At 57.8% G+C, this 57,671-nt stretch carries 47 protein-coding genes (1 of these 47 running past the window's edge); 14 read left to right on the forward strand and 33 right to left on the reverse strand.

The window, feature by feature from the left end:
- From K5E37_RS03140 to kdpF, 5 genes are all read right to left on the reverse strand, one after another.
- Positions 1-2,500 (reverse strand): sensor histidine kinase KdpD (locus K5E37_RS03140; protein ID WP_221533127.1); only part of this gene is annotated, 2,500 nt, incomplete at its 3' end.
- Positions 2,501-2,534: 34 nt separating this feature from the next.
- Entirely contained in the window at positions 2,535-3,080 is a 546-nt protein-coding gene (gene kdpC / locus K5E37_RS03145; protein ID WP_221533128.1) for a potassium-transporting ATPase subunit KdpC, read from the reverse strand.
- 57 nt (positions 3,081-3,137) lie between these two features.
- Positions 3,138-5,195 carry a potassium-transporting ATPase subunit KdpB gene (gene kdpB, locus K5E37_RS03150; protein WP_221533129.1) on the reverse strand — a complete coding sequence of 686 codons (2,058 nt, stop codon included), beginning with the start codon at positions 5,193-5,195 and terminating at the stop codon, positions 3,138-3,140.
- Between the two features lie 10 nt (positions 5,196-5,205).
- Positions 5,206-6,900: a potassium-transporting ATPase subunit KdpA gene (kdpA, locus tag K5E37_RS03155; protein ID WP_039770510.1), complete on the reverse strand. Its 1,695-nt coding sequence runs from the start codon at positions 6,898-6,900 to the stop codon at positions 5,206-5,208.
- Between the two features lie 8 nt (positions 6,901-6,908).
- Complete coding sequence (gene kdpF, locus K5E37_RS03160; RefSeq protein WP_007950940.1) at positions 6,909-6,998, reverse strand: K(+)-transporting ATPase subunit F; 90 nt, start codon at positions 6,996-6,998, stop codon at positions 6,909-6,911.
- A gap of 417 nt (positions 6,999-7,415) precedes the next feature.
- Between kdpF and eat the strand changes: the two genes are divergently transcribed.
- Both eat and K5E37_RS03170 read left to right on the forward strand, forming a co-directional pair.
- The gene (eat, locus tag K5E37_RS03165) at positions 7,416-8,780 is read left to right on the forward strand and encodes an ethanolamine permease (protein WP_221533130.1); all 1,365 of its coding nucleotides are present in this window, start codon (positions 7,416-7,418) and stop codon (positions 8,778-8,780) included.
- Positions 8,781-8,899: 119 nt separating this feature from the next.
- Positions 8,900-9,067: a DUF2897 family protein gene (locus K5E37_RS03170; protein WP_007950938.1), complete on the forward strand. Its 168-nt coding sequence runs from the start codon at positions 8,900-8,902 to the stop codon at positions 9,065-9,067.
- 46 nt (positions 9,068-9,113) lie between these two features.
- Here K5E37_RS03170 and K5E37_RS03175 read toward each other — a convergent pair whose 3' ends face one another.
- On the reverse strand, positions 9,114-9,965 hold the full coding sequence (locus tag K5E37_RS03175; protein ID WP_085683455.1) for a DUF1989 domain-containing protein: 852 nt from the start codon (positions 9,963-9,965) through the stop codon (positions 9,114-9,116).
- A 175-nt stretch (positions 9,966-10,140) separates the two neighbouring features.
- Here K5E37_RS03175 and K5E37_RS03180 point away from each other — a divergent pair, with 175 nt between their 5' ends.
- Positions 10,141-10,698: a TetR/AcrR family transcriptional regulator gene (locus K5E37_RS03180; protein ID WP_221533131.1), complete on the forward strand. Its 558-nt coding sequence runs from the start codon at positions 10,141-10,143 to the stop codon at positions 10,696-10,698.
- On the opposite strand, the gene fabF is transcribed toward K5E37_RS03180, so the two are convergent.
- From fabF to K5E37_RS03200, 4 genes are all read right to left on the reverse strand, one after another.
- Positions 10,695-11,969, reverse strand: coding sequence for a beta-ketoacyl-ACP synthase II (gene fabF / locus K5E37_RS03185; RefSeq protein WP_221533132.1), 1,275 nt, complete (start codon positions 11,967-11,969; stop codon positions 10,695-10,697). The genes K5E37_RS03180 and fabF overlap by 4 nt on opposite strands.
- A 32-nt stretch (positions 11,970-12,001) precedes the next feature.
- Positions 12,002-12,796: an SDR family oxidoreductase gene (locus K5E37_RS03190; RefSeq protein WP_085607194.1), complete on the reverse strand. Its 795-nt coding sequence runs from the start codon at positions 12,794-12,796 to the stop codon at positions 12,002-12,004.
- Positions 12,797-13,013: 217 nt separating this feature from the next.
- Complete coding sequence (locus K5E37_RS03195) at positions 13,014-13,349, reverse strand: ComEA family DNA-binding protein (protein ID WP_085607196.1); 336 nt, start codon at positions 13,347-13,349, stop codon at positions 13,014-13,016.
- Between the two features lie 110 nt (positions 13,350-13,459).
- A complete protein-coding gene (locus K5E37_RS03200; protein ID WP_221533133.1) occupies positions 13,460-15,454 on the reverse strand; it encodes a nucleoside-diphosphate sugar epimerase/dehydratase in 1,995 nt (664 codons plus the stop codon).
- 441 nt (positions 15,455-15,895) lie between these two features.
- Between K5E37_RS03200 and K5E37_RS03205 the strand changes: the two genes are divergently transcribed.
- The 6 genes from K5E37_RS03205 to K5E37_RS03230 all read left to right on the forward strand — a co-directional run bounded on the left by K5E37_RS03205 (position 15,896) and on the right by K5E37_RS03230 (position 23,546).
- Positions 15,896-18,034, forward strand: coding sequence for a glucosyltransferase domain-containing protein (locus K5E37_RS03205; RefSeq protein ID WP_139834514.1), 2,139 nt, complete (start codon positions 15,896-15,898; stop codon positions 18,032-18,034).
- Positions 18,031-20,079, forward strand: coding sequence for a hypothetical protein (locus tag K5E37_RS03210; RefSeq protein ID WP_085607202.1), 2,049 nt, complete (start codon positions 18,031-18,033; stop codon positions 20,077-20,079). The genes K5E37_RS03205 and K5E37_RS03210 overlap by 4 nt, the downstream gene beginning before the upstream one ends.
- Positions 20,080-20,154: 75 nt before the next feature.
- The gene (locus K5E37_RS03215) at positions 20,155-21,264 is read left to right on the forward strand and encodes a DegT/DnrJ/EryC1/StrS aminotransferase family protein (protein WP_221533134.1); all 1,110 of its coding nucleotides are present in this window, start codon (positions 20,155-20,157) and stop codon (positions 21,262-21,264) included.
- A gap of 1 nt (position 21,265) precedes the next feature.
- Positions 21,266-22,201 (forward strand): glycosyltransferase family 2 protein, encoded by a 936-nt coding sequence (locus K5E37_RS03220; protein ID WP_085607206.1) that lies wholly within the window; start codon positions 21,266-21,268, stop codon positions 22,199-22,201.
- Complete coding sequence (locus K5E37_RS03225; protein ID WP_085607208.1) at positions 22,198-23,145, forward strand: WxcM-like domain-containing protein; 948 nt, start codon at positions 22,198-22,200, stop codon at positions 23,143-23,145. The genes K5E37_RS03220 and K5E37_RS03225 overlap by 4 nt, the downstream gene beginning before the upstream one ends.
- Positions 23,146-23,150: 5 nt before the next feature.
- Positions 23,151-23,546, forward strand: a complete 396-nt coding sequence (locus K5E37_RS03230; protein WP_256578480.1) for a GtrA family protein — start codon at positions 23,151-23,153, stop codon at positions 23,544-23,546.
- 82 nt (positions 23,547-23,628) lie between these two features.
- Here K5E37_RS03230 and K5E37_RS03235 read toward each other — a convergent pair whose 3' ends face one another.
- The 21 genes from K5E37_RS03235 to mtnA all read right to left on the reverse strand — a co-directional run bounded on the left by K5E37_RS03235 (position 23,629) and on the right by mtnA (position 51,053).
- Positions 23,629-24,654, reverse strand: a complete 1,026-nt coding sequence (locus K5E37_RS03235; protein ID WP_085607212.1) for a glycosyltransferase family 4 protein — start codon at positions 24,652-24,654, stop codon at positions 23,629-23,631.
- Between the two features lie 107 nt (positions 24,655-24,761).
- Entirely contained in the window at positions 24,762-28,949 is a 4,188-nt protein-coding gene (locus K5E37_RS03240) for a methyltransferase (protein ID WP_221533135.1), read from the reverse strand.
- Positions 28,946-30,253, reverse strand: a complete 1,308-nt coding sequence (locus tag K5E37_RS03245; RefSeq protein WP_221533136.1) for an ABC transporter ATP-binding protein — start codon at positions 30,251-30,253, stop codon at positions 28,946-28,948. The genes K5E37_RS03240 and K5E37_RS03245 overlap by 4 nt, the downstream gene beginning before the upstream one ends.
- Entirely contained in the window at positions 30,243-31,061 is an 819-nt protein-coding gene (locus K5E37_RS03250) for an ABC transporter permease (protein WP_085607218.1), read from the reverse strand. The genes K5E37_RS03245 and K5E37_RS03250 overlap by 11 nt, the downstream gene beginning before the upstream one ends.
- A 117-nt stretch (positions 31,062-31,178) precedes the next feature.
- Entirely contained in the window at positions 31,179-32,186 is a 1,008-nt protein-coding gene (locus K5E37_RS03255) for a glycosyltransferase family 2 protein (protein ID WP_256578481.1), read from the reverse strand.
- A 401-nt stretch (positions 32,187-32,587) separates the two neighbouring features.
- Positions 32,588-33,541, reverse strand: coding sequence for an SDR family oxidoreductase (locus K5E37_RS03260; RefSeq protein WP_085607222.1), 954 nt, complete (start codon positions 33,539-33,541; stop codon positions 32,588-32,590).
- Positions 33,538-34,461 (reverse strand): glycosyltransferase, encoded by a 924-nt coding sequence (locus tag K5E37_RS03265; RefSeq protein ID WP_085607224.1) that lies wholly within the window; start codon positions 34,459-34,461, stop codon positions 33,538-33,540. The genes K5E37_RS03260 and K5E37_RS03265 overlap by 4 nt, the downstream gene beginning before the upstream one ends.
- A 53-nt stretch (positions 34,462-34,514) precedes the next feature.
- Complete coding sequence (gene rfbA, locus K5E37_RS03270; protein WP_085607226.1) at positions 34,515-35,405, reverse strand: glucose-1-phosphate thymidylyltransferase RfbA; 891 nt, start codon at positions 35,403-35,405, stop codon at positions 34,515-34,517.
- A complete protein-coding gene (gene rfbD / locus K5E37_RS03275) occupies positions 35,402-36,295 on the reverse strand; it encodes a dTDP-4-dehydrorhamnose reductase (RefSeq protein ID WP_085607228.1) in 894 nt (297 codons plus the stop codon). Before rfbD ends, rfbA begins: the two co-directional genes overlap by 4 nt.
- Positions 36,292-37,368, reverse strand: a complete 1,077-nt coding sequence (rfbB, locus tag K5E37_RS03280; protein WP_170929391.1) for a dTDP-glucose 4,6-dehydratase — start codon at positions 37,366-37,368, stop codon at positions 36,292-36,294. Before rfbB ends, rfbD begins: the two co-directional genes overlap by 4 nt.
- A 225-nt stretch (positions 37,369-37,593) precedes the next feature.
- Entirely contained in the window at positions 37,594-37,833 is a 240-nt protein-coding gene (locus K5E37_RS03285; RefSeq protein ID WP_085607232.1) for a LapA family protein, read from the reverse strand.
- A gap of 28 nt (positions 37,834-37,861) precedes the next feature.
- Positions 37,862-38,158 carry an integration host factor subunit beta gene (ihfB, locus tag K5E37_RS03290; protein ID WP_003189779.1) on the reverse strand — a complete coding sequence of 99 codons (297 nt, stop codon included), beginning with the start codon at positions 38,156-38,158 and terminating at the stop codon, positions 37,862-37,864.
- 151 nt (positions 38,159-38,309) lie between these two features.
- Positions 38,310-38,588, reverse strand: coding sequence for a hypothetical protein (locus K5E37_RS03295; RefSeq protein WP_007950919.1), 279 nt, complete (start codon positions 38,586-38,588; stop codon positions 38,310-38,312).
- A gap of 203 nt (positions 38,589-38,791) precedes the next feature.
- On the reverse strand, positions 38,792-40,477 hold the full coding sequence (gene rpsA / locus K5E37_RS03300) for a 30S ribosomal protein S1 (RefSeq protein ID WP_007950918.1): 1,686 nt from the start codon (positions 40,475-40,477) through the stop codon (positions 38,792-38,794).
- 120 nt (positions 40,478-40,597) lie between these two features.
- The gene (gene cmk, locus K5E37_RS03305) at positions 40,598-41,287 is read right to left on the reverse strand and encodes a (d)CMP kinase (RefSeq protein ID WP_007950916.1); all 690 of its coding nucleotides are present in this window, start codon (positions 41,285-41,287) and stop codon (positions 40,598-40,600) included.
- Entirely contained in the window at positions 41,284-43,491 is a 2,208-nt protein-coding gene (locus K5E37_RS03310) for a bifunctional prephenate dehydrogenase/3-phosphoshikimate 1-carboxyvinyltransferase (RefSeq protein WP_258713625.1), read from the reverse strand. Before K5E37_RS03310 ends, cmk begins: the two co-directional genes overlap by 4 nt.
- 28 nt (positions 43,492-43,519) lie before the next feature.
- Positions 43,520-44,632: a histidinol-phosphate transaminase gene (gene hisC / locus K5E37_RS03315; RefSeq protein ID WP_221533138.1), complete on the reverse strand. Its 1,113-nt coding sequence runs from the start codon at positions 44,630-44,632 to the stop codon at positions 43,520-43,522.
- 12 nt (positions 44,633-44,644) lie between these two features.
- Positions 44,645-45,739, reverse strand: a complete 1,095-nt coding sequence (gene pheA / locus K5E37_RS03320) for a prephenate dehydratase (RefSeq protein ID WP_007950913.1) — start codon at positions 45,737-45,739, stop codon at positions 44,645-44,647.
- Complete coding sequence (gene serC / locus K5E37_RS03325) at positions 45,739-46,824, reverse strand: 3-phosphoserine/phosphohydroxythreonine transaminase (RefSeq protein WP_221533139.1); 1,086 nt, start codon at positions 46,822-46,824, stop codon at positions 45,739-45,741. Before serC ends, pheA begins: the two co-directional genes overlap by 1 nt.
- A 64-nt stretch (positions 46,825-46,888) precedes the next feature.
- The gene (gene gyrA / locus K5E37_RS03330; protein ID WP_127799246.1) at positions 46,889-49,552 is read right to left on the reverse strand and encodes a DNA gyrase subunit A; all 2,664 of its coding nucleotides are present in this window, start codon (positions 49,550-49,552) and stop codon (positions 46,889-46,891) included.
- A 424-nt stretch (positions 49,553-49,976) separates the two neighbouring features.
- Positions 49,977-51,053, reverse strand: coding sequence for an S-methyl-5-thioribose-1-phosphate isomerase (gene mtnA, locus K5E37_RS03335; RefSeq protein ID WP_011335374.1), 1,077 nt, complete (start codon positions 51,051-51,053; stop codon positions 49,977-49,979).
- A gap of 108 nt (positions 51,054-51,161) precedes the next feature.
- On the opposite strand from mtnA, the gene K5E37_RS03340 reads away from it, so the two are divergent.
- The 5 genes from K5E37_RS03340 (at position 51,162) to K5E37_RS03360 (ending at position 56,038) form a co-directional block, all read left to right on the forward strand.
- Entirely contained in the window at positions 51,162-52,496 is a 1,335-nt protein-coding gene (locus tag K5E37_RS03340) for a TRZ/ATZ family hydrolase (RefSeq protein ID WP_007950908.1), read from the forward strand.
- Between the two features lie 57 nt (positions 52,497-52,553).
- Positions 52,554-53,252: a bifunctional 2-polyprenyl-6-hydroxyphenol methylase/3-demethylubiquinol 3-O-methyltransferase UbiG gene (ubiG, locus tag K5E37_RS03345; RefSeq protein WP_007950906.1), complete on the forward strand. Its 699-nt coding sequence runs from the start codon at positions 52,554-52,556 to the stop codon at positions 53,250-53,252.
- Between the two features lie 4 nt (positions 53,253-53,256).
- Positions 53,257-53,928, forward strand: coding sequence for an N-acetylmuramic acid 6-phosphate phosphatase MupP (gene mupP, locus K5E37_RS03350; RefSeq protein ID WP_085607243.1), 672 nt, complete (start codon positions 53,257-53,259; stop codon positions 53,926-53,928).
- A gap of 80 nt (positions 53,929-54,008) precedes the next feature.
- On the forward strand, positions 54,009-54,749 hold the full coding sequence (locus K5E37_RS03355) for a YciK family oxidoreductase (protein WP_007950904.1): 741 nt from the start codon (positions 54,009-54,011) through the stop codon (positions 54,747-54,749).
- A gap of 362 nt (positions 54,750-55,111) precedes the next feature.
- The gene (locus K5E37_RS03360; protein WP_007950903.1) at positions 55,112-56,038 is read left to right on the forward strand and encodes a GGDEF domain-containing protein; all 927 of its coding nucleotides are present in this window, start codon (positions 55,112-55,114) and stop codon (positions 56,036-56,038) included.
- A 62-nt stretch (positions 56,039-56,100) separates the two neighbouring features.
- Here the strand turns inward: K5E37_RS03360 and K5E37_RS03365 are convergent, their stop codons facing one another.
- Together K5E37_RS03365 and K5E37_RS03370 are read right to left on the reverse strand one after the other, a co-directional pair.
- A complete protein-coding gene (locus K5E37_RS03365) occupies positions 56,101-56,895 on the reverse strand; it encodes a TenA family transcriptional regulator (RefSeq protein ID WP_007950902.1) in 795 nt (264 codons plus the stop codon).
- Positions 56,896-56,941: 46 nt separating this feature from the next.
- A protein-coding gene (locus tag K5E37_RS03370) for an EAL domain-containing protein (RefSeq protein ID WP_007950901.1) crosses the window boundary here: on the reverse strand, positions 56,942-57,671 show its 3' end. The gene runs 1,733 nt beyond the window's last position; the window shows 730 of its 2,463 coding nt (coding positions 1,734-2,463); its start codon lies off the right edge, out of view; the stop codon is at positions 56,942-56,944.

Here is a 57,671-nt window from a genome sequence, read left to right on the forward strand (position 1 = left end):
GCCCGCCCCGATCCCCCCGGGCGGCGGTGTAGAACATGTCGAAAATCTTCGCCCGCTCATCGACCGGAATCCCCGGCCCTTCATCGCTGACCGAGAAAAACACCTCGCTGTCATCCGCCCCGGCGCGCAATTGCAGACGGCCGTGGGATGGCGAGAAGCGGGCGGCGTTTTCCAGCACGTTCACCAGCGCCTGCTCGATCAGCGCGGCATGCACGTACAGCAGCGGCAACTCGGCCGGTACATCGGTGCTCACTTGCAGCGACGACAACACCGCCCGCAGGCGATTGAGCGCACTGCCGACGATGTCTGCGGGCGACACCCAGTCCCGCGCCAGCTTCAGGGCGCCGTGGCCGAGACGGGTCATGTCCAGCAGGTTCTGGATGTAGCGATCGAGACGCTCGGCCTCATCGCGAGTGCCTTCGAGCAATTCGCGGCGATCCTCCAGCGGGATCGCTTCGCCGAGGGCCAGCAGGCTGTCGATGCTGCCGCGCATCGAGGTCAGCGGCGTGCGCAGATCGTGGGACACCGAGGCCAGCAAGGCACTGCGCAACTGTTCGGTTTCGCCGTGCAGACGTGCGGCTTCCAGGTCATCGGCCAGTTGTGCTCGGGCCAGTGCTTGAGCCAAAGGCTGACTCAACGCGGTCAGCAAACGACGACGTTGGCCGCTCAGGGTCTGGCCCTCTTTGGCGCACACACCGAGCAGCGCCAGCGGTCCGTCCTCCACCGACAGCGGCCACCACCACCAGCGCCCGAACGGCAACGTGCCGGTGCCCATGCCCGCCGGTTGATCGTGCTGCCAGGCCCAGTCAGCGGCGGCGCGCTCGGATTCAGTGAATTGCAGCGGCCCGCCGGTTTCGACTTTCCAGCCGCCCTGCCCGTCGCGATTGAGCAGGCACAGTTGCAGATCGCTCCAGCCATTGAGGTGTTGGGCTGCGGCGCTGACCACGGCCTGGCGATCTGTTGCGGCGGTGAGTTTGCGCGACAGGTCGAGCAGCTCGGTAGTCTCTTCCTGGGTATCGCGCAGCGCCTGCAATTGCCGCCGCTGACGCGCCGCGAGGTTGCCGGTGAGCGCCGCCATCAGCAGAAAGAACAGCAACGTCAGCACGTCTTCTTCGCGCTGGATGCTGAAGGAGAAATTCGGCGGAATGAACAGAAAGTCGTAGGTCAAAAACGACAACGCCGCACAGGCCAGCGCCGGGCCGAGACTGCTACGCACTGCCACCAGCAGCACCGCCGCAAGAAACACCAGCGAGATGTTCGGCAACGGCAGCACGCTGGACACCGCCCAGGCCAGCGCACTGGCCAACAGCGTGGCCACCAGCGCCAGCGCATAGTCGAACCACACCAGCGTCGGCGCTACACGCGGGCGCGCTTGATGCTGTTCCTGATCACTGTCCAGCACGTTGATTTCCAGACCATGGGCCTGACGCAGCAAACGCGCCGCCAGCCCACCACCGAACAGACGCCTGCGCAGGCGCGGCCGCGATTGACCGACCAGCACCAGACTCGCCCGACGTTCAGCTGCATGCTGGATCAGGGTTTTCGCCACTTCGCCGGCCCGTAGCAACACCACTTCGCCGCCGAGGCGTTCGGCCAGTTGCTGGGCGCTTTGCAGGCGCAGCCGCGATTGCTCGTCGCGCACACTGCCGTTGTCGACGTGCACCAGACTCCACGGCAAATGCCTACGCTGGGCGACCCGACTGGCGTGGCGCACCAGCCGTTCGGCCTGGGCATCGCCATCGACGCCAACCAGCAAGCGCCCGCGCACCGCCGGCGCGGCCTGGCCGAGCTGGCGATAGCCTTGAGCGAGATCGTTATCGACCTGCGCGGCAGCGGTCTGCATCGCCAGTTCGCGCAGCGCTGTGAGGTTGGTCTGGGTGAAAAATGCATCAATCGCGGCGCGCGCCTGCTCCGGTACGTAGACCTTGCCTTCGCGCAGGCGCTCGAGCAGTTCGCGGGGCGGCAGGTCGATCAGCAGCAGTTCGTAGGCTTCCTGCAACACCCAGTCCGGCAGGGTTTCGCGCACCTGCACACCGGTGATGCCACGCACCTGATCGTTGAGACTTTCCAGGTGCTGGACGTTGACCGTGGTGTACACGTCGATGCCGGCGGCGAGCAGTTCCTGAATGTCCTGCCAGCGTTTGGCGTGGCGACTGCCGGGGGCGTTGCTGTGAGCCAGCTCGTCGACCAGCACCAGTTTCGGCTTGGCGGCGAGCAGGCCGTCGAGGTCCATTTCCTCCAGCGTCACGCCACGGTATTCCGAGCGCACCAGCGGCAGTTGCGGCAGGCCGCCGAGCAGCGCTTCGGTTTCGGCGCGGCCGTGGGTTTCAACGACCCCGGCGATGACTTTCACGCCCTGACGCAACTGGCTGTGGGCGGCCTGCAACATCGCGTAGGTCTTGCCCACGCCTGGCGCTGCGCCGAGAAAAACCTTGAGCCGGCCGCGTCCGTCGCGGGGCAAGTCTGCTAACAGCGCGTCGGCGCGGCCGGAGTCACTCATGCTTGAAGCTCTCTCTTCCTGATGTGATCGCGATTCACAACTTTTCCAGCGCCATGTTCAGCGCCAGCACATTCACCACTGGCGGGCCTACCAGCGGCTGTTCGATGTGCGTGTCGAGCAGTTGCTGCAGGGTCGCCACCGGCAGATTGCGCGCTGCCGCGACACGCGCCAGTTGATAGGCAATCGCGGCCGGTGGCAAGTGCGGATCGAGACCGCTGCCGGAGGTGGTCAGCAGCGCCAACGGCACCGGGCCCTGACCGGGAACCTGCAACTTGTTGGCGTCATCGATTACCCGAGTGGCCAGCGCCGGATTGCTTGGCGACAGGTTGCTCGCACTGCTCGACACGGTTGCAAAGGCACCGGCTGATGGACGTGGATGGAACCAGGCATCGCCGACAAAATCCTGAGCGATCAGCGACGAGCCGCGCACCTTGCCTTCGGCATCCCGCACCAGGCTGCCGTTGGCCTGCTCGGGGAAGGCGACTTGCGTGACGCCCGTAACTACCAGCGGATAGGCAACGCCGGTGACCAGGGTCATCAGCACCAGCAGGCTCAGGGCCGGACGTAACATTGTGGACATTTCAAAATCCTCGAATTCGTGCTTGAAGCGGTGTGCCCGGCACACCGCTGTTCAGGTTCAAACCAGATGCAACGCCGTCAACAGCATGTCGATCGCCTTGATCCCCACGAACGGCACCAGAATCCCGCCCAGGCCATAGATCAGCAGATTGCGACGCAGCAGCGCCGCCGCACTCGCCGCCTGCACCCGCACGCCACGCAGGGCCAGCGGAATCAGCACCACGATAATCAAAGCGTTGAACACGATGGCCGACAGGATCGCGCTCTGCGGGCTGCTCAAATGCATGATGTTCAGCACGCCCAGTTGCGGGTAGATCGCGGCAAACAACGCCGGCAGGATCGCGAAGTACTTGGCCACGTCGTTGGCGATGGAAAAGGTCGTCAGCGCGCCGCGAGTCACCAGCAATTCCTTGCCGATCTGCACCACGTCCAGCAGTTTGGTCGGGTCGCTGTCGAGGTCGACCATGTTGGCCGCTTCACGCGCGGCTTGTGTGCCGTCGTTCATCGCCATGCCGACGTCAGCCTGGGCCAGCGCCGGGGCATCGTTGGCGCCGTCGCCGCACATGGCGACCAGACGACCGTCGTTCTGCTCGTGACGGATGCGCGCCAGTTTTTTCTCCGGTGTCGCTTCGGCCAGCACGTCGTCGACGCCTGCTTCAGCGGCGATCGCGGCAGCGGTCAGCGGGTTGTCACCGGTAACCATCACCGTGCGAATCCCCAGCTTGCGCAGCTCGGCGAAACGCTCGCGGATGCCCGGTTTGACCACGTCTTTCAGATGGATCGCCCCGAGCAGTTTGCCGTCGGCACAGACCAGCAACGGCGTGCCGCCGCTCTGGGCGATCTTGTCGATTTCCCGGGACAGCGCCGGGGCCAGATCCTTGCGTTGTTGACCGAGGAACGCCAGCAGCGAATCCACCGCGCCCTTGCGAAATACACGGCCCTGATAGTCGACACCGGACAAGCGGGTTTCGGCACTGAACGGTACGGCGGTCAGGGTGTCCGGCGAAGGTTCCGGCTGCGGATTGGTGCCGCGCAGGTACTCGACGATGGACTTGCCTTCGGCAGTTTCGTCAGCCAGCGAGGCGAACAGCGCGCCTTCGGCCAGCTCACGGGCGTTCACACCCGGCGCGGCATATACCGCGCTGCAACGACGGTTACCGAAAGTGATGGTGCCGGTCTTGTCCAGCAGCAACACGTGCACGTCACCCGCCGCTTCCACTGCACGACCGGACTTGGCGATCACGTTCAGACGCACCAGGCGATCCATCCCGGCAATACCGATCGCCGACAGCAGACCGCCGATGGTGGTCGGAATCAGCGTGACCAATAACGCCACCAGAAACACCAGCGGCAGGCTGCCGTTGGCGAAGTGGGCGAACGGCTGCAGGGTCACGACCACCAGCAGGAAGATCAGGGTCAGGCCGATCAGCAGGATATCCAGCGCGACTTCGTTCGGGGTCTTCTGGCGTTTGGCACCTTCGACCAGCGCGATCATCCGATCCAGAGTCGATTCACCGGGGTTGGCGGTGATCTTCACCAGCAGCCAGTCGGACACCAGCCGGGTGTTGCCGGTGACGGCGGATCGGTCGCCACCGGACTCGCGGATCACCGGCGCCGATTCACCGGTGATCGCCGCTTCGTTGACCGCCGCGATGCCTTCGATGACTTCGCCGTCACCGGGGATCATTTCCCCCGCTTCGACGCGCACCACATCGCCCTTGCGCAAGCTGGTGGCCGGTACGACCTGGAAGCTGCCGTTGGCCAGTTTGCGGCGGGCGCTGAGGCCTTCGCTGCCAGCCTTGAGGCTGTCGGCGCGGGCCTTGCCGCGACCTTCAGCGAGCGCTTCGGCGAAGTTGGCGAACAGCACGGTGAACCACAGCCACAGGGCGATTTGCGCGGCAACGAAAGTCGGCACGCTGCTGTCGGGAATGAAGCACAGCACGGTGGTCAGGATCGCCGTCAGTTCGACCACCAGCATCACCGGCGAGCGCTGCAACTGGCGCGGATCGAGCTTGACGAACGCTTGCACCAGCGCCGGACGCCACAGGGCGCTGATCGCGGTTTTCGCTTGTTCCGGCGCCTTTACGGCGGCGGGTTTGATTGCGGGCATATTCATCATCAGCTCCTTAGAAGCCCATGCTCAGGTGTTCAGCGATAGGGCCCAATGCAAGGGTCGGCAAGAAGGTCAGGCCGCCCACCAGCAAAATGGTCACGGTCAACAGGGTCACGAACAGCGGACCGTGGGTCGGGAAGCTGTTCTGGCCGATCGGTGCGGTTTTCTTCATCGCCAGGCTGCCGGCCAGGGCCAGTACCGGGAGGATGTAACCGAAGCGACCGATCAACATGCCCAAGCCGAGCATCAGGTTGTGGAACGCGGTGTTGGCGCCGAAGCCGCCGAACGCCGAACCGTTGTTCGCGCTGGCCGAGGTGTAGGCGTAGAGCAATTGGCTGAAACCGTGCGGGCCGGGGTTGCTCACCGCCGCCACCGGGCCGGGCAGGCTCGCGGCAATCGCGCCCAGCACCAGCACGCCGACCGGCATCACCAGCAGGGTGACGACCAGCAGCTGTACTTCACGGGCCTGGAGTTTTTTGCCGAGGTATTCCGGCGTGCGACCGATCATCAGGCCGGCGAGGAACACCGCGATCAGCACGTTCAGCAACATGCCGTAGAGCCCGGCGCCGACGCCGCCGAAGATCACTTCGCCGACCATCATGTTGACCAGCGCGACCATGCCGCTGAGCGGGTTGAGGCTGTCATGCATGCCGTTGACCGAACCGTTCGACGCCGCCGTGGTGGTCACCGACCAGAGCACGGTGGCGGTGGTGCCGAAGCGCGCTTCCTTGCCTTCCAGCGGCGCGGTCTGTTCGACGGCGACGTTGTTCAGCGCCGGGTTCGGCTGATACTCGGCCCACAGTGAAGTGGCGCCGCCGATGATGAACAGCGCGAGCATGCAGCCGATGATGGCGCGGCTCTGGCGCAGGTCCTTTACGTAGTGGCCGAAGGTGAACACCAGCGCGACCGGGATCAGGATGATCGACGCGACTTCGAACAGGTTGCTCCACGCGGTCGGGTTCTCGAACGGATGCGCCGAGTTGACGCCGAAGAAACCACCGCCGTTGGTGCCCAGTTGCTTGATCGCAATCTGGCTGGCGGCCGGGCCGAGCGGGATGACTTGGTCAACTCCCTGCATCGTCACAGCATTCACGTATTGCGCGAAGGTTTGCGGCACGCCCTGCCACACCAGGTACAGCGCCAGCAGCAGGCACAACGGCAGCAGGCCGTAGAGGGTGGCGCGGGTCATGTCGACCCAGAAGTTGCCGAGGGTCTTGGTGGATTTGCGCCCGATGCCACGGCACAGCGCAACCAGCACGGCGAGGCCGGTAGCGGCGCTGACGAAGTTCTGCACGGTGAGGCCGACCATCTGGCTCAGGTAGCTGAGCGACGCTTCGCCGCTGTAGGCCTGCCAGTTGGTGTTGGTCATGAAGCTGACGGCGGTGTTGAACGCGAGGGTCCACTCCTGGCCCGGCAGGTTTTGCGGGTTCAGTGGCAGGTGATCCTGGAACAGCAAGATCGCGAACAGCAGCAGAAAACCGGCGAGGTTGAACGCCAGCAGCGCCAGCGTGTATTTCTGCCAGCTCTGTTCGTCCTGCGGATTGACCCCGGCGATGCGGTAACAGCCGCGCTCGACCGGGCCGAGAATCGGCGTCAGCCAGGTGCGCTGACCTTCCATCACCTTGTAGTAGAAGCGCCCGAGGAACGGCGCCGGCAGCAAGACCACCGCGAAGAATGCGAGGATCAGCCAATAGTCATAACTGTGCATAGCCGCTCCTAAGTCCGATCCGCGCGCAACAGCGCAACCAACAGATAAATGAACAGCCCCACTGCCAGCAGCAGTGACACCCCGTCCAGAACGCTCATGGAAGATCTCCGTGTTACGGCGTATTGCCGCGTGTGGAGGCATTGTCGGAAAGGAGGCTGTAAAGGAACGAGAGCGAGGGTGCGCGCGGGGCATAAAGAAAGCGTAAAGAGTGGGTTTACGCGGGCGTTACAGGTGAGTTTTGTGTTGTATGGGCGGGCCTCTTCGCGGGCAAGCTCGCTCCCACATTTTGAAATGCGCACGTCCGGACACCGGTGACACCTGTGGGAGCGAGCTTGCTCGCGATAGCGGCATTCCAGACAACATCGCACCCAACTGGCGCACAACAATGCAGCCATCAAGCAGCGAACATCCCCGATACGACAGCTTTCAGCCCATTACGACCCGCCAATACAAAATGGCACGCCCACTGCACACGCCCTTCCCCGAGCTTTCCAAACCGTTCAGGGAGCAAACGCATGAACACACAACTCAAACCCACGCTGGGCACGTTGCACCTGTGGGGCATCGCGGTGGGGCTGGTGATTTCCGGGGAGTATTTCGGCTGGAGTTATGGCTGGGGCGTCGCGGGAACACTGGGCTTTCTGGTGACCTCGTTCATGGTCGCGACCATGTACACCTGCTTCATTTTCAGCTTCACCGAACTGACCACGGCGATCCCCCACGCGGGCGGGCCGTTCGCCTACAGTCGCCGGGCCTTCGGTGAAAAAGGTGGATTGATCGCCGGACTGGCGACACTGATCGAATTCGTTTTCGCCCCGCCGGCGATTGCCCTGGCGATTGGTGCGTATCTGAACGTGCAGTTTCCGGCCCTCGATCCGAAACACGCGGCGGTCGGTGCGTACATCGTGTTCATGGGTCTGAACATTCTTGGCGTGAAACTGGCCGCGACCTTCGAGTTGATCGTGTGCGTGCTGGCCGTCGCCGAGTTGCTGGTGTTCATGGGGGTGGTCGCACCGGCCTTCAGCTTCAGCAACTTCGCACTGAATGGCTGGGCCGGCTCGGACGTCTTCGGTGCACCGGCGATTGCCGGGATGTTCGCGGCGATTCCGTTCGCGATCTGGTTTTTCCTCGCCATCGAAGGCGCGGCCATGGCCGCCGAAGAAGCCAAGGACCCGAAACGCACAATTCCCAAGGCTTACATCAGCGGCATTCTGACCTTGGTGTTGCTGGCGATGGGCGTGATGTTCTTCGCCGGTGGCGTCGGTGACTGGCGCACGCTGTCGAACATCAACGACCCGCTGCCACAAGCGATGAAAACCGTGGTCGGTGACAACTCCGGCTGGCTGCACATGCTGGTCTGGATCGGTCTGTTCGGGCTGGTGGCGAGTTTCCACGGGATCATTCTTGGCTACTCGCGGCAGTTCTTCGCCCTCGCCCGCGCCGGTTACCTGCCCGCCTCGCTGGCGAAGCTGTCGCGCTTCCAGACCCCGCACCGCGCCATTATTGCCGGCGGCGTGATCGGTATCGCTGCGATCTACAGTGACGGCCTGATCAACCTCGGCGGCATGACCCTCACTGCCGCGATGATCACCATGGCCGTTTTCGGGGCGATCGTGATGTACATCATGAGCATGCTCAGCCTGTTCAAACTGCGTAAATCCGAACCCAATCTGGAGCGCACCTTCCGCGCGCCGTGCTATCCGCTGATTCCATTGATCGCACTGGTGCTGGCCGTGGTGTGCCTGGTGGCGATGGCCTGGTTCAATGCGCTGATCGGGCTGATCTTTCTCGGCTTCATGGCGGTCGGTTTCGGCTACTTCCTGTTGACCGGCCAATTGCGCGCCAACGCCCCGGCAGACGCCATGCTCACCGGACTGTAAACCGCGACGGGCATAACCGGCCTAGAATGGAACCACTGCGAATGCACTTCGCTCAAAGTGGTATGCAGCGTTGCACGGCGAAACCCTCGCCCGTCGACCTGCCTTTAAGGAGAGCCGTTATGCCCTGGTATGCCTGGTTGATTCTGGTCGTTGCAATCGGCTCGATCGTCGGCGGTCTGATGATGTTGCGTGACACCGCCAACAAGGTCGAACTGACCGATGAACAACGCAAGCGTGTCGCTGAACGCAATGCCGAAGCGGACATCAAGGACGCGCAGGACCGCTGAACGAAAAACCCCGCCTGAATCGGCGGGGTTTGTTTTTTTGTGGCGATTACTTTTCCCAGTCGGCCTTGGCAATGTGCAAGCCATGCAGGCCTTTGTACGCCGCACGTTCCGGCTGGCTCCAGCCTTCGAGCAGCGCATCGTCCAGACGATAGATTTCCACGCCGAGCGGGCGGCATACGGTCAGCGGGTCCTGCGCATCCGGCCCCCACATCGCCAAAGACAAGTCACCACCCGGACAGGTCGACAACGCGCACAGCAAGTCGATTTCGGCAAAGAACTCCAGATAATCGCCCTTCTGCGCCGGACAGGCCTTCATGAAATACAGGTCATCGTGATTCAGGCCGGTGCACTGGAAGATGTTCAACACGTCATGCACATCGAACTCGGTCAGGCCATGGGGCAAGACGGCGCGGGTCAGGTTGGAGTGGCAGTGATGATGAAAATCCTCGCCAGTGAGCATTTTGTTCACATAGGGATCGCAGCGCGTGCCGAGCAAATCGTGCAGGCGCCCGCCGTGCTCGTCGATGCCATAGTCGGCCAGGCTGTCATCGGTGATCGTCACCAGCGGACGCAGAAAAGGCAGGTTCGACCACAACCGGTCATGGGTGCTGACATGCGCGCCCTGCAGCTGCCGGGTGCGCGCCGCCCACATCCGTTCACGCGGATCGTGTGCGTTCCACACATTGAAATCGCCCACTTGGGGCCCGACCGGTGTGGTGACACGAAACACATGCCCTGCCGGAACATGCCAGGCGCGACCGGTGCGGATCGGCACCTCAAATTGTTCGATCAGCGTGCGCCCGTCCTTGCGATCGCGAATCCGTTCGTAGAAAGGTGTATTGACCTGTAACGCCGAGCCTTTGCTGACCTGATAGGCGGCCGGGTAGTCTTTGTACATGATTCTCCTGCTCCTCAAGTGATGGCAACTTTGCAAGCTGCAACCACTATCCGTGCCAACCGTTGATGGCTGTTACGAACATGTCGGAGTCACCGGACGTTTTTTTAGAAGTAGAAGTACAGTCACCATTCAATTTGCATTGGTTAAGATGGCGATCTTGTTGCGGAGAGTTTAAATGCGTTACTCGCAGGATCATAAAGCCCAGACCCATCAGCGCATCATCAAGGAAGCGTCCGAGCGGTTTCGCAAGGACGGTATTGGTGCAACCGGTCTGCAACCATTGATGAAGGCGCTGGGCCTGACCCATGGCGGCTTTTATTCGCATTTCAAATCGAAAGACGAGTTGGTTGAAAAAGCCCTGCAAGCGGCCGGCGATCAGGTTGCGGGATTGTGCGAGGAGCTGTTCGCCCAGGAAAAACCACTGGAAGCCTTCATCGATACGTACCTCTCCGAATGGCACCAGACCTCTCCTCATGAAGGCTGCCCGCTGCTGACCATTTCATCCGAGCTTGGGCTACGCGGCCAGCCGAGTCCGACCAGCGATGAAGTGCTCCAGGCGCGTCTGGATCAAATCCAGAGCACGCTCGAAGGCGATAACGCCGCCCAACGCAGCATCGTCATCATGTCGACGCTGGTGGGCGCGCTCCTGCTCTCGCGCAGTGTTGCGGATGCCGAATTTGCGCAGCAGATCCTCGACGTCACCCGCGAACATCTCAAGCGCTCCGAAGACTAAGCCTGCCAGCGCCTGAACAGCACGCTGGCATTGACCCCGCCGAAGCCGAACCCGTTGGACAACGCATACTCGATCGGCATCGACCGCGCCTGACCGTGGACGATGTCCACGCCTTCGCTCGCCGGATCGGGATTTTCCAGGTTGAGGGTCGGCGGAACGATCTGATCGCGGATCGCCAACAGCGTGAAGATTGCTTCCAGACCTCCCGCCGCACCGAGCAGATGCCCCGTCGCGGATTTGGTCGAGGTCACGGCGATTGCTTTTTGCGCACCAAACACCGACTTGATTGCAGCCAACTCACCGAGGTCGCCCACCGGCGTCGAGGTTGCATGCGCGTTCAGATGCTGCACCTGATCCGGCGTTATACCGGCCTGAGCCAGCGCCAATGTCATCGCCCGTCGGGCACCGCTGCCATCCTCCGGCCCGGCGGTCAGGTGATAGGCGTCGGCGCTGGTGCCGTAACCGACCAGCTCGACCAACGGCTGTGCACCGCGCGCCAGCGCATGCTCCAGCGACTCGATCACCAGCAGCCCGGCGCCCTCGCCCATCACGAAACCGTCCCTGCCGCTGTCGAACGGGCGTGAAGCGCGTTCAGGCGTGTCGTTGTAGCCGCTGGACAAGGCCCGCGCCGCCGCAAAGCCGGCGAGGCTTACTCGATCGATTGATGCCTCGGCACCGCCACACACTGCAATATCGGCCTCACCGGCGCGAATCAGCCGCGCCGCGTCACCAATCGCCTGCACGCCAGCGGCACACGCGGTGACCGGCGCACCAAGCGGACCCTTGAGACCGTGCTGGATCGAGACATGCCCCGCCGCCAGGTTGACCAGAAACGAGGGAATGGTGAACGGCGACAAGCGTCGCGGGCCTCGGCTGTCGGTGGTGCGCACCGCATCGGCAATCGCACCGAAGCCGCCGACACCGGAGCCGATGATGGTCGCGGTGCGCTCCTGAGCGTGGGGCTCGGTCGGGTGCCAGCCGGCCTGTTCAAGCGCCTGACGGGCTGCCTCCATCGCGAACAGAATGAACCGATCCATTTTCTTCTGTTCTTTGGGCGGCGTGGCGCGATCCGGATCGAAACCCGCTTCGGCGTCCTCCTCCATCGTCGGCACCACGCCGCCGACCCGGGTCGGCAGATCGGCAATTACCGCTTCCGGCAGATTTCGCAATCCCGAACGCCCGGCCAACAAGCGCTGCCAGACGACTTCGACGCCGCTTCCCAAGGGCGATACCAGGCCCATACCCGTGACAACTACTCGACGCTGATCCATATCGGGTTGACCTCTCGTGACTCAAAAGACTTTTACTTGTAACGGCTGGCCGCCGAACTGTGGGACAGGTTGGGCGCCATCACGTGACGGGCGGCGACGAACGCTTGCCACTCGCCCGCATCGGGCAGCGAAGGAATCGTGACGAGCTCGCCCTGATCCAGACCGGACAGCGCGGCATCGACCATCTCGCCCGCCTCCATGACCATTTCCGCCGGAATGCCGCTGGCATCGAAACCGGAGCGCTCCCAGATTTCGGTGCGAGTCACACCGGGCAATACCGCTTGCACCTTGACCCCGGTGCCTTCGAGTTCGGTATTGAGCGATTGAGTCAGGCTCAGCACGTAAGCCTTGCTGGCGCTGTAGGTGGCGTTGAAACGCTCGGGGAACAACGCCACCACCGACGCAATGTTGATGATCGTGCCACGCCCGGCGCGGGTGAACGCAGAGGCTGCTGCGGCTGCCAGCCGGGTCAGCGTGGTGACGTTCAACTGGATCAGTTGCTCCAGCACCTCGGGATCGGCATTGGCCAGCAAGCCGTTTACCGCTACGCCCGCATTGTTGACCAGCAGGCTGATACTGGAGTCGCTGCGCAGGCGCTGCTCAAGCTTGAGCACTTCATCCTTCTGGGTCAGATCGGCCTTCAGCACTTCGACCTGAACGCCATGTGCGTCCCGTAGCTTGCTGGCCGCGGACTCCAGACGCTCCTGATCGCGAGCTACCAGCAACAGATCAAAACCACGTGCCGCCAACCGCTCGGCATACACCGCACCGATGCCGGAAGAAGCGCCAGTGACCAGCGCCGTGCCTTGGGATTTCGGGGAATTCATGACGGTACTCCTGGAATGCATGAGAAATGAGCGACCGCTGAAAAGCAGAGGGCTTCAGTGGCGACTGAAATTATTATAGGCATAATCTGAAACCAATATGATAGCCGTAATTTTCTATTTTCCGACGGAAAGGCTGTAGCCCTTCTGCAACGCTTGAAGGAAGCGGGAAGCAAAAAGGGCCGGTCAATGACCGGCCCCTTGGCGTTGAACAATCAGCTTAGTTCACTTCCAGCTTGTCGCGATTGCGATCCAGGATCGCCTTGCCAATCCCCTTCACTTCCAGCAGCTCATCCACGGACGCAAAAGGCCCGTTTGTTTCACGATAAGCAACAATCGCTTTCGCCTTGGCCTCGCCCACTCCTGCCAGTTCCTTTTGCAGAGTGGCCGCGTCGGCACCGTTCAGATCGACCTTCTGATTTTCAGAAGTGGCTGACGCGCCCATCACCACGGGCACCTTGTTCGCTTCGGAAGTAGCCAGAGGCGCAGCAATGGCGGCAATAGAGGCGCTAGTCAGCAAGGCAAAAATCAGGGAGTAGAAATATCCGGTACGCATAAGTGACGCTCCATCATCAATTGAGAAAGCAGCTTTTCCGAAGCTGCTCTCCAAACTTAGGCGATGATGGGAGCCTGTCAAAAACGTGTCCGTTACAGGATGTGAAACAATCAGGGTTCGAGGCGACGCTGCTGATAGATCCAGTCAACGATTTCCCCGTCCGGCGTATAACCGCTGACCGTTTCGCGCAGAATCTGGCGAACCCGCGAATAATCATCATTGTTCACGGCACCGAGCAACTCGCTCAACCTGCCCTTCAGCACATCCCAGGCCAGATGATCTTCATTGGCCGTCATGATCATTGGATGGGGCGTGGCAGCGACATTGTCGCCAATCAACAATTCCTCGTAGAGCTTCTCGCCGGGACGCAGGCCAGTGAATTCGATGGAAATATCCCCTTGCGGATTTCTCTCCGAGCGAATGCTCAAACCGGACAGATGGATCATCTTCTCTGCCAGTTCGACGATCCTTACCGGCTCCCCCATGTCGAGAACGAACACATCACCGCCCAGCCCCATGGACCCTGCCTGAATCACCAGTTGCGCAGCTTCCGGAATCGTCATGAAGTAGCGAGTGATTTTCGGGTGGGTAACCGTCAACGGACCGCCGGACTTGATCTGACTGTGAAACAGCGGGATCACCGAGCCGGACGAGCCCAGTACGTTGCCGAAACGGACCATGGTGAAGCGGGTTTTGTTGACCCGGGAGACATTGGCCTTGTCGCGAAACAGGACGGGGGCGATTTCGCGACTCAAGGCTTGAAGAATCAATTCGGCCAAACGCTTGGTGCTGCCCATCACGTTGGTGGGCCGGACAGCCTTGTCGGTCGAAATCAGCACAAAGTTCGAAACCCCTGCCTGCAATGCGGCTTGAGCCGTATTAAGTGTTCCCATCACATTGTTCAGCACGCCTTCGGCAATGTTGTGCTCCACCATCGGCACATGCTTGTAAGCGGCAGCGTGGTAGACCGTGTCCACGCTCCAGGTCTTCATGACATCCAGTATTTTTTCCGGGTGGCGAATCGAACCGAGAATGGGCAGCAACTTTGTCGATACCGACTCGCGATCCGCGCGTTGCTCCAATTCGGAAAGAATGCTGTAAAGGTTAAATTCGCTGTGCTCGAACAGCAAAAGCGATTTTGGCCCCAGTGAAAAGATCTGCCGGCATAACTCGGAGCCTATTGACCCGCCCGCCCCCGTCACCATCACCGTTTTGCCCTTAATGCAACGCTCAAGCAAATCATGCTGCGCCGGGACCGCGTCCCGCCCGAGCAAGTCCGCGATATCGACTTCCTGAATGTCGTCGACCTTCACGCGACCGCTGGCCAGGTCGGTAAAATTAGGAACACTGCGCACGTGCAAAGGAAAACCCTCCAGCATATTGAGGATTTCCCTGCGTCGAGCACGGGTCGAAGACGGCAGTGCCAGCAAAATTTCTTGCGCACCGGTGACGTCAATCATTTGTTGAATATGTTTGGGTTTATAGACCTGGAGACCGGAGATTGAGCGGTCCGAAATTCCTGAGTCATCATCGATAAAGGCTACGGGACGCATCGCCCTTCCCATGCGCAATGCAGCGACAAGCTGATTGCCAGCTACGCCCGCCCCGTAGATAGCGACTTTGGTCAACCCATCATCGCGATTGGCAAAAGGAACGTGCTGAGCGGCGGTGAACCAGTCCCCCATGAAGTACTGGCGCATGCAGAGACGAAGCCCGCCGATGATCACCAGGCTGAGCCACCAGTAATTGAAGATGATCGAGCGCGGCACGATGGCTTCGTGATTACTGTACCAATAGACCACCAAAGCCAGGATCAGCGAGGACAGACTGACTGCTTTAATGATCACCACCAGCGCGTCATTACCGAAGTAACGCATCACTGCCCGGTACATGCCGAACCGGATGAACAGAGGAATGGCGACGAGCGGAGCACAGACAAACAACCACAAGTGCACTTTCAACGGATTGACCATCTCGTCGATACCCAGACGGACGATAAACGCCAACCACAAGGCTACCCAGACGAGCAAAACATCTGTAAGCACCTGAATCAATCGCTTCTGGCGGCGCGGTAAACCCAGCAAGAACTCGCGCATTCTGTCCATATTCCCCTGTACCAATCTGGCCTGCTCCCTTTGGTTAATCGGCGGGTACATTGTACGGAGGTAGTGAACTTCGTTACAGAAAAAAGAATGTGATGAGGACGTTCCCCCTCAAGAGCCGCCATCACTGAGTCTTACGGTGATCTCACCGCCCCCATTTGTTTATCACCCGTCACCTGCACCATGCGATGTCTGTGCTGCGACATCATGGTCGAGTGAGTATACTGCGCAACAAATTTCCTGCACCTCGCCACCGCGAATTCGGGATCAAAAAAGAAACCCCCTCCTGGGATGTTTTTTCCAATGCCCCGGGCACGAACAGGCTTGGTTGTTGAAGCGACTGCTCACTGGTGTACGGCCAGCAACAGCGAAAGTGAAGACATTACAATCAGAATGACGAAAAGGAAGTGAAAGCAAGTGACAACAACAGGGCGCGGCATTAACTTGAAAAACATTGTCAAATGGGTCCTTCCCTGCATTTTCATGACGTTGGTCATCGCTTTTATTCTGTTGAAAAGCCCTGCGCTGGATCCTGTCGTCAGTATCAGCACCAGCCAATTCCCTGCGACGCAGTCCCAGTTGTTTTACAAACGCATGGATGACTATAAGGAAAGAAATTCCAAAATCAGCAAACTGGATATGGAGAACCATACATTTAGCTTTGCGTTGCCAAGGTACGATGAGAATCTGCGCTGGGACCCATTGGAAAAATCCGGTTCTTTCTATGTCAAGGCTGTGACGATCAGCGTGCTGGCTTATACCCGCTCTATTGAACTCGACAACCTGACGCCGATGGCACAGATTGAGGCGTCCGCCCGCGAAACGAACATTGTCAAATTCACAGCGCCGTCGGGTGCGACTGACCCACAGATAAACATTCACCTTAACTACAAGTTACTCGACAAAGTGCGCTACGTTTTCGCGCTCTTGCTCGGACTGGCCAGCGCATTTGCCATTCTTGCCTGGATCAAATGGCATTCACGGATCCTAGACTTCCTGCAGGGTGACCGCGGTTATACCGCACAATTGAAATCAATCTTCAGACAAGAAAACTTCAGCCTTAACGAATTCACAAAGTTACTCGGCATCGGGGTTTTTCTTAATATTATCCCGGTCGTCAATTTCTTTTTGTCTGTTGATGATGAGCGGGGCGCCTTCCGTACCGACCCATCCATCTGGATCGCCGATGGCCGATGGACAGCCTATCTGGTAGAGAAATTTATCTTCCCTCAGCCAGTAATGCCTTTCGTTCCTAATCTTTTCTTTTACGCCTGCGTTGCACTGGCGTACATGTTCCTGATCAGGGCACACCGCCTCACCTTCGGCTGGATTGCCGCCCTGGCCTACTGCATTTTCATTGCGCACCCGATCTGGTGGTTCATTGGCGAGTTCTACTCCAACATTCCTTCGATCGGTGTAGGCGTACTGGCACTGTCGATCGGCATCTTTGTATTTTCAAAATGCCGTATCGGCGACGACTTGAAAGGCAAAACTGCCCGCTTGGCGTTGCTTTCCAGCGTATTGCTGTCCGTGGCAATCGGCGCCTACCAATCACTGGTCATGTTCTACATTGTTGCCGGTCTCGGTGTCGTTCTTTTCAACTTCCGAAAAGACAACCCGACAGCCGTACTATCAATTTATCCGACAATCCAGCGTGCAGCCTTGTTGCTCGGCACCCTCGTTGGCGGCGTTGCTTTCTATGTCATCATAAACAAGCTTGCCCAACTGGCTTACCCTTCCGACCGTGGTTACATCGATAACTTTCTGCGTATCAACGAACTGATCGCGGACCCTGTTCTAATTACCAAGCTGGTTTTGTTAGAAGCGTGGAAACTCTACTCAGGCTCCCCTCTGAGCTACGGCGTTTCATTCTTCAGTGCGGCCATCGCATTGGGATTTGCAGCCCTCTTCCTGGTCACACAGAATACTTGGAAAGCTGCTTTGTGGATGACTCTCCTCATCGGAGCATTGTTGATCTCCCCATTCCTGCTGAACTTCGTCGCCGGAGGTATTTATTTGCCTCTGCGCGCCATGCTGGCCATTTCCTTTGTTGCGTGGTTCACCACGATCATCGTTCTGGAAAAACAGGGGCTGTTGCGGATCTTCGGCGCTGTGCTCGCAGTCACACTGCTATTCCAGATGATTTCGGTAAATGGTCAATACTCGGCAAGCACGATGATGGCCACGACCCACGACCGATTCACCGCCGAAGCGCTTTACGATCGAATCAGCAAGGCCAACCCGGAATTTGACAAGAATGAACGCATCATGGTCGATGTTTATGGACGAATGCCATTCGCGAGCCGCTATCCAGGCCCGGAAACCTCGACCATGAGTTCTTCGTTTTTCGATTGGGACCAAGGCAACGTCTATCGCATGCTGGAGTACATGCGCCTGATCGGTTTCTCGAATGTTTATGCCTTGGGCAACGCGCTGCGTATTCCGTTGACACCGCACTTTGACAACATGCCGGTATGGCCGGCAGAAGGCTCCGTGCGATATGAAAACGGCGTTTATCTTGTCAAGTTGAGCGAAGTTGCCGACCCGACGCACGCACAGTACAAGCGAGTCGAGTCGCAATGATTAACAAGGCAGGCATGCGACCCTTTTTCGCCTACCTTGCGCTTGCCGGGCTGTCTTTGCTAGCAGCACTTGCGTCCCTTTATCTCGCCAAGGCAACCGGTACGTTCGACGCCACCAGACACAACATTTGCTTGAGCATTGATTCGTCATCCAAAGGCGTGACGCAACTGTTCTGGTCCAGCGAATCTGGCGCTTTCAGTGAATCACAATCGGATTCGCAAAGGATCGACGCCGGTACTCAGCGTGTTTGCTTCTCGGTCGCGACAGGTCAGCGCTTCCTGCGCTGGGATCCCAACAACGTTGCGTCCGAGATGCGTGTCAGTCAAGGCGAAATAAACTTTTGGGGTCTGCGGCAAGCGCTGCCGCTAAGCGTTCTGGCTCCTGGCAATGCACCAACGTCATTGTCGACCGAAGCGTCTTCGGTCACATTGACGTTTGATAATGACGACCCGCAAATCAAGTTCGAAATCAGCGACTCGGTCAGGTTCAAGGAAATAGCTTATAGCGCAGCGCTGCTGACTTTCGCTTATTGGTTGATCCTGAGCTGCACGCTGTTCATCCTCGGGAAAATAATTTTCGACGAAAGCATCGCCTATCGCATGTCGGTATTGGCGGCGCTTCTTTTGATAGCCGTATATCAATTAACCGGACTTATTGCGGTGGGCGATGGTGCGGGCTGGGACGGCAACGCCTATTTGAATCTTCTGTTCGACTGGAAAAATTCCGGGCATATTCCTGTCACGGATCCCTACCGTATCAGTCGCCTCACGGGCTTTTTTCCAACGGTAGTAGCAGAGTTCCTGCTAGATCTGACCAGACAACAGCTTTTATATGTACAGATGTCTTTCAATGTGCTCGGTATCAGCGTAGCCGCCGGGCTATTTACTGACTACTTGATGAAGTCCGGCATCCCGACCAGGCGGGCAGTGCAGTACACAACTGCCTTACTTTTGACGTGGCCAATCCTGGTCATGTCGACTTACTACCCCCTTTTAAGCGACCATTTGGCAATAGTACTGTCGTGCTGGAGCTTGTGGTGCTTTTCGCACAAACACTTCAAATGGCTACTGGCAACCTGCCTGATAGCACCATTGATCATGCCAGGCTTGTTTCTCCTGCCGCTGACGCTTCTCACCTTCTCACAGCCAGAAACGCAAGTTTCCTTCATCAACCGTCTGACTTTCGGCATGAAAGTCAGGATGCTGGTTTTTCTAGGTCTGGCTGCCGCCATGGTGGGTTATGCGTGCCTGTGGTTCACACGTATCGAAGACAGCGAACTATTACATGTCGGTTCTACACTTGCCTCGGGCATTCCTGGACTCAGATGGCTTAGCTCCACTTACTTGATTCTGGCCCTGATTGGCGTTGCCTGGCTTTGGAGTCGACTTCTGGGGCGTGATGGTGCGTTGCCAGTATTGTCCATCAAGTGGTTTTTCCTGGCCGCCATTGCGACGGCGTGCGGCCATGCAACTCTCTACTTCGGACTGGACTGGAGCCAGGGATTCCGAGGCCCGGACTTGGTGCAGAACATGTTTTATCAAGGTTTGAATACGCCATTCAAACCCATCCTCTCGCACTTTAGTTATTTTGGCCCATGCTTGCTTATTGCCTTGCAGCTAGTGTGGACCAGCAATCGAAGCGCGCGCCCGGTGCGCGCCGTTCAAATTGCCATATTGGGATTCTTGCCACTGTTGGTCGTCGGTTCCGAAAGTCGCCAATGGATCGCCATTCTTCCATTTCTGGTAGCGTACGTTGCGCAATCCGGAGTTTCGGATAAAACCACGAAGCTGATTCTTTATTTTTCCCTGCTGATGGCGACCCCATTATTCTGGCTGGCCAAGTCCATAGCCAGTGCCTTTGCAGCGGGCTTACCCATGAGTGATCCATTGTGGCAGCTGTACTTTGGGCGTCAGGGACCATGGATGTCGCATTCGACGTACCTGATCACTGCGATTGCGTGCCTGATCTTCACGGCTGCATGGTGGCTGACACGGCCAACCACCCCTAAATCGGCGGATTACGTCGGCTCAGACCTGCCAGATTGAGCCGACATCACTGTCTGAATGTGTAGTAAAATTGCGGCCATTATCATGTGCGCAGTCAAAAATTCTGGATGGATCATGGACGCAAATCATCAAATTCCTTTGTTTTCTGCAGTAGCGGCGAATTCCGGTATTGATTTTTCCGAACCGCTTATGCGCGTCGTTAATCGGCACTGGTACATTTTGGGTGAAGAAGTAAAGAACTTCGAACGAGAGTTCGCCAACTATGTCGGCGCAGAACATTGCATCTCGGTCGCGAACGGCTCGGAAGCACTGGAAATCGCCTTGCTGGGCATGGGTGTGGGCCCGGGTGATCGGGTTATCACCGTTGCCAACGCCGGGTTTTATAGCAGCACCGCCATCCACGCTGTCGGCGCCGAGCCGGTATATGTCGATGTCGATGAGAACACTTTGACCATGTGCCCGAAATCACTGGAGAAGGCGCTGGCCCAACCGGCGAAGGTCGTGATTGTCACGCACCTTTACGGACAGTTGGCAGACATCGAAACTCTGGCAGCCATTTCTCGCTCGGCCGGGGCGGTCGTGCTCGAAGATTGCGCCCAGTCCCACGGTGCGCGCTCTGATAATCGGCTTTGTGGATCGTTCGGCGACCTGGCCTGCTTCAGCTTTTACCCCACCAAAAACCTCGGCGCACTGGGCGACGGTGGCGCGATCGTAACTTCATCCTCCGAGATTGCCGCCCGCCTGCTCACGCTTCGCCAATACGGCTGGTCGACCAAATATCACGTTACCGTTCCGCACGGCCGTAACAGCAGACTCGATGAGATGCAGGCTGCCATCCTGCGGGTCAAACTGCCTCTTCTCGACCAATGGAACGAGCAGCGCCGCTCGATTGCCAGCCGCTACTGTGCAGCCTTCAGCCAACTGCCAGTCAAATTGCCTGCAAGTCTGGGCGACGACTTTGTTGCCCACCTGTTCGTAATGCGTGTCGAACATCGTGAAGCGTTCACTGCCTACCTAAAAGAGCATGGCGTCAGTACCGATATTCACTATCCAGTTCCAGACCACTGGCAAACAGCGTACACACCGCGCGAAACATTCAATCTTCCGGTGACCGAGTCAGCATGCACCCGACTGGTCTCGTTACCTTGCTTCCCTGGGCTGACCGATCAGCAAGTCGATCGTGTCATTGAAGTGGTTTGCGCCTACTTCAAGCAGGAGATTTAGGGTGCTTTCGCTGGTTATTCCGGTTTACCGTAACGAGGAATCGCTGCCGTCATTGCTCAAAGCCGTCGATGATTTGAACGTCGAGCTTCAAGGCGCGCTTGAGGTGGTTTTCGTGGTCGATGGCAGCCCGGATCGCTGTTACGAGATCCTGCGAGATCGCCTGCCCGAGCAACGTTTTGCCTCCCAGCTGATTCTGCTGTCGAAGAACTTCGGTTCTTTCATGGCGATACGTACAGGTTTGCAGCATGGCAAGGGTCGCACGTTTGCCGTAATGGCCGCCGACCTGCAAGAGCCGCCAAGCCTGGTGCTGACCATGAACCGGGTGTTGAATACCGAGCCGGTGGATGTAGTAGTCGGTGTCCGCGAGGGTCGTGACGATCCATTCCTGTCTAAACTGGCGTCGAAAACCTTCTGGGGTCTGTACAAACGTTACGTTATCCCGGAAATGCCTGCCGGCGGCGTCGACATGTTCGGCTGCAACCTGGAGTTTCGCGACAACCTGCTCAAACTCGAAGAACGCCACAGCTCTTTGATCGCGCAGATTTTCTGGCTGGGTTTCCGCCGACAGGTAGTCAGTTACACTCGAGTTGCCCGGGAACACGGCAAGTCGGCGTGGACATTGCGAAAGAAAGTGAACTATCTGATGGACAGTGTCTTCTCGTTCACGGACTTGCCCATTCGCCTGCTTATTCGTGTAGGTGCAGCCGGCTCAGCACTCTCGGCGTTATACGGCGTCAGTGTAATCCTCGCGAAGATAGGCGGCCTGATCGATGTCCCTGGTTATGCCATGACACTGTTTACCATTACCCTGCTGGGCAGCCTCAATCTGCTGGGGCTCGGCGTGATCGGTTCGTACGCCTGGCGTACCTATGAAAATACCAAAGGGCGCCCTTTGGCGATCCCTATGAAAGTTTCTGAGTTTGGAGCCAATAAATGATTGATTCGCGCGATTTTTTCGTTCACGACCGTGCGATTTGTGAATCGTCCACTATCGGTAAAGGCTCGCGTATCTGGGCGTTTGCACACGTATTACCGAACGCCCGTATCGGCGCCGAGTGCAACGTGTGCGACAACGTGTTTGTCGAGAACGACGTCATCATTGGTGACCGGGTAACACTCAAATGCGGCGTTCAGGTTTGGGACGGCATCACCATAGAAGACGATGTTTTCGTGGGACCGAACGTCACGTTCACCAATGACAAGTTTCCACGCAGCAAAATCTATCCGGAAGCGTTTTCTCGCACCATCATCCGCAAAGGTGCATCCCTGGGCGCCAATTCGACGATTCTGCCCGGAATTACCATTGGCACCTCGGCAATGGTCGGCGCAGGCGCGGTCGTCACCAAATCCGTTCCACCGAATGCTATCGTGGTCGGTAACCCGGCGAAGATCATCGGCTACGTCGATGCCAAGCCTACCGAAGGCACAGTCGTAGACAACCCGGTAAAAGTCGGCCAATCAGATGTCCATCCTTGTGGCGTTACGCTGCACCGCATGATGGAAGCCGTCGATATGCGCGGCAGCCTGAGCGTTGGCGAATGCGGTAAGGACGTTCCGTTCGAAGTGAAGCGTTACTTCCTGGTAACCAACGTTCCGACTGCTGAAACACGTGGTGAACATGCTCACCGCGAATGCCACCAGTTTCTGGTAGCGGTCAAAGGCACCGTGCACGTAGTTGCCGACAATGGAAAGCACCGCCAGGAGTTTGTTCTGGACCACCACACACTGGGCCTGTTCCTGCCAGCAATGACCTGGGGTATTCAGTACAAGTACTCGGCGGACGCGGTGCTGCTGGTTTTTGCTTCCGAGCATTACGCTGCTGACGACTACATACGCGATTACGATCAATTCCTGATCGAGAAAAAAGCGCAGATTGGTTAATAGCCGTGAAAATTTCCGAACTGATGGAAATCAGGTTTTTCCGGTTCCTCCTGACAGGCGGGCTGAACACCGGAATTACGTATGCGCTGTATCTCATATTGCTCAGTGTACTTCCCTACACATGGGCTTATTCGATCAGCTATGTTTGCGGGATTGTTTTCGCGTTCGTGATGAGCCGGTTCCTTGTCTTCAAAGAACACCAGGGGATCAAATCGATCCTGCTGTTCCCACTCGTCTACGTCGCGCAATACGTATTGGGGATGTTTGTCGTCTGGTTCTGGGTCAAACAGCTGTCGCTGCCTGAATACCTGGCTCCACTGGCGGCGATCATTCTGTCGCTACCACTTACATACGTATTGACGAAGCTGGTATTCGTCAAACCCGGAGCGGTTACTCGCTAAAAAAAGGCAGACGGAATAATCCGTCTGCCTTTTTTAATTGCTGAACGCTATCAGCGCAATCAGGCTGATCCCGCCTCGATGTTCATGCCGCAACATCCTTTTCGGATTTTCCCGCGCGGAACCGCAACGCCAGAATGAACAGTGGCACGTAAGCCACCACGGCACCGACAAAGCCATTCAGCTTGAAGTGCGTGACAGCCACTGCAATCGGCAGGAGCCAAAACACATTGATCAAGCCCACGACAAGGGTCACCGGCAGGTGCTTGCCATAACGGCGCGAGGCGAATTGGTAAGCATGACTGCGATGCGCTTCATACACTTTCTCGCCGCGCAGCAATCGACGCAACAAGGTGAAAGTTGCGTCGACGATGAACACCCCGAGCAGGATCAACCAACCCCAGAAGTACTCAAATGAGGCATTGGCGGCCTGTATCGACAAAATGCCCAAGACGATACCCAGAAAGCCGCTGCCCGCATCGCCCATGAAAATTTTCGCTGGCGGAAAGTTCCACAACAGGAATCCTCCCGCACAACCAGCCAGTAGCAGGGCCGGCCCCATCAGCCCGACATGCCCGTCCAGGGCGTACAGCACGCACGCCCCGACACACGCAGTTACCGCCTCGACCCCGGCAATCCCGTCAATACCGTCCATAAAATTGTAGAGATTGAGCATCCAGACGAGGTAGAGGCTAGCCAATACAAACCCGCCCCAGCCCAGATCGAAGACCTGTCCGAACACACTGACGGGCGGTAGGCCACCCAACCAGGCCAACGCCCAGATCGCCGCGCAAAAGTGCCCAAGTAAACGCCAGCGCGCAGCAATATGGCCATGATCATCCATGAATCCGATGATCGCCACCAGGCTGCCAGCACCGGCGATTGCAGCGAAATCTCTGAATGCGATCAAGTCAGCAGCATACAGCGAGCACATGGCGACAAGGAACGTCACGACGATCGCAACACCCCCTCCCCTTGGCGTGGGGACCGTATGCGAACTACGGGCATTGGGAATATCCATCAGACTTCTGGCAAGGGCATACCGGCGCAAAACAGCAGTCAGAAGGAACGAAATAATTAAAGCGATCAGCACAAACCAGCTGAAATTCATCGCGGCAGTAGCTCCAAATAAAAGCCAGCATTCGTCACTGGCAAACAAAAACCATTGCGCCCGCCTGGCCGATCATGAGGTTCGATAAGCCAGGCGGGCGCACTGCATCAGTTTTTGTTCACATCCACGATCTCATGCAGCGGACGCTTGCTCAGCACGCGTTTGATTTTTTGCCGTAGTGAGTAAGGCACCGCATGGCTGATGCGCTCCATGCGCGGATGGCGGTAAAGCGTCCAGATGGCCAATAGCGCGATTTCCTTAGTCGTCAGCGGCGCCTCATACACAGTTGTCGGGGCCGAGAATTTCGGCAGTTCGAAACCGGTTTTTGGTTTGCTGTGCTTATCACTGCCGACGCCGCATAAGGCCGGGTAATCAACGCTATAAAACGCTGGCTGCTGCAGGTGGGTGTCCACGACAGGCGCAGTCAACTGCTCACCGGCAGCGAGCCTTTTCACAAACTCGCTGATTCGCCGCATCAACTCGGCTGGCTCAAGCCCATAATCATAAACAAGAGTGTTTTCACGTCCGGACAATCGTTCCGGGAATGCCCCAATGTTTGGCGCAATAATTGGCAACCCGGCTTCCAGCGCATAGCTGAGGGTATAGCTGTAGGTTTCCGGGCACTGACTTGGAAACAGGACGACATCAAACTCATTTGCGGCCATTAGGGAAGACAGCTCACTGGCATCGTAACGACCTGTAGTCAGGACACCGCCCAACTCTCTGTAGCCGAAACCGACCAGCCGGAAGTTGATTGGTGCATTGACCGTCGCTGCCGCCTCCGCCACTTGCTCCAGATAATCGGCACCCTTTTCTTTACCAAGAGCACCGATAACGCCCACGTTGTAGCGGATCTTTTGCGCGACCGCCGCGACACCCTGCCCAATATTGCGTTTGTGCTCTACGTGACCTGCAACGACAGCGTTACGCAACTCGAAGTTGAGTCGATAATTGGCGAGGGTGTACGCCGAAGGGAAAATTACCGCTTTCGCCCCGTCGATAAAGCCGCGCAATTGCTCACGCCATTGTGCCGGCGATACACCATCCGGCAGAGGGAAGTCAGGATTGACGATGTCGTCGGCATAACTGCCTGGATAAACGCCCTGCGCATCGGTCAGTGTAGGGTTGCCGCATAGCCAGTAATAATCATGAACCGTCAATGCATATTCAGCGCCCAACTCAGCGGGCAATTGAACCAGTTGCGAATTCAGACCGAGCGTGTGATGGAAGTGCACGAAGCCGACACCACAGCCCTTCAAGAACTCGACCAAAAGGTTGTGCTCTTCCGGCAACTGGAAAAGAAGCTCGTCGGCCCCCGGAAAACTCCCCATCCGTAAAGTAACGGCGGACTGGCCACGACGAGGCGCCAGGAACAGGCAGCAAACATCGGACTCAAGAGCGTCTGCCAACTCGTCCAGATGCTGCTGCACACCGCCTCCAGCCTCATGCGAAATGTGCAAGACCTTTGGCCGGTCCAACGATGCGATCAATTGCGCAAGACGTTTTACCCGTACTGCTTTCAGCGGATCAGCTGCGATGAACCTCTGGATATCCAAGTGATAATCCGGATGCAGCTCGGTGATGACCTTGGTTGCATGCTCGGTCAACGCCTGCTTGGAAGAGGAGAAACTGACCCCGCCCTCATGAAATGCATACAGGTTAGGGGTCACGATGTTGAGCCAACCGGCTTTCAGCCCGCGCTGGCACAGATCGTTCTCTTCACCATAACCCTTGCCGAACTTTTCCTCGTTCAGCAGCCCCACGACATCCAGACAATCGCGGCGAATGTACATGCAGAAACCTACACCTGTCGGTGCCTGGCTGACCGGCAAACGCGGGCCGGAAAACACAGCATCGATCTGCTCGACGCTTAAACCAAAGGCTGGCTGGTTTTCGTAAAGAAACGCCGGGAAGCTACAAATAGTCGCGTTGTTGGAAAACGGTGTAACGGTACCGATGTTTGGCGCGATGTAAGCCTCAGCGGTCAGCCGCTCCAGCCAGTCAACAGGCACGATGACATCACTGTTAAGGAAAACGATATCGTCCTGGCTGGCATGGCGCATGCCGCGATTGACGGTTTTGACAAAGCCAAGATTGACTTCGTTTTCGAGAACGGTCATCACCTGCGGCCATTGCATTTGCAATTCGATCAACATGGCCTGCATGCCTGCATCTGGGCTCGCATCATTGATCGCGACCAGTTTGGAGTCGAAAGCAATAATCCCTGGCATCGCGGCAAGGATGCAGCGACGAGTCATTTCGACATTTTTATAGATTGGCAGAATGACGCTGACCGAGCGAGTCCGCGCGACAGGCGCTTCAATTACGTCGTCAACCGGCTGTGGCAGATTGGCTTCCTGGCCGCGCAGATAGGCCGTCAGCGCCTGCTTGGAAGTCTCCACTTTGCTGCGCAACACGCCTTTCCCCTGCCGCAACGAGCGCACAAGGAAGCGTACAGGTTTAGTGATGAACCAAGAGTTGGAGTTAATGACTTGATTATAGTCAGCTTCACGTTGGTCCAGTTTTGCACTCAGCGTTTCGATTTTCTGCCTGGCGTCAGTGACAGCGCTTGCAAGCGCTTCACGGGTTTGAGCCAATGCAATCTGCGAACTGCTGAAAGCAGAAAACAGATTGTCTTCGACAATCAATCGATCTTCGCCCCACGCCGTAAATTCACTCGGGCTTCGGCCGTTAATCGCATTCTGAATCTGCGCCTCGATGGCCAGAAACTCTTCCACATCTTCTTCGCAAAGTGGGTACCCGGCGGCTTCGCAAGCTCGGAACACAAAGTCTTTGCGTGTAACCGGGCCAGCCTCTGCCCCCTTGCTGATACGGGTAATCGAACCCAGCAACTGCGTTAGCGCTTTGAACAGCAGGTACTCGTAGCGAACATTCGTGTTGAGTGTCCACTCTTTGTCGATCAACTGCGGACGACCGTCCAGATCAATCACAATATTTTGCGGGACCGCATCGATCAACGCTCCCGACACCTCACCCGGCTGGCTCTCGGCGTTATCACAGAGCACGTTTAGCATGCTCAGATAATTTTTGAGGAAGACGCCGATACCTGCGTAAGTCCAGCCCTCGGCATTGACTATATCGATCAGCTTAGTGCCAAGCACATAACCATTGATGTAAGGCTCGGACGCAGCAAGATTAAAAGCGACGAGCGATTGCCCTTCACCCTCATCGATAGTCTTTCCGAGTTTTTGGTAATGCACATTGATCGCATCTTCGGAATCGCGACGAAATTCCGAACGTTTGCAGTACATCGAGCGTCGATCGCAACTGTAATGATACGCCAGGGTCTGCGGGTCGACTGCGCTGCGCGAGACCGGCGAAGCACCTACAAGAAAGGAGTTGGACATGTCCATGCCCAAGCCGTTCCTGAAAATCTGCGACCAGGCTAATTCCAGTGAGAAGGTGCACAGATCCGGCAATTGCGGATCTCTCTGTACACTTTGCGATGCGAATGCACTGGCATCGAAATCAGGATCTTTGAACCCCTGTTCGGTGATGATCGAAACGGGCAACTTGTAATCGGGAAATGGCGCAAAGAACTCACTCGAGGTAAACCCGGCTGTCGCCAACAACGACGCGAGAGCTTTTTTCCCGTAGGTCTGCACGGTAGCGCTGTTATAGCGCCCCTCGACACCGTACATCGGCGTCGTCACGTGATCTTCAGGCGCTCCGGCGAAATATTTCAAGCCGAGCTGATTTTCGATCGCGATGATGAGCAAACCGTCAGGTTTAAGCAGTGAGCGAACTTTCTCAAGCATTCTCGCACCCGGGTTATCACCCGATACGAACAGGTTGGCATACTCAAAAACGCCGATCAGGGTGATGACATCGAATTGGGTATCAATGCTGAAATTCTCGAACGACTCAGCCAGAACCGAGACGTTTGGCAAGTCTCGGGTGCGTGCACGGGCGATGCTGGCGCGACGCGAGCTACCTTCCAGCGCCAGCACTCTGCCGCCCTGCTCACCTAAATACCGGGTAATTGCACCACAACCGGCACCGATCTCGAGCACATCGCCACGCAGATCGGCATCGAACACCCGCAACAAGTTCGAACGGGTACTTGAGAGGTAATAAAGCGATGGCCAATCGGTGCACGATCTTCGCAGCTCATCAGAAAAAACACTGACGTCACTGGCCTGATCGATCAAGAATTTTATGCGCAGTTCGGTGCTATCACCATCGCTGTAGTTGATGCTCGAATAATCCGGCCTCGACCAGATGTTGAGCTCGTCATTAAGCTGATAGCCCGCTTGTTTCAATAAAATATTCAATTTGAAACCTTCTTGGCACGAATGCTGGAGTCCAGATTTACAAGCCCAAAAAATTTGTCAGTCGGACGAACCTGGAAGTGGATCGAATCATAACGCCTGTCACGGGGAGTAACCTCTTCTCCATCTTTGGTCGACACTCCGACAGAAATGAAGTAGTCACCTGGGGCCAGATCACAAGATATAAGTACCTCAACTTCGACGATCTCGCCCTTGCGCCCGCACGTTCTGAATTCCAGGCAATCCAGCGTTTCACTATTTACGCCATAGAGGGTAACGCCCTCTTTGGTCTTGATCGTCATCCCGAGAATCGGACACACCAGATCAGTATCAAAACGTACAAATACCGATAGTTTGATCTGCACGCCAGTGTCCAGGGCAATGGGGTACTCAAGCCCTCCTGCGCTCAGGTGGAAGTCGATGATAGTGGCCGATCTGTCACCCCAACGATATTCGTTCGGGTTGTAGTTCGGATGCGTTTCAAATACATCGAGGCCGCCTTCAGGCGTTTGATACGCTGCCAACTCGTCAGACGCTTCTGCACTTTCGACAGAGGTCGATTGCTGAGTCTTGCCGAACAACAAATCAAGGTAACGGTTGACGACCATGCGCGGCTCGCCTTCAGCGAGCTGCACACCGTTGTTCAAAAGAAAGGCGTGGTCACAGTGCGTAACGATTTGTTCGCTGGAGTGCGTTACCAGCAGAATGCTCGTGCCGTTTTCCTTGAGCTTTTTCAACCGATCAAAGCAACGGGCCTGAAATTTTGCATCCCCCACTGCCAGCGCTTCATCGACAATAAGAATATCGGGCTCTACTTGCGCCTGAACGGAAAACGCCAGTCGCACCAACATACCGCTCGAATATGTCTTGACCGGTTGATTGATGAAATCGCCAATGTCCGCGAATTCGATGATCGCGTCATATCTTGCGTCGATTTCTTCTTTGCTCAAACCCAGAATCGAGGCGTTCAGGTAGACGTTCTCGCGTCCAGTGAACTCGGGATTGAATCCGGAGCCCAGTTCGAGCAATGCAGCGATCCGGCCATGGGTTTCAACCGTACCACTGGTTGGATTCAACGTACCGCAAAGAATTTGCAGCAAGGTGGACTTGCCACTGCCGTTGCGACCAACGATACCGACCGTTTCGCCTTTGCGAATTTCGAAGGAAACGTCGCGTAGCGCCCAGAACTCACGGCAATATTTTTTCTTCCCGCGACTAAGCATCTGAAGCAGTCTGTCGCGCGGTTTGTCGTAAATCTCATAGCACTTACTGAGATTTTGAACTTTGATAGCGACCTCAGATGACATCGGCGAATCCTTTTCGTGTTTTCTGAAACCAGGCGAATCCAAGCCACGCAATCAACGCCGAGCCGGCGAGATAAATGCCCAATACGGTAAAGTCAGGCAGCTTTCCCCAAAACAGAATGTCCCGGGCGTACTCGATTGCAGGCGTCAGCGGATTGAGCATCAGTAGATGTTGATACTTCTCAGGTAGCGCACTGGCAGGGTAAAAAATAGGCGACAGAAACATCAGGACGGTGGTCAGGATGCCGATGAATTGCGCGACATCTCTCAAGTAGACGCCGAGCGACGCCAAGGCCCACGTCAAACCCATGATCATCAGCATCAACGGCAGGATAATCAACGGGAACAACAGGACGGTCAGGTGCGGCGTGCCAAACAGTATCAAATAGGCCAGCAGCCACACAGTCAGGCTGATCACCATATGAAAGAGCGCCGAACCGACTGTGATCCAGGGAAGGATCTCCAATGGAAACACAACTTTCTTCACATAGTTGGCGTTCGAGAGAATCAGCGTCGGGCTTCGATTGAAACACTCCGCAAAAAAGTTGAAGACGATAAGTCCCGCAAACAGAATAAGTGCAAACTCGGTTTTCGAGTCACTTCCGCCGCTCCAGCGTGCCTTGAAAACGACGCTAAAGACAAAGGTGTAGACAACCAACATGAACACGGGGTTAAAAAACGACCAGAGAATCCCCATGAACGATCCACGGTAACGCCCAACGACTTCTCGCTGTACAAGCGCCGCGATCAGGCTCCGATTACGCCAGAAACTGCTGACCATTTCCTTTGGCGACGTGGAAAAATTAAGCATTATGCACACACCTGAGATAAATCGAGGGAGACAGACTTCATACAAAAACTCTCTTGTTGAGATACCGGGAGGACGCCACGGAGCAATTTTCACGTCCCGCCCTGCACGATGATGGCATCAAATTCTGTTGAGCACCGCGGCCAGCATCAGCCCAAGATTACCCAAACACGTCTGCCGATAGACCTTCGCGCGGTAGAGCCAGACGAAACGGCCGAATCCTTTTGAATCACGGGCTTTCTTGAATTGCTCAAAGGTCTGCAGGCTGTCTGCACTCAAGCGTGAGCGAACCGTTTCAAGTGCAGCGATATTTTTGTCATTCCAGTCACGAAAGCGACCCGTAGACATCATCCGCAAGCGCATGATCCGTGCGCGCACTCCAGAGTTGGCGCCAATCAGATTCGCTTCATGCTGCCTGTACAGAATGGAAGGCGAGGCGTCATAGACGACCTTGCCACCCACCGCGGTAATCAGGAGATAGGCCCACCAGTCATGGGAAACGATATCCACTTGGCTGCCGGCATGACAGAGCACGTCCCGAGCCAAATGATTGAATACCATGGTATTGCCCCCGGCCAGACTTTGTACCAGTGCATTGGCAAAACTGGCGGGGCGAGAAAATAGTGGCGAGCGACCGATGACCGTTCCCGAGTCACCAATCAACTCGGTCCGGGCGCAATACAACGCCGGAAGACCGGACGGCAGCGCCTCCAATACCTTTACGGCAGACTCAAGTTTATTGGCTTGCCAGATATCGTCCTGGTCGGCCCATGCATAAAATTGCGATTGCACGGGCGCATCGCAGGCAACGGACATGAAGTTAGCCGCAAACCCTCGCTTGGGCCCTTGCAGAATGGTCAGTCGGCCTTCTCCCCAGATCGAGCTGTACTGGCGCAGAATATCCAGTGTCGCGTCGGTAGAACCGTCATCAGAAACAACGACGGTCCATTCGCGATAACTCTGGCGAGCTATCGAATCCAGTTGTTGTGCGAGAAAGCGCTCACCGTTGTAGGTACACATCAGAATCGTCACGCGGGCCGGTTGCGTTTCATGACCGTGAATACCAACGTCAGAACCGCTGCCAGGCTGCTCGCCTGTCTGATCAAATTGTGGAAGAGGGGCTACCACCGAGCACTCCATTGCATTGAAGATAAAATAATGACGATGTCGTTTCGCTCAACATCAAGAGGTACAGCCTTGGCAGCATGAAAATCACATGCCCCTCTCATGGACCGCTCCCGACAGCGAAAAATTTGCCATTATAAGTCATACCAATTTGATAGCCCAGTGACATCACCACCTTCAACAGCACAAGGCGGTGGTCATGGTATGAAAAGAGTAATCTGAATGTTGCCTTGAGCCGGAAAAATCCTGCCAAGGCGTACTGATTTGGGCTGCGTAGGGTATCAAGGCGCCCTAATTGGCAAAAGGGTGGCAATCTGCCAATTCTTCGAGGGTCAGATCAATGGCCATGCTTTATCGAGCAAGCCTTAGCGGAAAAGTGACATCCACAAAAAATACCGACCCGTTTAGCGCTCCCGAAAATGGTTGGCAGTGGCCTGAAGTGCCTGGCTCACGCTGACGGGCGGCGTCCACTCCAGCACTGTGCGCGTCTTTTCCATATCGACCTGTAACGAGCCGCAGAGTCGTTGAGCCAAGGCTCTCCTACCCAATAAAGCCGCCCCAAGGCGCAGAACAAACGGAGGCACGGGCAACAATCGCGCTCGGACAGTCAGGGCACTCGCCATCCTTTGAAGCAATTGAGTGGTCGAAAGATCTTCGCCATCACTTACCAGAAACGTTTGATTGGCTGCTTTTGGATGATCGATGCAGGTCACCAAAAGATCCACCAGATTACTGATTGCCACCAGGCTGCGGCGATTGCCCAATGCCCCCAATGGCAGTGGCAATCCTTTTTGCAACCAGCGCATCATACTTAGAAAGTTGGCTTTGACACCCGGCCCGTACACCAGAGGCGGTCGAATAATCACCAACTCCATTGCGGTTTCCAGTGCGATTTGACGCACGACTTCCTCTGCCTCGCACTTGGAAATACCGTAAGGATCAACAGGCGCGGGAATATCGGCTGCGGTAAAGGGCCTCCCGGCGGGTGACTCTTCGCCATTGACCTTGATCGAACTGACAAAGATGAAGCGCTTCACCCCGGACGCTGCCGCATGACGGGCCAGCCGCGCAGTGCCCTGCACATTCATTTGCCGAAACATGGCAAGCGGATCAGCCTCCCCCTCGTTCATTACATGAACCCTGGCCGCACAATGAATCACCGTCTGAACATTATTCAATGGCGGCAATAAAACGCGCTCATCCAAATCAAAAGACACGACATCACACAAACCACTCAACCGAGTTTCGCCACGCGCAGCCGCAACTGGTGTGTAGATCTTGTCGAGAAGCAGGCGGAACACCACGGCCTCGCCGACAAACCCCGTCGCCCCGGTTACCAATACCCGAGCACCTTTCATTTGGTTTTCTTCCCGATCACGGCAGTCGCGCAACAAATAAAGAAAAAGAACAGCTTGTCCCTGGTTCGACGACGACATTCACCGGCTGTTAACGACAGTCGCAATAATTGTCGACGGCCCAAAGGTAGCCATTGCCGGACGAATGGATCATCGGCGAGACCCACCAACTGCGCAATCATTCGAATCTGAGAAAACCACCAACCGTCATGGATAGTTTTATAACGCGCAATCAGTGGATTTATACCGGTATTGGCCCCGATCTGATTACTTTCGTGCTGGCGATAACACATGGATGGCTGCGGATCAATGAACCAGCGCAAACCACGACTGCGTGCGAACGCATAGCAATACCAGTCATGCAGACTGACCTGTTGTAAGGCATCCCAATGTTTGAACAATGAGCCCTTCAGCAACTGCATCATCCTTTTGCTCATGACATACGTACAGCCCGGTCCGGCAGCCTCAAAGAGAAAGTCCCAGCGGGTTTGCGGCTGGGCCTTGTCCAGTACCTGGTTACGACCATCAGGCCAGAACGCAACTACGTTACTCGAGTAAGCATCCACGCCAAGAGATTTGATCGACCGGATAGCGCGCTCGATCTTGTCCAGATACCAGACGTCATCCTGATCAGCAAAAGCGATGAAATCGTAGCCTTCAAGATCAACATCTCGAATCAAACGGAAGAAGTTGCGGGAGGCCCCACCAAACGCACCGGCGTCGGGCAAGACGATTACGTTCGGATGCTGCGCAGCATAATCGGCGCACCATGCCTCGGTACCGTCATTGGAGGGATCAATACTTATATAAACGGTTACGTCGACAGCTGCCTGACCGAGGATCGAGGCCAACTGCTCCTCGATCCACTGCATGCCATTGTAGGCGGCCAGCAAAATCGCAACCTTGGGATGTTCTACTGGCATGCCATTCCTGCTTGCAGCGATAAACATAGCGTTGCGAAAGTCAGAACTTTCGATCAGGCAGACGGCGAGTCCAGCAACTTCTGAAGGTATTGACCGTAACCCGTCTTCTTCAGTGCTTGCGCTTGTGCGTTAAGCTGCTCGGCAGAAATCCAGCCATTGTGATAGGCGATCTCTTCCAGACACGCCACTTTCAGACCCTGACGCTGTTCGATCGTGTGAACGAAGTGACTGGCTTCAAGCAGTGAGTCGTGAGTACCGGTATCCAGCCAGGCAAAACCGCGACCGAGCATTTCCACGCTCAGGGTCTGGCGCTCCAGATACGCACGGTTGACGTCGGTGATTTCCAGCTCGCCACGCTCGGAGGGCTTGATGCTCTTGGCGATCTCGACCACATCGTTATCGTAGAAATACAGACCGGTGACCGCATAGTTCGATTTTGGCTTCAGCGGCTTCTCTTCGATACTCAAAGCCTTGCCACTTTTATCAAACTCGACGACACCAAAGCGTTCAGGATCGGAGACGTGGTAGCCAAATACGGTTGCGCCCTTTTGTTGGGTACTGGCGGAGCGCAAATTATCCGAGAAATGCTGACCGTAGAAGATGTTGTCCCCCAGAATCAGACAGCATGGATCCTGACCGATGAACTCTTCACCAATAATGAACGCCTGAGCCAGGCCGTCCGGGCTTGGCTGCTCGGCATAAGTGAGCTTGATCCCGTACAGGCTTCCATCACCCAGCAGTTTACGGAAGCACGGCAAATCTTCCGGCGTGGAAATGATCAGGATTTCTCGCATACCCGCCAGCATCAAAACGGACAGCGGATAAAAAATCATCGGTTTGTCGTAGATCGGCAGCATTTGTTTGGACACACCGAGGGTCAACGGGTGCAGGCGCGTGCCCGAGCCACCGGCGAGGATGATGCCTTTACGATTTGTCGTGATCATTTGTTCAGAACTTCCCTAAGCATTCGGGTTACACCACTTTGCCAATCCGGCAAGTGTAGAGAAAAATTGTCGCGCAGCTTGCGAGTATTCAAACGCGAATTCAGCGGTCGGCTCGCCGGCGTTGGATAGGCGGTTGTATCGATTGGGTTAATGGCTGTTACCGCCAACTCTTCACCTTGCGCCTTGGCAAACTCAATCACGTGACTGGCATAACCATGCCAGGACACTTCTCCGGCAGCGGCCAAGTGATAGAGACCTGCTAATTCCGGGCGCTTAAGAACTTGCTGAATAGCTAACGCCGTCACATCGGCAATCAAATCCGCACCAGTAGGGGCGCCGATCTGGTCAGCGATAATATTGAGCGTTCCGCGATCTTTCGCCAGACGCAGCATAGTCTTCGCAAAATTATTGCCGCGAGCGCCATATACCCAACTTGTGCGAAAAATCAGATATTTGCAGCCAGATGCGATAATCGCCTGTTCGCCAGCGAGCTTGCTGAAACCATAGTAATTGACTGGCGCAACAGCATCAGTCTCCTGCCATGGCACGGAGCCCTCGCCACTAAAGACGTAATCTGTCGAATAGTGAATCAGCCAGGCACCGGAAGCGGCAGCCTCTTCAGCCATCACTCGACTCGCCAAACCATTTACGCGCTCAGCCAACTCTTTTTCAGATTCAGCTTTGTCGACCGCGGTGTACGCCGCAGCATTGACGATGATATCGGGTGCGCACTGACGAATCGTTGCGCGCAAGCCTTCAAGGTCGGACAAGTCGCCGCTTAGCCCGCTCACCGAGTGACGATCCAATGCAATCAACTCACCAATTGGAGCAAGGGAGCGCTGCAGCTCCCAGCCCACTTGGCCGTTTTTTCCTAAAAGTAGGATTTTCATGCTTTGTTCGAGCGACCTGCGTAGTTCTGGTCGATCCATTGCTGGTAGCTGCCACTCTTCACATGCTCTACCCATTGGGTATTGCTCAAATACCACTCGACAGTCTTGCGGATGCCGGTTTCGAATGTTTCTTCCGGAGTCCAACCCAGGTCTCGCTGGATTTTGCTCGCATCGATTGCATAACGCTGGTCATGACCGGGACGATCCTGAACGTAGGTGATCAGGCTCGAATGAGGACGATGAGCGGAGTCTGGACGCAATTCATCGAGTAGTGCACAAAGCGTGTTCACGACTTCAATGTTCTGTTTTTCGTTATGACCGCCGATGTTGTATGTCTCACCAACCACACCTTCGGTCACAACTTTGTACAACGCACGGGCGTGGTCTTCGACATACAGCCAGTCGCGAACCTGATTGCCTTTGCCGTAAACCGGCAAGGGCTTGCCTTCCAGTGCATTGAGAATGATCAATGGAATCAATTTCTCAGGGAAGTGGCACGGGCCGTAGTTGTTCGAGCAATTGGTAACCAATGTCGGCAGGCCATAAGTGCGAGCCCAGGCGCGAACGAGGTGATCGGAGCTGGCTTTGCTGGCCGAATAAGGCGAGCTTGGCTGATAAGGTGTGGTTTCGGTAAAGAGGTCTTCAGGGCCTTCAAGGTCACCGTAAACTTCATCGGTCGAAATATGATGGAAACGGAAGTTGGCTTTGCGCGCACCATCCAATTGCGCCCAATAATGGCGAGCAGCTTCCAGCAGAGTGTAAGTGCCGATAATGTTCGTCTGAATGAACTCGGACGGACCGGTAATCGAGCGATCGACGTGAGACTCTGCGGCCAGATGCATGATGGCATCTGGTTGGTGCTCACGCAAAACACGGTCGATCTGGTCACGATCACAGATATCGACGCGCTCGAATGCATAGCGTGAATTACCGCTAACCTCGGCCAGCGACTCGAGGTTACCGGCATACGTCAGCTTGTCGACGTTGATCACTGCGTCGTTGGTATTGGAAATTATGTGACGGATGACTGCTGAGCCGATGAAGCCGGCGCCGCCGGTAACTAGAATTTTCACGCGAAACCATACCCTTGAGCTGCGGACAGTGTCACCAACGAGCACTGCCTAATCCATGAATGCAGAAGCCATCAAACCTGTGGCTTCCGTCAGAGTCAGTCTAAATCGATGTGGGAATATGCCACTATCGAACAAGGGACGCATTTTACAGCTTAATGAATCTTTTACTAATGGATATAGACAGGTAAGGACGCAATTTCGACAGACGCCCTGCGCCTGCCGTTATCACACTACACGCTTGCGTGAAGCTCTGGACGAACGTCCCAGAAACCAGCCAAAAAACGGCCCGATCAGCATACCTACCAGCAATGCACCAACCGTAATCACCGATACCGGAAGTTGTGGTCCTGCCCAACCAAGAAACAGCAGGGAGACCGATTGCTGGTTTTCGAGAACGAACGCAAGGATCGCCAATACAAGCAATAGAATCAAAACGGAAAACAAAATGCGCTTGAGATTACTCATGAGCGGCTTCCTCGCGTAACGGCGACCGTCAAACCCCCTCCTCCTCTTCTTCATTCACGCGATCTCGCAGCTCTTTGCCTGGCTTGAAATGCGGAACGAATTTTCCATCAAGGCTGACGGACTGACCGGTCTTTGGATTACGACCGACACGCGGCGCACGATAGTGCAAGGAAAAGCTGCCAAAACCACGGATCTCGATACGATCCCCCGTGGCCAGACACTGGGACATTTGCTCAAGCATGGTCTTGATGGCCAGCTCCACATCCTTGGATGAGAGCAGCCCCTGATGGGTGACAATTCGTTCGATCAACTCCGACTTCGTCATATTTTTCCCTTCTTTTTCAAGCAGCTAGATCAGCGCTTGAAAGGTTTTAGCACGCCCGGAAGATTTTGAACAGCCCAGGGCTTGACATATCTTTCCGCTCGCCGAAACGCCCATTTTCAGGGCATCGGGCGACAAGCCCGCCAACGCTCACTCACCGACAAATCACCAACATGGTTCGGGTGACGTAGCCTGCCGGATTGAAGCCAAAGGGAAACTCATCCTCATCCCGGGCGTCATCGGATCGCGTGACCACCTTATACCCCGCCCCCTTGCATTCCTTGGCGGCACGCTTCTGACACTTCTCCCAGCCCGAACCCAAGCCGGAACAGTCAACCTCGATACCACTGACTCCACGCACCGCATGGGTCTTGGCGCTCGTTGTGCAGCCCGCCAACATCAAGACACCTATAAACACTATAAATTTGCTCATTCACTTCCTTATGCCAGGCGCCTGCCCGACTACTGCGATCTTCAGACTAAGCCTAGACGCGAATAGACGATTGATCCGATTAAAGAAACAGACCACCCGGCAAAGGGAATGGTTTCACTCGCACAACCAGAGCGCGACACCCACCAAATCGCAGGCACAAAAAAGGGCGACCGAAGTCGCCCTTTTTAATGATCAGACAGAACTCAGTTCTGTTTGGCCATTGCTTGACGCAGCAGTGCCGCCATGGTGGTGTCGGCTGCTTCGCCTTCCGGAGCTGCTTTCAGGCTCTGGATGGCTTCTTTCTCTTCAGCATCGTCTTTCGATTTGATCGACAGCTGGATTACGCGGCTCTTACGATCAACGCTGATGATCTTGGCTTCTACTTGCTGGCCTTCTTTCAGAACGTTGCGCGCGTCTTCAACGCGGTCACGGCTGATTTCGGAGGCTTTCAGAGTCGCTTCGATGTCGTCGGCCAGAACGATGATGGCGCCTTTGGCGTCAACTTCTTTCACGGTGCCAGTAACGATTGCGCCTTTGTCGTTAACCGAGACGTACTCGGAGAACGGATCGCTTTCCAGTTGCTTGATACCCAGGGAGATACGCTCACGCTCCGGGTCAACCGACAGGATAACGGTGTCCAGCTCGTCGCCCTTCTTGAAACGACGCACGGCTTCTTCGCCCACTTCGTTCCAGGAGATGTCGGACAGGTGAACCAGACCGTCGATGCCGCCGTCCAGACCAATGAAGATACCGAAATCGGTGATCGACTTGATGGTGCCGGAGATCTTGTCGCCCTTGTTGAACTGGCCAGAGAAGTCTTCCCATGGGTTCGACTTGCACTGCTTGATGCCCAGGGAGATACGACGACGCTCTTCGTCGATGTCCAGAACCATGACTTCCACTTCGTCGCCGACTTGTACGACTTTCGAAGGGTGGATGTTCTTGTTGGTCCAGTCCATTTCCGAAACGTGTACCAGACCTTCAACGCCTTCTTCCAGCTCAGCGAAGCAGCCGTAGTCGGTCAGGTTGGTTACACGGGCGGTAACGCGAGTGCTTTCTGGGTAACGGGCTTTGATAGCAACCCATGGATCTTCACCCAGTTGCTTCAGGCCCAGGGAAACACGATTGCGCTCGCGATCGTATTTCAGAACCTTGACGTCGATCTCGTCGCCAACATTGACGATTTCGGAAGGGTGCTTGATACGCTTCCACGCCATGTCGGTGATGTGCAGCAGGCCGTCCACGCCACCCAGATCGACGAATGCGCCGTAATCGGTGAGGTTTTTGACGATACCTTTGACTTGCTGGCCTTCCTGCAGGGATTCCAGCAGAGCTTCACGCTCGGCGGAGTTCTCGGCTTCCAGGACGCTGCGACGGGAAACGACAACGTTGTTGCGCTTCTGGTCCAGCTTAATGACCTTGAATTCCAGCTCTTTGCCTTCCAGGTGCGTGGTGTCGCGCACTGGACGGACGTCAACCAGGGAACCTGGCAGGAACGCACGGATGCCGTTAACGTCGACAGTGAAGCCGCCTTTAACCTTACCGTTGATAACGCCCTTGACCACTTCCTCGGCTGCGAAGGCTGCTTCCAGAACGATCCAGCATTCAGCGCGCTTGGCTTTTTCACGGGACAGCTTGGTTTCACCGAAACCGTCTTCAACCGAGTCCAGAGCAACGTGAACTTCGTCACCGACGTTGATGTTCAGTTCGCCAGCGTCGTTGTAGAACTGCTCCAGAGGGATCAGTGCTTCGGACTTCAGGCCAGCGTGAACGGTTACCCAGCGAGCTTGGTAATCGATATCAACGATAACACCGGTGATGATGGAGCCTGCCTGAAGGTTCAGGGTCTTTAGGCTTTCTTCAAAGAGTTCCGCAAAGCTTTCGCTCATTTTAATTCCTGTTGATTAGGGCGAAAAATACGCCCGTCTCCACATCCCAGACGATGCGGGTCAGTTTCATTTAAAGGAAGCCACCGCAGGACTATGACTGGTCCCCTGCGGCCTTCCTGGTCACCCGGCGATATCGCGAATGGCGATCTCGCTCATGATGCGTTCCAGCACCTGATCGATGGACAACTCCGTGGAATCCAGCTGTATGGCGTCAGCCGCCGGCTTGAGCGGGGCCACCGCTCGCTGGGTATCACGCTCGTCGCGCGCACGGATCTCATCTAGCAGACTCGACAGACTAACACCCTCGACTTTGCCCTTCAACTGCAAATATCGACGGCGAGCCCGCTCCTCGGCACTGGCGGTGAGGAAAATCTTCAGGGGCGCATTCGGAAAAACCACCGTGCCCATGTCCCGACCATCGGCCACCAGGCCCGGGGTTTCCTGGAAAGCACGCTGGCGCTGCAGCAGCGCCTCGCGCACGGCCGGCAATGCAGCCACCTGAGAAGCGCCGGAACCGACGCTTTCAGTACGGATGACATCGCTGACTTCGTCACCTTCCAGAATGATGCGTTGCAGTTGACCGTCGGTCGCCGCGATGAACTGCACATCCAGATGAGCGGCCAGTTTCTTCAGCAGCTCTTCATTGGTCAGGTCGACACCATGGTTGTGCGCAGCAAACGCCAAAAGGCGATACAGCGCACCGGAATCCAGCAGGTTCCAGCCCAGACGCTTGGCCAGAATCCCGGCTACGGTGCCTTTGCCCGAGCCGCTTGGCCCATCGATGGTGATGACCGGTGCAATGTTGTTCACGACTGAGCCTCTTGCGCCACACGAATGCCGACCTGTGCGCACAGCGCCAGGAAGTTCGGGAACGATGTCGCGACGTTGGCGCAGTCATGGATGCGGATCGGTGCCGTGGCGCGCAGCGAGGCCACGCTGAAAGCCATCGCGATGCGGTGATCGCCATGACCATGCACTTCGCCGCCGCCGATCTGGCCGCCGTCGATGATGATGCCGTCCGGAGTCGGTTCGCACTTGACGCCCAGCGCCAGCAGACCGTCCGCCATGACCTGGATACGGTCCGACTCCTTGACCCGCAGCTCTTCGGCGCCGGTCAGCACGGTGCGCCCTTCGGCACAGGCCGCGGCCACGAACAGCACCGGGAATTCGTCGATCGCCAGTGGAACCAGCGCTTCCGGAATCTCGATACCCTTGAGTTTAGCCGCTCGCACACGCAGGTCGGCAACCGGCTCGCCGCCCACTTCACGCTGGTTTTCCAGAGTGATGTCGGCGCCCATCAGGCGCAGGATGTCGATCACGCCGGTACGGGTCGGGTTGATGCCGACGTGTTCGAGCACCAGCTCCGAACCTTCGGCGATCGACGCGGCCACCAGGAAGAATGCCGAAGACGAGATGTCGCCCGGCACTTCGATGTGGGTCGCGGTCAGCTTGCCGCCGGACTCAACCGATGCCGTGGCACCGTTGACGCTCACCGGGTAGCCGAAGCCGCGCAGCATGCGCTCAGTGTGATCGCGAGTCGGGGCTGGCTCGGTAACGGTGGTCTTGCCTTCGGCGTACAGACCCGCCAGCAGCAGGCAGGACTTAACCTGAGCACTGGCCATCGGCATCGTGTAGGTCAGGCCTTTGAGCTTGTGACCGCCACGAATGGTCATCGGTGGACGACCTTCGGCAGCGGTTTCGATCACGGCGCCCATTTCCCGCAGCGGGTTGGCGACGCGATTCATCGGGCGCTTGGACAGCGAAGCATCACCGGTCAGGGTGCTGTCGAAGTCCTGCGCGGCCAGCAGGCCGGACAGCAGGCGCATCGAAGTGCCGGAGTTGCCCAGATAGATCGGGCCCGGCGCAGGCTTCAGACCGTGCAGACCGACACCGTGGATGGTCACACGGCCGTGATGCGGGCCTTCGATGACCACGCCCATGTCGCGGAACGCCTGCAAGGTCGCCAGAGCATCTTCGCCCTCGAGGAAGCCTTCGACTTCGGTGACGCCTTCAGCCAGGGAACCGAGCATGATCGAACGGTGGGAAATCGATTTGTCACCCGGTACGCGAATCCGACCGGACAGGCGGCCACCAGGTTGAGCCAGGAAAATCAGATCGTTGGAATTCATAGCGTCCACATAGGCCCTGCGGGCCAGGATTTTACTGAAATGCTCGCGGGCAACCCGGGCGCGCGTGAAGACGCCCAACAATTGGTGCCCATCCCCTGCATCGACCGCGTCGCGCAAGGCGTCGAGGTCGCTGCGAAATGTATCGAGTGTGCGCAGGACAGCCTCGCGGTTGGCGAGAAAGATGTCATGCCACATGACCGGGTCGCTTCCGGCGATTCTTGTGAAATCACGGAAACCGCCCGCAGCGTAACGGAAGATCTCAAGGTTTTCATTGCGCTTGGCCAGCGAATCGACCAGACCGAAGGCCAGCAGGTGCGGCAGATGACTGGTCGCGGCCAGCACTTCATCGTGACGCTCGACCTGCATGTGCTCGACGTCGGCGCCCAGCTCGCGCCACAAGCGATCAACCACCGCCAGGGCAGCCGGATCGGTCTGCTCCAGCGGGGTCAGAATCACTTTATGACGGCGGAACAGTTCCGAGTTGGAGGCTTCCACCCCGCTCTGCTCGGAGCCGGCAATCGGATGGCCCGGCACGAAACGCGCCGGCATGCCGCCGAACGCTTCGGTCGCCGCGCGCACCACATTGCCCTTGGCGCTGCCGACATCCGTCAGGATCGCCTGCCCCAGATCCATACTGGCCAGACGGGCCAGCACTTTTTCCATGGCCAGGATCGGCACCGCCAACTGGATCACGTCCGCGCCCTGGCAAGCCGCCACCAGGTCGTCTTCGCAGCGATCCACCACGCCCAACTCGACCGCCAGCTTGCGCGATTGCGGGTCGAGATCGACCCCGACCACTTCGCGGCACACGCCGCTTTCACGCAAGCCTTTGGCAAACGAACCACCGATCAACCCCAGACCGACCACCACCAGGCGCCCGATCATAGGTGCAGCAGATTGCAGCGCAGTGACATCACCCACGAGCCAGAACCTTGCGCAGCGCTTCGAGGAAGCGGCTGTTTTCCGCCGGCAGACCGATGGTCACCCGCAGATGGTTCGGCATGCCGTAGTTGGCCACCGGACGCACGATCACGCCTTCGCGCAGCAGGCCCTGGAACACCGGAGCCGCCACCTGACCGAGATCGACACAGATAAAGTTGCCCTTGGACGGAATCCAGCTCAGGCCCAGCTCGCGGAAACCCGCTTCCAGCTGTTGCATGCCGGATTCATTGAGCTGACGGCTCTGCGCCAGATATTCCTCGTCCTTCAGCGCCGCACATGCCGCGGCCAAGGCCAGGCTGTTGACGTTGAACGGCTGGCGTACACGGTTCAGCACGTCCGCCACCACCGGGGTGGACAAGCCGTAACCAACGCGCAGCGCCGCCAGACCGTAGGCCTTGGAGAACGTGCGCGAGACCAGCAGGTTCGGATAAGCCGCGAGGAAATCCAGACCGTCCGGCAGATCGCTGCCTTCGGCGTATTCGATGTAAGCCTCGTCCAGAACAACCAGCACATGCTCCGGCACGTCCTGCAGGAACTCGTCCAGCGCTTCGGCGCCGAACCAGGTGCCGGTCGGGTTGTTCGGGTTGGCGATGAACACGACACGGGTGTTGGCGTCGATGGCCGCCAGCATCGCCGGCAGGTCATGACCCCAATCCTTGGCCGGAACGACCTTGGCCTGAGCGCCGACCGCCTGGGTCGCGATCGGGTAGACCGCGAACGCGTGCTCGCTGAACACGGCATTCAGGCCCGGCGCCAGATAGGCGCGCGCGACCAGTTCGAGAATATCGTTGGAGCCGTTGCCCAGGGTCACCTGGTTCGGCTCGACACGGCATTGCTCGGCCAGCAGGGATTTCAGGGCAAAACCGTTGCCGTCCGGATAACGGGTCAGCTCGTCCAGCGCTTCGCGGATCGCGGCCAGCGCTTTCGGGCTCGCGCCCAACGGGTTTTCGTTGCTCGCCAGCTTGACGATGCTTGCCGGATCCAGGTCCAGCTCGCGCGCCAGTTCGTCCACGGGCTTGCCCGGCACGTATGGCGAAAGTTGTTGCACGCCCGGCTGTGCCAGAGCGAGGAAGTTGCCACTCATTGCTACCACCCCTTAAAGAACTGCTTTCGGGTAGGAACCCAGCACCTTGAGTGCTACTGCTTCCTGACTGATCTTTTCCAATACACCTTTGATCAGCGGATCACGGTGATGACCGACGAAGTCGATGAAGAACACGTAGGTCCATTTGCCGCTGCGCGACGGACGGGTTTCGATCCGGGTCAGGTCGATCCCGTTGTCATGGAACGGCACCAGCAGCTCATGGAGCGCGCCGGGCTTGTTGCTCATGGATACGATGATCGAAGTCTTGTCGTCGCCGGTCGGCGGCACTTCCTGGTTACCGATCATCAGGAAGCGCGTGGAGTTGTCCGGACGATCTTCGATCTTCTCGGCAAGACGGGTCAGGCCATACAGCCCGGCTGCCATGTCACCGGCGATCGCTGCCGAGTTCCACTCACCCTTGACCCGCTTGGCCGCTTCGGCGTTGCTGGACACCGCCACACGCTCGACATTCGGGTAATGGGCGTCCAGCCACTTGCGGCACTGGGCCAGCGACTGGGCATGGGAATAGATGCGGCTGATGCTGTCGGTCTTGGTGTTTTCACCGACCAACAGATGATGGTGAATCCGCAGCTCGACTTCGCCACAAATCACCATGTCGTGCTCGAGGAAGCTGTCGAGGGTGTGGTTGACCGCACCTTCGGTGGAGTTCTCCACCGGCACCACGCCAAAGTTCACCGCACCGGCCGCCACTTCACGGAACACTTCGTCGATTGCCGCCATCGGCTTGCTGATCACTGCGTGACCGAAGTGCTTCATGGCCGCCGCTTGAGTGAAGGTACCTTCCGGACCGAGATAAGCCACTTTCAGCGGGTTCTCGAGGGCCAGGCACGAAGACATGATTTCGCGGAACAAGCGCGCCATCTCTTCGTTGCCCAGCGGCCCCTTGTTGCGCTCCATCACGCGCTTGAGGACCTGTGCCTCACGCTCAGGGCGATAGAACACCGGCTGCTCGCCTTCGGCCAGGCTGGCCATTTTGACCCGGGCAACTTCTTCGGCGCAGCGCGCGCGATCGCTGATCAGCTGGAGGATCTTCTCATCCAGGTTATCGATGCGAACGCGCAGCGCCTTGAGCTCCTGCTCGGACATCAGGAATGCTCCTTCTCGAATTCAGCCATGTAGCCAACCAGCGCTTCGACGGCGTCCAGACCCAGGGCGTTGTAGATCGAGGCACGCATGCCGCCCACCGAACGATGGCCCTTGAGGTTGAGCAGGCCACGGGCGTCGGCGCCGGCCAGGAACGCCTTGTCCAGACGCTCGTCAGCCAGACGGAACGGCACGTTCATCCACGACCGGGCGTTGACGCTGATCGGGTTTGTATAGAAGTCACTGTTGTCGATGAAGCCGTACAGGCGATCTTTCTTCGCCTTGTTGCGCTGCTCCATCGCGGCGACGCCACCCTGCTCCTTCAGCCACTCGAAAACCAGGCCCGAGAGGTACCAGGAATAGGTCGCCGGGGTGTTGTACATCGAGCCGTTATCGGCGGAGATCTTGTAGTCGAGCATGGTCGGGCACGAACTGCGGGCGCGACCCAGCAGGTCTTCACGGACGATCACCACGACCAGACCGCTCGGGCCGATGTTCTTCTGCGCGCCGGCGTAGATCAGGCCGTACTGCGACACATCGATCGGACGCGAGAGGATATCGGATGACATGTCGACCACCAGCGGAACGTCACCAGCCTCGGGAACCCAGTCGAACTGCAGGCCGCCGATGGTTTCGTTGGACGCATAGTGCAGATAGGCCGCACCCGGAGTCAGCTTCCACTCGTTCTGGCCAGGGATGGCCAGATAGTCATAAGGCTTGGCGCTGGCGGCAACATTGACGTTGCCGAAGCGACGCGCTTCCTCGATGGCTTTTTTTGACCAGATGCCGGTTTCGACATAGTCGGCAGTGCCGTTCTCAGGCAGCAGGTTCAGCGGAATTTCGGCGAACTGTTGGCTCGCACCGCCCTGCAGGAACAGCACTTTGTAATTGGAGGGGATGGACAGCAGGTCGCGCAGGTCTTGTTCGGCCTTCTCGGCGATGGCCACGTAGTCATCACTGCGATGGCTCATTTCCATGACCGACAGACCCTTGCCGTGCCAGTCGAGCATCTCGGACTGGGCACGCAACAGGACAGCTTCAGGCAGCGCAGCGGGACCTGCGCAGAAGTTATAGGCTCGTTTGCTCACATCCACTCTCGCTATGCAATCACGGTAGCGGACAGAGCAAACACTCTGCCCTGCTACGATTTGGTTAGTCTTGCGACTCTTCTTCGTCTGCGGCGTCCGCCTGCAGGTTGTCGACCGCATCGTCCGGTTCGGCGCCGATCACGCCTTCTTCCAGCTCGACACCTTCTTCACCTTCAAACTCTTCACCCTCGACTTCCGACGGCTCCTGGACCCGCTCCAGACCGACCAGGGTTTCATCCTTGGCAAGCTTGATCAGGGTCACGCCCTGGGTGTTACGACCCAGACTGGAAACTTCGTCGACACGGGTACGCACCAGCGTGCCCTGGTCGGAAATCAGCATGATCTCCTCGCCGTCGAGCACCTGAACCGCACCGACCAGACGGCCGTTACGCTCGTTGCTGACCATGGCGATCACGCCCTGGCCGCCACGTTTGTACTCAGGGAACTCGGTGATCGCGGTGCGCTTGCCGTAGCCACGCTCGGAAGCGGTGAGGATCTGGCTGCCTTCTTCCGGGATCAGCATCGAAATCAGCTTCTGCCCTTCCGGCAGACGCATGCCGCGCACACCACGGGCAGTACGGCCCATGGCACGAACGTCGGATTCCTTGAAGCGGGTGACCTTGCCACCGTCGGAGAACAGCATCACTTCACGCTCGCCATCGGTGATGGCCGCGGAGATCAGCACGTCGCCTTCGTCCAGTTCCAGCGCGATCAGACCGACGCTGCGCTGACGACTGAAGGATTCCAGCGGGGTCTTCTTCACGGTGCCGTTGGCGGTAGCCATGAAGATGTAGTGACCTTCGGTGTATTCCTCGACCGGCAGCATGGTGGTGATGTATTCACCGTCATCCAGCGGCAGCAGGTTGACCAGCGGACGACCACGGGCGGCACGGGACGCTTCCGGAATTTCGTAGGTCTTCAGCCAGTACACCTTGCCCTTGCTGGAGAACAGCAGCAGGGTGGTGTGGCTGTTGGCGACCAGCAGGTGAGCGATGTAGTCCTCATCCTTCACGCCGGTAGCCGATTTGCCTTTACCGCCACGACGCTGGGCCTGGTACGCAGCCAGCGGCTGGGTCTTGGCATAGCCACCGTGGGAGATGGTCACGACGCGCTCTTCTTCCGGGATCATGTCACCCAGGGTCAGGTCGAGACGGGCATCGAGGATTTCGGTGCGGCGCACGTCGCCGTATTCGGCGCGGATCACTTCCAGCTCTTCGCGGATCACTTCCATCAGGCGCACGGCGCTGTTGAGGATGCGGATCAGCTCGCCGATCTGGTTGAGGATCTCTTGATACTCGGCCAGCAGCTTTTCGTGTTCCAGACCGGTCAGACGATGCAGACGCAGCTCCAGAATGGCTTGCGCCTGTTCCGGCGACAGGAAGTACTTGCCGTCGCGCAGACCGTATTGCGGATCGAGGTTTTCCGGACGGCACGAATCGGCACCGGCACGTTCCACCATCGCCACCACAGCCGAGGATTCCCACGGCGTGCTGACCAGCGCTTCCTTGGCTTCCGACGGCGTCGGCGAAGCCTTGATCAGGGCGATCACCGGGTCGATGTTCGATAGGGCAACGGCCTGACCTTCGAGGATGTGACCACGCTCGCGCGCCTTGCGCAGTTCGAACACGGTACGGCGGGTAACCACTTCGCGACGGTGACGGACGAAGGCTTCCAGCAGGTCCTTGAGGTTCAGGATCCGCGGACGGCCGTCGATCAGCGCAACGATGTTGATGCCAAATACCGATTGCAGCTGGGTCTGGGCGTAGAGGTTGTTGAGGATCACCTCGGGCACTTCGCCGCGACGCAGCTCGATCACGACGCGCATACCGTCCTTGTCGGACTCGTCGCGCAGTTCGGTGATGCCTTCGAGTTTCTTCTCTTTTACCAGCTCGGCGATCTTCTCGATCAGACGCGCCTTGTTCAGCTGGTAAGGGAGTTCGGTGATAACGATCTGCTGACGACCACCGACCTTGTCGATGTCTTCGATGATCGAGCGGGCGCGCATGTAAATGCGGCCACGGCCGGTGCGGTAGGCTTCGATGATGCCGGCGCGACCGTTGATGATCGCGGCAGTCGGAAAGTCCGGACCGGGAATGTATTGCATCAGCTCATCGACGGTCAGCTCGGGGTTGTCGATGAGGGCCAGGCAACCGTCGATGACTTCACCGAGGTTGTGCGGCGGAATGTTGGTCGCCATGCCCACGGCGATACCGCTGGAACCGTTGACCAGCAGGTTCGGAACGCGGGTCGGCATGACTGCCGGGATCAGCTCGGTGCCGTCGTAGTTCGGCACCCAGTCCACGGTTTCCTTGTGCAGGTCGGCCAGCAGCTCGTGCGCCAGCTTGGTCATGCGCACTTCGGTGTATCGCATGGCCGCGGCGTTGTCGCCGTCCACCGAACCGAAGTTGCCCTGTCCGTCGACCAGCAGGTAACGCAGGGAGAAAGGCTGCGCCATGCGGACGATGGTGTCGTACACCGCGGTATCACCGTGCGGGTGATACTTACCGATCACGTCACCAACGACACGGGCAGATTTCTTGTACGGCTTGTTGAAGTCGTTGCCCAGCTCGCTCATCGCGAACAGCACGCGACGGTGCACGGGCTTCAAGCCATCGCGCGCATCCGGCAGTGCACGGCCGACGATCACGCTCATCGCGTAGTCGAGATAGGACTGTTTCAGCTCGTCTTCGATATTGACCGGGAGGATTTCTTTGGCCAGTTCGCCCATGAGAAGCCTGATTCCTTTTTCTGGTGAAACTTCGCCATATCCATAGGGGACGCACGAAGCTCGTCGATGCAGGCCGAGTGCCATGCGCCGACTTACGACAAATCGACAAGTTGACCCTGGATTTGCGCAGTGAAGACAACCCCGTGGGACTGCCTCGGAAAACGCCGGATGTTATCACAAGAGCCGCCACGCACCTATCCCCCAGATGCGCATGGAGCATAGTTAGATGACCGATGACAGGCTTAACGGGGACGAGAGAGGCTCAGAGCTTCCCTGAATGCAAATTTCGGGACGAAATTGCGGATGTTTATTGACTTTCAAGGCCCCATCGCGAGCAGGCTCGCTCCCACAAGGTTCTGTGGCGATCACAAAACCTGTGGGAGCGAGCCTGCTCGCGAAGAGGACAACGCGGACATCAAGCCAATCAATGCAAGCGCTTGCGGCACATCAACTGCGCCATCTTCGCGGTGTCCGGGCGCTCGACGATGCCTTTTTCGGTGACGATCGCATCGATCAGATCTGCCGGGGTTACGTCAAACACAGGGTTGAACGCTTCAACGTCAGCCCCGACGCGCTTGCCGCCAACCTCCAGCAACTCGGCGCCGTCGCGCTCTTCGATCGGAATGTCATCACCGCTGGCCAAATTCATGTCGATGGTCGAACTCGGTGCCACCACCATGAAACGCACGCCGTGGTGCATGGCGTTGACCGCCAGTTGATAGGTGCCGATCTTGTTCGCCACGTCGCCATTGGCGGTGATCCGGTCGGCGCCGACGATCACCCAGGTCACACCTTTGGTTTTCATGATGTGCGCAGCGGCGGAGTCAGCGTTCAGGGTCACCGGAATGCCTTCGTTGGCCAGTTCCCACGCGGTCAGGCGCGAGCCTTGCAGCCACGGCCGGGTCTCATCGGCGTAAACACGTTCGACCATGCCTTCGATGAACGCCGCGCGAATGACTCCGAGCGCCGTACCGAAACCGCCGGTGGCCAGGGCGCCGGTGTTGCAGTGAGTGAGAATCGCCTGGGCATTGCCCTGATGCTTGCGGATCAGGTCGACGCCGAGCTGGGCCATGGTCAGGTTGGCTTCGCGATCGCTTTCATGAATCGCGATGGCTTCAGCTTCCAGCGCCGCCAGCGGATCGGCGTTTTCCTTCAAACGGTCCAGCCGGTCGTGCATGCGGTTCAACGCCCAGAACAGGTTCACCGCGGTCGGCCGGGAATCGGCCAGCAACATGAAATCCTCTTCCAGCGCCGCATACCAGTCGCCACCTTCGGCAATCCGGGCACGGGCCGCCAGCACGATGCCGTAGGCCGCACTGATACCGATGGCCGGCGCACCGCGCACCACCATCGAACGAATTGCCTCGGCCACGCCGGCGGCGCTGGTGTAGGCGATCCAGTTTTCCTCGAACGGCAAAACGCGCTGATCCAGCAGGTGGAGCGCGCCATCACGCCAATCGATGGCCTTTACTTTCTCCGCAGCCAACAGTCGATCGCGCATCCCTCACCCCGCACTCATGAACAAAAGCCGCCGATTATAGCGATCCCCCCGCGAAGACGCTCGGGTATACTTCGCCATCCTTTACAAAAGCACTGGAACCGACCCTCGATGCCGAAACCTGCCATTGCGCTCGACTTATTATTGCTGCCGACCTGGCTGGTACCCGTCGAACCCGCAGGCGTTGTGCTCAAGGAGCATGGCCTGGGCATCCGCGACGGTCGCATCGTGTTTATCGGCCCGCGTGCCGAAGCGCTGAAGTGTAACGCCGCCGAAGTCCGCGAATTGCCGGACGTTCTGCTCAGCCCCGGCCTGATCAACGCCCACGGCCACGCAGCAATGACGCTGTTCCGTGGCCTGGCCGACGATCTGCCGCTGATGACCTGGCTGGAGAACCACATCTGGCCGGCCGAGGGCAAATGGGTCGATGAAGATTTTGTGCGTGACGGCACCGATCTGGCCATCGCCGAGCAGATAAAAGGTGGCATCACCTGTTTCTCGGACATGTACTTCTTCCCGAAGGTTGCCAGCGAGCGCGTGCACAACAGCGGAATCCGCGCGCAGATCGCGATTCCGATCCTCGACTTCCCGATTCCGGGTGCCGCCAGCGCCGACGAAGCCATTCGTCAGGGCGTGGAACTGTTCGGCGACCTGAAGCATCACGAGCGCATCAAGATCACCTTCGGCCCTCATGCACCCTACACCGTAGGCGACGAGAACCTGGAAAAAATCCGCGTGATCGCCGAAGAGCTGGACGCGTCGATCCACATGCACGTTCACGAAACCGCGTTCGAAGTACAGCAAGCGGTCGAACAGCGCGGCGAACGCCCGCTGGCCCGCCTCGGTCGTCTCGGTCTGCTGGGCCCGCGCTTCCAGGCCGTGCACATGACCCAGATCAGCGATGACGACCTGGCGTTGCTGGTAGAAAGCAACACCAGCGTGATCCATTGCCCGGAGTCGAACCTGAAACTGGCCAGCGGCTTCTGCCCGGTGGAGCGCCTGTGGCAGGCCGGGGTCAATGTCGCGGTCGGCACCGATGGCGCCGCGAGCAACAATGACCTGGACCTGCTGGGTGAAACCCGCACTGCCGCCCTGCTGGCCAAAGCCGTCGCCGGCTCGGCCACCGCGCTGGACGCCCACCGGGCGCTGCGCATGGCCACGCTCAATGGCGCGCGAGCCCTGGGGATCGAAGCCGAGACCGGCTCGCTGGAGCTCGGCAAGGCCGCAGACATCGTCGCCTTCGACCTGTCCGGCCTTGCGCAACAACCGGTCTATGACCCGGTTTCGCAGCTTATATACGCCACCGGTCGCGACTGCGTGAAACACCTGTGGGTCGCCGGCAAGCAGTTGCTCGACGACCGCCGCCTGACCCGACTGGACGAACAACAGCTCGGCGAAACCGCCCGGGCCTGGGGCCGACGCATCAGCGGCCACACCGAATCGTAAACACCCCGGAGCAAACTCCGGGGCTACAGCCTTTTTCAAGTTTTAGAGGATTGAATCATGAGCAACGTCGACCACGCTGAAATCGCCAAATTCGAAGCCCTGGCCCATCGCTGGTGGGACCGCGAAAGCGAGTTCAAACCGCTGCACGACATCAACCCGCTGCGGGTAAACTGGATTGACGAGCGCGTCAACCTGGCTGGCAAGAAGGTTCTCGACGTCGGTTGCGGCGGCGGCATTCTCAGCGAAGCCATGGCCCAGCGCGGCGCAACCGTGACCGGCATCGACATGGGCGAAGCACCGCTGGCGGTCGCGCAGCTGCATCAGCTGGAGTCCGGCGTGAACGTCGAATACCGCCAGATCACCGCCGAAGCCCTGGCCGAAGAAATGCCCGAGCAGTTCGACGTCGTCACCTGCCTGGAAATGCTCGAGCACGTACCGGACCCGTCCTCGGTGATCCGCGCCTGCTTCCGCATGGTCAAGCCCGGCGGCCAGGTATTCTTCTCCACCATCAACCGCAACCCGAAGGCGTACCTGTTCGCCATCGTCGGCGCCGAATACATCATGAAGCTGCTGCCGCGCGGCACTCACGACTTCAAGAAATTCATCCGCCCGTCCGAGCTGGGCGCCTGGAGCCGCATGGCCGGCCTGACCGTCAAGGACATCATCGGCCTGACCTACAACCCGCTGACCAAGCACTACAAACTGGCGGCGGACGTTGACGTCAACTACATGATCCAGACCCTGCGCGAGGAGTAAGCCGATGGCCATCAGAGCAGTCCTCTTCGACATGGACGGCACTCTGCTCGACACCGCGCCGGACTTCATCGCCATTTGCCAGGCGATGCGCGCGGATCGTGGCTTGCCTCCAATCAACGACAAGCACATCCGCGACGAAATCTCCGGCGGCGCCAAGGCCATGGTCGCGGTGACGTTCTCGATGGACCCGGAGTCGCCGGGCTTCGAGGAATTGCGTCTGGAGTTCCTCGAGCGCTATCTGGTGGGCTGCGCCGTGCACAGCAAGCTGTTCGACGGCATGGGCGAATTGCTGGCCGACATCGAGAAAGCCCATCTGGTCTGGGGCGTGGTCACCAACAAGCCGCTGCGCTTCGCCGAGCCGATCATGCAGCAACTGGGGTTGGCCGAGCGCTCGGCGCTGCTGATCTGCCCGGATCACGTGAAAAACAGCAAGCCGGATCCCGAGATGCTGACCCTTGCCTGCAAGATGCTTGATCTCGATCCGTCGACCGTTCTGTTTATCGGCGATGATCTGCGCGATATCGAATCCGGCCGTGACGCCGGCACCAAAACCGCTGCCGTGACCTATGGCTACATTCACCCCGACGACAACCCTCGTCATTGGGGCGCGGACGTGGTGGTGGATCATCCGCTGGAGTTGCGCAAGGTGCTCGACAACGCGCTGTGCAGTTGCTGAGTGGTGCTGCAAAGCGACCATCGCTGCATTCCCGGGCAAGACACGGGAACGATCAGAAGTTAATGGATTAGAGGTTTCTTATGTTTGATTACTCCGCTCGCCCCGAATTGCTCAAGGATCGGGTCATTCTGGTCACCGGTGCCGGTCGCGGCATCGGCGCGGCTGCCGCCAAGACTTACGCCGCCCACGGCGCGACCGTGCTGTTGCTGGGCAAGACCGAAGCCAACCTGACCCAGGTCTACGACGAGATCGAAGCGGCCGGGCATCCGCAGCCGGCCGTGATCCCGTTCAACCTCGAAACCGCCCTGCCCCATCAATACGATGAGCTGGCGGCGATGATCGAGACCGAGTTCGGCCACCTCGACGGCCTGCTGCACAACGCCTCGATCATCGGCCCGCGCACGCCGATCGAGCAGCTGTCCGGTGAAAACTTCATGCGCGTCATGCAGGTCAACGTCAACGCGATGTTCATGCTGACCAGCACCCTGCTGCCGCTGCTCAAACTGTCGCAGGACGCCTCGGTGGTGTTCACCTCCAGCAGCGTCGGGCGCAAGGGCCGCGCTTACTGGGGCGCCTATGGTGTGTCCAAGTTCGCCACCGAAGGCCTGATGCAAACCCTCGCCGACGAAGTCGAAAACGTCGCTCCGGTGCGCTCCAACAGCATCAACCCGGGCGCCACCCGCACCAGCATGCGCGCCCAGGCTTACCCGGGTGAAAACCCGCTGAACAACCCGACTCCGGAAGAGATCATGCCGGTCTATCTGTACCTGATGGGCCCCGACAGCACCGGTATCAATGGCCAGGCCTTCAACGCCCAGTAATGCCATACGTCGCATTTGTTGCCGTGGCGGAATACCGTCGCGGCATGCAATTGCCGCTTTGAGCGCGGCAAATTCAGTCAAATAACCACCGCCCCTCTTTCCGCGAAAATCTTAAGCCATTGATTCAAAACGGTTTTAATAAAATATGAACCGTATGGCACGACTTTCGCTCTACATTTCCTCAAAGCACGCCGTGTGAAGGCAGTCGGGCAAGGCCTGATTCGATAGCTGACTAATCGTCATCGGGCAGACTAAACTTACGCCAAATGTCCTACGGGACTGATGGATCAGTATGACGCGCAGCCCATAGCCGCTCTCACCCAGCCTGTAAGACAGACTTACTGCTTAGGGGCTCACGCCATATGAAATCACCCTCCCAGACCACTGCAATTGACTTCGACAGTGCCAAATTGCAACGCCTGGGCTTTGGTCAGCAGCCGCCCCTCCTGGCGCGACCTGTCAGCCTGGCGCAATTGCGCCAGCAAATGAGCCTGCAACTGCAAACCAGCCTTGAGCCTCAACGCATCCTCGGTCTGTTTTTCCGCGAAGTTCAGCGCCTGGTGCCGCTGGACGCCTTGACCTACGTGCACAACGGCAGCGACCTGCGCCTGGAATTCGGCGCCCGCGGCCATCACTCGGCCAGCTATAGCCTGAGCCACGAAGGCGAGCACATGGGTGAACTGGTGTTCCGCCGTAACCAGCGCTTCAGCGAACAGGAACTGGGCAATCTCGAATCACTGTTGTCGGCCCTGTTGTATCCGATGCGCAATGCGCTGCTGTACCGCGCAGCCACGCAAAGCGCGCTGCGTGATCCGCTGACCGGTGCCGGCAACCGCATTGCCATGGAGCAGACGCTGCTGCGCGAGATCGAGATGTCCCGCCGGCACCTGCAACCGCTGTCGTTGCTGATGCTGGACATCGACCATTTCAAACAGGTCAACGACCTCCATGGCCACAGCGCCGGCGACGACGTGCTCAAAGCCGTGGCGGCATCGATCAAGGGCCAGTTGCGCAATGTCGACATGGTGTTCCGTTATGGCGGGGAAGAGTTTCTGATCCTGCTGTCCAACACCGGTCGCGATGCGGCCGCCATGGTCGGCGAGCGCCTGCGTCAGGCAGCGCAGGCCCAGGATTACTACGCCAATAATCAATTGATCGAACTGACCGTGAGCCTCGGCTGCTCGACCCTGTTGCCGGGCGAATCCGCCGACAGCCTGCTGCGCCGCGCCGACAGCGCGCTGTATGTCGCCAAGCGCGAGGGCCGCAATCGCCTGACCATGGCGGGCTGACTATTCGCCGCCAACAAAAAACGGGAGCCAAGGCTCCCGTTTTTTTATGGATGTCGCCGAAATCAGCTTTCGACCAGCGCCCGACGTTCACGCCCGACTAACACCCGCTCCGACAGTTCGAGCTGCATGCAGCGTTCGAGGAACAGGTACATGTAGTCGTAACTCTTGCAGATCGCCTGTCGCAGCTCCGCCTGCAAGGCTTTGCTCGGGTTCAACCCGGCCAGGGTGCAGATGATCTCCAGCGCTTCCCACGGGTGGGCATCATCGTACTGGGCGTGCATCTTCAGCCATTTCATGGCCCGCTTTCGATCTTCCTCAGGGAAGGCCGCGGCGTAGACACCCGTCGAACACACCAGCGCCGACCACTCCCCGGTCGCGCCTTCGATGGCGTAATTGGTGGCCGCGATGGCCACGATCAGTGAATCCGCCGAACTGGTGTGCCAGCACCAGTGGCTCAGGGCGTGCAACTCCGGTGGCACTTGCTGCGCTTGCAGGTCTTCCAGGCTCACCCCATGGGCCCGGCTCCAGTGCAGCCAGTAATCGGCGTGGTTGAGTTCGACGCGGATATTGCGCATCAACCAGCGCCGCGCCATGTCTTCACCCGGATGACGGGCGAATTTGGTCTTGGTGAGATTCTGCGCCATGTACAACGCGAATTGCTCAACGACGGGCCAGCCCCCGATCAGGTACTGGCGCATGGTTTTGGCGCTGAGCTTGTTATCACGCATGCGCAGATAAAGTTCATGTTCGACAACCCGGCGTTTGCTCTCGCTGCAATCCTGGATCAACTGTTGCGCCCAGGCGGGATAACTTGCAGCTTCCATGAGTGGTCCGGTTCGGTTGAATGTGTCGATCACTGTTCGGCTCCTTTTGATTTGTGATTGTACGGATCGGCAAGAGACTTCAACGGAACGTGCCAGGCGCCTTGAATAACAACGGCTGCGGTCTGGCGGGCCGACTTTGCAAACTGTCACAGGTAAACAACTGCGGACGCTCCACAACATAACCCTGAGCGTAATCCACGCCGATTTCAAGCAATGCCTGCTCGATCTGCGCTGTTTCGACAAACTCGGCAATTGTCTGCTTACCCATGACATGCCCGATGTGATTGATCACTTCGACCATTGCACGGTTAATCGGGTCGTCCAGCATATCCTTTACGAAACTCCCGTCGATCTTCAGGAAGTCTACAGGCAAATGTTTCAGATAAGCGAATGAAGACATTCCGGCACAAAAGTCATCGAGTGAGAAATAACAACCCAAGCCTTTGAGTTCATTAATAAATCTGATTGCACTCCCGAGATTTGCAATGGCACTGGTTTCTGTAATTTCAAAACAAATCATTTCAGGCGGTACGCCGTAGTTATCAAACTGCTCGCGTAGAAAGTGCAAAAACGCGTCATCTCCGATAGTAATGCCTGAAAGATTAATCGCACACATTGCCAGAGGGCCTTCGCACTCTTCGTTAATACATTGGGCAATTACCTTAAATACATTCTGCACAACCCAGCGATCCAGCGACGTCATCAAACCGTAACGTTCTGCCGCCGGTATGAAACTGTCCGGGAGAATCATACGGCCCGCTTCGTCATGCAGGCGCAGCAGAATTTCGATGTGCCCGCGGGTGCCACCG

This window comes from Pseudomonas sp. RIT778 (assembly GCF_019718735.1).
Taxonomy (GTDB): Bacteria; Pseudomonadota; Gammaproteobacteria; order Pseudomonadales; family Pseudomonadaceae; genus Aquipseudomonas; species Aquipseudomonas aphyarum.

What these genes read in the sequence shown, in the direction of transcription:
- kdpC (WP_221533128.1), bottom strand. Translation starts at nt 3,080, where the DNA reads ATGTCCACAATGTTACGTCCGGCCCTGAGCCTGCTGGTGCTGATGACC.
- kdpB (WP_221533129.1), bottom strand. Translation starts at nt 5,195, where the DNA reads ATGAATATGCCCGCAATCAAACCCGCCGCCGTAAAGGCGCCGGAACAA.
- kdpA (WP_039770510.1), bottom strand. Translation starts at nt 6,900, where the DNA reads ATGCACAGTTATGACTATTGGCTGATCCTCGCATTCTTCGCGGTGGTC.
- kdpF (WP_007950940.1), bottom strand. Translation starts at nt 6,998, where the DNA reads ATGAGCGTTCTGGACGGGGTGTCACTGCTGCTGGCAGTGGGGCTGTTC.
- eat (WP_221533130.1), top strand. Translation starts at nt 7,416, where the DNA reads ATGAACACACAACTCAAACCCACGCTGGGCACGTTGCACCTGTGGGGC.
- K5E37_RS03170 (WP_007950938.1), top strand. Translation starts at nt 8,900, where the DNA reads ATGCCCTGGTATGCCTGGTTGATTCTGGTCGTTGCAATCGGCTCGATC.
- K5E37_RS03175 (WP_085683455.1), bottom strand. Translation starts at nt 9,965, where the DNA reads ATGTACAAAGACTACCCGGCCGCCTATCAGGTCAGCAAAGGCTCGGCG.
- K5E37_RS03180 (WP_221533131.1), top strand. Translation starts at nt 10,141, where the DNA reads ATGCGTTACTCGCAGGATCATAAAGCCCAGACCCATCAGCGCATCATC.
- fabF (WP_221533132.1), bottom strand. Translation starts at nt 11,969, where the DNA reads ATGGATCAGCGTCGAGTAGTTGTCACGGGTATGGGCCTGGTATCGCCC.
- K5E37_RS03190 (WP_085607194.1), bottom strand. Translation starts at nt 12,796, where the DNA reads ATGAATTCCCCGAAATCCCAAGGCACGGCGCTGGTCACTGGCGCTTCT.
- K5E37_RS03195 (WP_085607196.1), bottom strand. Translation starts at nt 13,349, where the DNA reads ATGCGTACCGGATATTTCTACTCCCTGATTTTTGCCTTGCTGACTAGC.
- K5E37_RS03200 (WP_221533133.1), bottom strand. Translation starts at nt 15,454, where the DNA reads ATGGACAGAATGCGCGAGTTCTTGCTGGGTTTACCGCGCCGCCAGAAG.
- K5E37_RS03210 (WP_085607202.1), top strand. Translation starts at nt 18,031, where the DNA reads ATGATTAACAAGGCAGGCATGCGACCCTTTTTCGCCTACCTTGCGCTT.
- K5E37_RS03215 (WP_221533134.1), top strand. Translation starts at nt 20,155, where the DNA reads ATGGACGCAAATCATCAAATTCCTTTGTTTTCTGCAGTAGCGGCGAAT.
- K5E37_RS03225 (WP_085607208.1), top strand. Translation starts at nt 22,198, where the DNA reads ATGATTGATTCGCGCGATTTTTTCGTTCACGACCGTGCGATTTGTGAA.
- K5E37_RS03235 (WP_085607212.1), bottom strand. Translation starts at nt 24,654, where the DNA reads ATGAATTTCAGCTGGTTTGTGCTGATCGCTTTAATTATTTCGTTCCTT.
- K5E37_RS03245 (WP_221533136.1), bottom strand. Translation starts at nt 30,253, where the DNA reads ATGTCATCTGAGGTCGCTATCAAAGTTCAAAATCTCAGTAAGTGCTAT.
- K5E37_RS03250 (WP_085607218.1), bottom strand. Translation starts at nt 31,061, where the DNA reads ATGCTTAATTTTTCCACGTCGCCAAAGGAAATGGTCAGCAGTTTCTGG.
- K5E37_RS03260 (WP_085607222.1), bottom strand. Translation starts at nt 33,541, where the DNA reads ATGAAAGGTGCTCGGGTATTGGTAACCGGGGCGACGGGGTTTGTCGGC.
- K5E37_RS03265 (WP_085607224.1), bottom strand. Translation starts at nt 34,461, where the DNA reads ATGCCAGTAGAACATCCCAAGGTTGCGATTTTGCTGGCCGCCTACAAT.
- rfbA (WP_085607226.1), bottom strand. Translation starts at nt 35,405, where the DNA reads ATGATCACGACAAATCGTAAAGGCATCATCCTCGCCGGTGGCTCGGGC.
- rfbD (WP_085607228.1), bottom strand. Translation starts at nt 36,295, where the DNA reads ATGAAAATCCTACTTTTAGGAAAAAACGGCCAAGTGGGCTGGGAGCTG.
- K5E37_RS03285 (WP_085607232.1), bottom strand. Translation starts at nt 37,833, where the DNA reads ATGAGTAATCTCAAGCGCATTTTGTTTTCCGTTTTGATTCTATTGCTT.
- ihfB (WP_003189779.1), bottom strand. Translation starts at nt 38,158, where the DNA reads ATGACGAAGTCGGAGTTGATCGAACGAATTGTCACCCATCAGGGGCTG.
- K5E37_RS03295 (WP_007950919.1), bottom strand. Translation starts at nt 38,588, where the DNA reads ATGAGCAAATTTATAGTGTTTATAGGTGTCTTGATGTTGGCGGGCTGC.
- rpsA (WP_007950918.1), bottom strand. Translation starts at nt 40,477, where the DNA reads ATGAGCGAAAGCTTTGCGGAACTCTTTGAAGAAAGCCTAAAGACCCTG.
- K5E37_RS03310 (WP_258713625.1), bottom strand. Translation starts at nt 43,491, where the DNA reads ATGATCGGGCGCCTGGTGGTGGTCGGTCTGGGGTTGATCGGTGGTTCG.
- hisC (WP_221533138.1), bottom strand. Translation starts at nt 44,632, where the DNA reads ATGAGTGGCAACTTCCTCGCTCTGGCACAGCCGGGCGTGCAACAACTT.
- pheA (WP_007950913.1), bottom strand. Translation starts at nt 45,739, where the DNA reads ATGTCCGAGCAGGAGCTCAAGGCGCTGCGCGTTCGCATCGATAACCTG.
- gyrA (WP_127799246.1), bottom strand. Translation starts at nt 49,552, where the DNA reads ATGGGCGAACTGGCCAAAGAAATCCTCCCGGTCAATATCGAAGACGAG.
- mtnA (WP_011335374.1), bottom strand. Translation starts at nt 51,053, where the DNA reads ATGCGCGATCGACTGTTGGCTGCGGAGAAAGTAAAGGCCATCGATTGG.
- K5E37_RS03340 (WP_007950908.1), top strand. Translation starts at nt 51,162, where the DNA reads ATGCCGAAACCTGCCATTGCGCTCGACTTATTATTGCTGCCGACCTGG.
- ubiG (WP_007950906.1), top strand. Translation starts at nt 52,554, where the DNA reads ATGAGCAACGTCGACCACGCTGAAATCGCCAAATTCGAAGCCCTGGCC.
- mupP (WP_085607243.1), top strand. Translation starts at nt 53,257, where the DNA reads ATGGCCATCAGAGCAGTCCTCTTCGACATGGACGGCACTCTGCTCGAC.
- K5E37_RS03355 (WP_007950904.1), top strand. Translation starts at nt 54,009, where the DNA reads ATGTTTGATTACTCCGCTCGCCCCGAATTGCTCAAGGATCGGGTCATT.
- K5E37_RS03360 (WP_007950903.1), top strand. Translation starts at nt 55,112, where the DNA reads ATGAAATCACCCTCCCAGACCACTGCAATTGACTTCGACAGTGCCAAA.